Source organism: Pseudomonas sp. GW821-FHT07F05 (assembly GCF_059418765.1).
In genome coordinates, this window is sequence record NZ_JBWKQL010000017.1 from 57,672 (window position 1) to 101,159 (window position 43,488).

General features: G+C 62.5%; 32 protein-coding genes and 4 pseudogenes (1 of these 36 cut by a window edge). 20 read left to right on the plus strand and 16 right to left on the minus strand.

Annotation, left to right across the window (positions count from 1 at the left end; genetic code table 11):
- The 4 genes from AC07RO_RS24570 to AC07RO_RS24585 all read right to left on the minus strand — a co-directional run.
- Window positions 1-858, minus strand: the 5' portion of a protein-coding gene (locus tag AC07RO_RS24570) for an ABC transporter permease (RefSeq protein ID WP_172612910.1). Its footprint begins 99 nt before the window's first position; 858 of the gene's 957 nt are visible here — the first part of the coding sequence; it begins with the start codon at window positions 856-858; its stop codon lies off the left edge, out of view.
- A gap of 12 nt (window positions 859-870) precedes the next feature.
- Window positions 871-2,508, minus strand: a complete 1,638-nt coding sequence (locus AC07RO_RS24575; protein WP_346626620.1) for an ABC transporter substrate-binding protein — start codon at window positions 2,506-2,508, stop codon at window positions 871-873.
- Between the two features lie 108 nt (window positions 2,509-2,616).
- Entirely contained in the window at window positions 2,617-3,891 is a 1,275-nt protein-coding gene (locus AC07RO_RS24580) for an NAD(P)/FAD-dependent oxidoreductase (protein WP_495087289.1), read from the minus strand.
- Window positions 3,892-3,949: 58 nt separating this feature from the next.
- The gene (locus tag AC07RO_RS24585; RefSeq protein WP_074887989.1) at window positions 3,950-4,618 is read right to left on the minus strand and encodes a haloacid dehalogenase type II; all 669 of its coding nucleotides are present in this window, start codon (window positions 4,616-4,618) and stop codon (window positions 3,950-3,952) included.
- 536 nt (window positions 4,619-5,154) lie between these two features.
- On the opposite strand from AC07RO_RS24585, the gene AC07RO_RS24590 reads away from it, so the two are divergent.
- The 4 genes from AC07RO_RS24590 (at window position 5,155) to AC07RO_RS24605 (ending at window position 8,760) form a co-directional block, all read left to right on the plus strand.
- Complete coding sequence (locus tag AC07RO_RS24590) at window positions 5,155-5,883, plus strand: helix-turn-helix domain-containing protein (protein ID WP_495087290.1); 729 nt, start codon at window positions 5,155-5,157, stop codon at window positions 5,881-5,883.
- A 77-nt stretch (window positions 5,884-5,960) separates the two neighbouring features.
- Window positions 5,961-6,917: a DMT family transporter gene (locus AC07RO_RS24595; protein WP_495087291.1), complete on the plus strand. Its 957-nt coding sequence runs from the start codon at window positions 5,961-5,963 to the stop codon at window positions 6,915-6,917.
- Between the two features lie 255 nt (window positions 6,918-7,172).
- Window positions 7,173-8,024: a GNAT family N-acetyltransferase gene (locus tag AC07RO_RS24600; RefSeq protein ID WP_495087292.1), complete on the plus strand. Its 852-nt coding sequence runs from the start codon at window positions 7,173-7,175 to the stop codon at window positions 8,022-8,024.
- A 22-nt stretch (window positions 8,025-8,046) separates the two neighbouring features.
- Window positions 8,047-8,760, plus strand: coding sequence for a cupin domain-containing protein (locus tag AC07RO_RS24605; RefSeq protein ID WP_495087293.1), 714 nt, complete (start codon window positions 8,047-8,049; stop codon window positions 8,758-8,760).
- Window positions 8,761-9,583: 823 nt separating this feature from the next.
- Here AC07RO_RS24605 and AC07RO_RS24610 read toward each other — a convergent pair.
- The gene (locus AC07RO_RS24610; RefSeq protein WP_495010092.1) at window positions 9,584-10,468 is read right to left on the minus strand and encodes a LysR family transcriptional regulator; all 885 of its coding nucleotides are present in this window, start codon (window positions 10,466-10,468) and stop codon (window positions 9,584-9,586) included.
- Between the two features lie 95 nt (window positions 10,469-10,563).
- Here AC07RO_RS24610 and AC07RO_RS24615 point away from each other — a divergent pair, with 95 nt between their 5' ends.
- The 5 genes from AC07RO_RS24615 (at window position 10,564) to AC07RO_RS24635 (ending at window position 16,528) form a co-directional block, all read left to right on the plus strand.
- Window positions 10,564-11,700, plus strand: a complete 1,137-nt coding sequence (locus AC07RO_RS24615; RefSeq protein ID WP_495087294.1) for a DSD1 family PLP-dependent enzyme — start codon at window positions 10,564-10,566, stop codon at window positions 11,698-11,700.
- Window positions 11,690-12,124: a RidA family protein gene (locus AC07RO_RS24620; RefSeq protein ID WP_495087295.1), complete on the plus strand. Its 435-nt coding sequence runs from the start codon at window positions 11,690-11,692 to the stop codon at window positions 12,122-12,124. The genes AC07RO_RS24615 and AC07RO_RS24620 overlap by 11 nt, the downstream gene beginning before the upstream one ends.
- Window positions 12,121-13,302, plus strand: coding sequence for an NAD(P)/FAD-dependent oxidoreductase (locus AC07RO_RS24625; protein WP_495087296.1), 1,182 nt, complete (start codon window positions 12,121-12,123; stop codon window positions 13,300-13,302). Before AC07RO_RS24620 ends, AC07RO_RS24625 begins: the two co-directional genes overlap by 4 nt.
- The gene (locus AC07RO_RS24630) at window positions 13,299-14,144 is read left to right on the plus strand and encodes a GNAT family N-acetyltransferase (protein WP_495087297.1); all 846 of its coding nucleotides are present in this window, start codon (window positions 13,299-13,301) and stop codon (window positions 14,142-14,144) included. Before AC07RO_RS24625 ends, AC07RO_RS24630 begins: the two co-directional genes overlap by 4 nt.
- 920 nt (window positions 14,145-15,064) lie before the next feature.
- On the plus strand, window positions 15,065-16,528 hold the full coding sequence (locus tag AC07RO_RS24635; RefSeq protein WP_495087298.1) for an aldehyde dehydrogenase family protein: 1,464 nt from the start codon (window positions 15,065-15,067) through the stop codon (window positions 16,526-16,528).
- A gap of 237 nt (window positions 16,529-16,765) precedes the next feature.
- On the opposite strand, the gene pepN is transcribed toward AC07RO_RS24635, so the two are convergent.
- The 6 genes from pepN to AC07RO_RS24665 are packed head-to-tail and all read right to left on the minus strand — an operon-like array spanning window position 16,766 to window position 23,339.
- On the minus strand, window positions 16,766-19,462 hold the full coding sequence (pepN, locus tag AC07RO_RS24640) for an aminopeptidase N (RefSeq protein ID WP_495087299.1): 2,697 nt from the start codon (window positions 19,460-19,462) through the stop codon (window positions 16,766-16,768).
- A gap of 29 nt (window positions 19,463-19,491) precedes the next feature.
- A complete protein-coding gene (locus AC07RO_RS24645) occupies window positions 19,492-20,322 on the minus strand; it encodes a DUF2797 domain-containing protein (RefSeq protein WP_495087300.1) in 831 nt (276 codons plus the stop codon).
- Complete coding sequence (locus tag AC07RO_RS24650) at window positions 20,319-20,579, minus strand: YeaC family protein (protein WP_074888021.1); 261 nt, start codon at window positions 20,577-20,579, stop codon at window positions 20,319-20,321. Before AC07RO_RS24650 ends, AC07RO_RS24645 begins: the two co-directional genes overlap by 4 nt.
- Window positions 20,580-20,608: 29 nt before the next feature.
- Window positions 20,609-21,481, minus strand: coding sequence for a rhomboid family intramembrane serine protease (locus AC07RO_RS24655; protein WP_495087301.1), 873 nt, complete (start codon window positions 21,479-21,481; stop codon window positions 20,609-20,611).
- On the minus strand, window positions 21,478-22,449 hold the full coding sequence (locus AC07RO_RS24660) for a metallophosphoesterase (RefSeq protein ID WP_423574938.1): 972 nt from the start codon (window positions 22,447-22,449) through the stop codon (window positions 21,478-21,480). Before AC07RO_RS24660 ends, AC07RO_RS24655 begins: the two co-directional genes overlap by 4 nt.
- A complete protein-coding gene (locus AC07RO_RS24665; RefSeq protein ID WP_037011709.1) occupies window positions 22,449-23,339 on the minus strand; it encodes an NAD(+) kinase in 891 nt (296 codons plus the stop codon). The genes AC07RO_RS24660 and AC07RO_RS24665 overlap by 1 nt, the downstream gene beginning before the upstream one ends.
- A gap of 187 nt (window positions 23,340-23,526) precedes the next feature.
- Between AC07RO_RS24665 and AC07RO_RS24670 the strand changes: the two genes are divergently transcribed.
- Window positions 23,527-24,513, plus strand: coding sequence for a DUF1853 family protein (locus AC07RO_RS24670; protein ID WP_495087311.1), 987 nt, complete (start codon window positions 23,527-23,529; stop codon window positions 24,511-24,513).
- On the opposite strand, the gene AC07RO_RS24675 is transcribed toward AC07RO_RS24670, so the two are convergent.
- The 4 genes from AC07RO_RS24675 to AC07RO_RS24690 all read right to left on the minus strand — a co-directional run bounded on the left by AC07RO_RS24675 (window position 24,476) and on the right by AC07RO_RS24690 (window position 29,788).
- The gene (locus AC07RO_RS24675; protein WP_346630533.1) at window positions 24,476-25,759 is read right to left on the minus strand and encodes an arsenic transporter; all 1,284 of its coding nucleotides are present in this window, start codon (window positions 25,757-25,759) and stop codon (window positions 24,476-24,478) included. The genes AC07RO_RS24670 and AC07RO_RS24675 overlap by 38 nt on opposite strands.
- Complete coding sequence (locus AC07RO_RS24680) at window positions 25,753-26,991, minus strand: MFS transporter (protein WP_495087302.1); 1,239 nt, start codon at window positions 26,989-26,991, stop codon at window positions 25,753-25,755. Before AC07RO_RS24680 ends, AC07RO_RS24675 begins: the two co-directional genes overlap by 7 nt.
- Before the next feature lie 277 nt (window positions 26,992-27,268).
- Window positions 27,269-28,609, minus strand: a complete 1,341-nt coding sequence (locus AC07RO_RS24685) for an MFS transporter (RefSeq protein ID WP_495087303.1) — start codon at window positions 28,607-28,609, stop codon at window positions 27,269-27,271.
- A 150-nt stretch (window positions 28,610-28,759) separates the two neighbouring features.
- Window positions 28,760-29,788 (minus strand): 1-aminocyclopropane-1-carboxylate deaminase/D-cysteine desulfhydrase, encoded by a 1,029-nt coding sequence (locus tag AC07RO_RS24690; protein ID WP_495087304.1) that lies wholly within the window; start codon window positions 29,786-29,788, stop codon window positions 28,760-28,762.
- A gap of 242 nt (window positions 29,789-30,030) precedes the next feature.
- Here AC07RO_RS24690 and AC07RO_RS24695 point away from each other — a divergent pair.
- From AC07RO_RS24695 to AC07RO_RS24715, 5 genes and pseudogenes are all read left to right on the plus strand, one after another.
- A pseudogene (locus AC07RO_RS24695) lies at window positions 30,031-32,373 on the plus strand (type VI secretion system Vgr family protein); the annotation flags it as partial.
- Between the two features lie 774 nt (window positions 32,374-33,147).
- A pseudogene (locus tag AC07RO_RS24700) lies at window positions 33,148-33,960 on the plus strand (phospholipase effector Tle1 domain-containing protein); the annotation flags it as partial.
- Window positions 33,961-33,977: 17 nt separating this feature from the next.
- The gene (locus tag AC07RO_RS24705) at window positions 33,978-34,595 is read left to right on the plus strand and encodes a DUF2931 family protein (RefSeq protein ID WP_282371746.1); all 618 of its coding nucleotides are present in this window, start codon (window positions 33,978-33,980) and stop codon (window positions 34,593-34,595) included.
- Between the two features lie 97 nt (window positions 34,596-34,692).
- A complete protein-coding gene (locus AC07RO_RS24710) occupies window positions 34,693-35,331 on the plus strand; it encodes a DUF2931 family protein (RefSeq protein WP_495087305.1) in 639 nt (212 codons plus the stop codon).
- Window positions 35,332-35,428: 97 nt separating this feature from the next.
- Window positions 35,429-36,067: a DUF2931 family protein gene (locus AC07RO_RS24715; RefSeq protein WP_495087306.1), complete on the plus strand. Its 639-nt coding sequence runs from the start codon at window positions 35,429-35,431 to the stop codon at window positions 36,065-36,067.
- Window positions 36,068-36,162: 95 nt separating this feature from the next.
- On the opposite strand, the gene AC07RO_RS24720 is transcribed toward AC07RO_RS24715, so the two are convergent.
- Window positions 36,163-38,202: an oxidoreductase gene (locus tag AC07RO_RS24720; protein ID WP_495087307.1), complete on the minus strand. Its 2,040-nt coding sequence runs from the start codon at window positions 38,200-38,202 to the stop codon at window positions 36,163-36,165.
- A gap of 285 nt (window positions 38,203-38,487) precedes the next feature.
- On the opposite strand from AC07RO_RS24720, the pseudogene AC07RO_RS24725 reads away from it, so the two are divergent.
- From AC07RO_RS24725 to AC07RO_RS24745, 5 genes and pseudogenes are all read left to right on the plus strand, one after another.
- A pseudogene (locus tag AC07RO_RS24725) lies at window positions 38,488-38,961 on the plus strand (MCP four helix bundle domain-containing protein); the annotation flags it as partial.
- A gap of 12 nt (window positions 38,962-38,973) precedes the next feature.
- Window positions 38,974-40,128, plus strand: a pseudogene (locus AC07RO_RS24730) (methyl-accepting chemotaxis protein); the annotation flags it as partial.
- Window positions 40,129-40,337: 209 nt separating this feature from the next.
- Window positions 40,338-41,489 carry a carbon-nitrogen hydrolase family protein gene (locus AC07RO_RS24735; RefSeq protein WP_495087308.1) on the plus strand — a complete coding sequence of 384 codons (1,152 nt, stop codon included), beginning with the start codon at window positions 40,338-40,340 and terminating at the stop codon, window positions 41,487-41,489.
- Between the two features lie 3 nt (window positions 41,490-41,492).
- Window positions 41,493-42,533: an AraC family transcriptional regulator gene (locus AC07RO_RS24740; protein WP_495087309.1), complete on the plus strand. Its 1,041-nt coding sequence runs from the start codon at window positions 41,493-41,495 to the stop codon at window positions 42,531-42,533.
- A gap of 647 nt (window positions 42,534-43,180) precedes the next feature.
- The coding region (locus AC07RO_RS24745; RefSeq protein WP_495087312.1) for a pyridoxal-phosphate dependent enzyme at window positions 43,181-43,488 on the plus strand (308 nt) is incomplete at its 3' end.

Sequence of the window (43,488 nt, forward strand, 5' to 3'; positions counted from 1 at the left end):
CACCAGGGCCATGTCGCGGTTGGTCACGGCATCGACCATCAGGCTGGCGATGCCGGGGTAGTTGAAGATGGTCTCGACGATCACCACCCCGCCGAGCAGGTACGACAGGCTCAGGGCGATGGCGTTGGCTATCGGCCCGATGGCGTTGGGCAACGCGTGGCGCAGGACGATGCGGATCGGGCTGACGCCTTTGAGGCGGGCCATTTCCACGTACGGGCTGTCGAGCTGGTCGATGACGGCGGCGCGGGTCATCCGGGCCATCTGCGCCACGATCACGCAGCACAGGGTCATCACCGGCAGCGCGTAGGTGCGCAGAAACTGCAGCGGCGAGGTGATGTCGGTGGCGTACGACAGCGCCGACAGCCAACCGAGGTTGACCGCGAAAATCAGCACCGCCAGGGTCGCCACCAGAAACTCCGGCACTGCAACCATCGCCAGGGTGATGAAACTCAGGCAGCTGTCGATGCGCCCGCCCCGGCCCATGGCCGAACCGATGCCGAGGATCAGCGCCAGCGGCACCGACACCAGCGCCGTGGCGGCCGCCAGCATCAGCGTGTTGGGCACCCGGCCGGCCATCAATTCACCCACCGGCATGGCGTTGGACACCGACTGGCCCATGTCGCCGGTGAGCAGGCTCATCAACCAGTGCAGATAGCGCAACACGCCGGGTTGATCCAGCCCCAGTTTCAGGCGCAGTGCCGCCACCTGTTCAGGGGTGGCGAACTGGCCGAGGGATTGCTGCGCCGCATCGCCCGGCAGCACGGCCGTGATCGCGAACACGACCATGGACACGATCAACAGGGTCACGACCCCGGCACCTAAGCGCCGGCAGATCAACCACAGCGTATGGCTATTCATCGCACTGCCTCCTCAAGCGTCCAGCCACACCTGCTCGGCGAACATGTAGCCCATGAAGCCGCCCAACGGGTTCGAGTCGTAGCCCTTGATGCGCTGGTCGACGCCGTCGATGTTGCTGATGAACACCGGCACGCCGATGCCGCAGTGATCGTGGACCAGGGTCTGCATGTCGCCGTACATCCTGGCGCGCTTGGCGTCGTCGGTTTCGCCCCGGGCCAGCATCAGCAACTGGTCGAACTGATCGTTCTGCCAGCCGGACTCGTTCCACGGCGCCTTGGACTGGAAGAACTGCGAGAACATCACGTCGGCATTCGGTCGCGGGTTGATGTTGCCGAAGCTCAACGGGTGCTTCATCCAGTGATTGGACCAATAGCCGTCGCTCGGCAGGCGGTTCACGTCCAGCTTGAGGCCGGCCTGTTTTGCCGATTGCTGCAACAGCACGGCGATGTCCACGGAACCTGTCGCGGCAGGCGACGCCATGACCGGCATGGTGATGCTTTCCATGCCGGCTTTCTTCAGCAGGAACCTGGCTTTTTCCGGGTCGTAGACCGTCTGCGGCAAGTCGGTGTTGAAGTAGCGCGACCCCGGCGCAACCGGGTGATCGTTGCCGACCACGGCGAAGCCACGGAACACGGCGGATTTGACCTGTTCGCGGTCCAGCAGCAGTTTCATGGCCTGGGTGAATTCCGGGCTTTTGCCGGGGAGCTGGTCCTGGCGAATGATCAAGTCAGTGTAGTTGCCCGAGGGTGCATCGACGACGCGGTGTTTGGGGCTGGCGGCGATGCGCGTGGTGGAGCGCGGGTTGACCTCGTTGATCATGTGCACGTCGCCGGACAGCAGCGCGTTGACCCGCGACGGCTCGTCGGCAATGGCGATGAATTCGATCTCGTCGAGGTACGGCAGGCCCGGTTTCCAGTAGTTCTTGTTGCGCACGGCCACCGAACGCACACCCGGCTTGAACTCGCCGACGGTGAACGGCCCGGTGCCGATGCCTTTGTTGAAATCGGTGGTGCCCTCGGGAACGATCAGCAGGTGCGACACGGCGAGGATCGACGGCAGCTCTGCGTTCGGCGCGCTGAGGCGGATCTGCACTTCGTTGGGGCCGGTGGCCTTGATCTCGGCGAACTGCTCCATCAGCGGCATGACTTTGGAGCCGGTGATCGGGTCCTTGTGCCGGCTGAGGGAGAACACCACGTCGGCGGCACCGAGGCTCTTGCCGTTGTGGAAGGTCACGTCCTTGCGCAGGGTGATGGTCCACAGGGTGGCGTCGACGTTGTCGATGCGCTCGGCCAGTTCCAGCTGCGGCACCAGGTGCTTATCGAAACGGGTCAGGCCGTTGTAAAACATGTAGTGACGGGCATAGTCGGTGGACAGCGCGCCCTTGGCCGGGTCGAGGGTGTCGGCGGTGGAACTGGACATACCGGCGACGCGAATCTTGCCGCCCGGCTTGCCTTTGCCGCCGGCGGTGGCTTCTTCGGCGAACAGTTTGCCGGCGCTGCCGAACAGGCTGCCCGCCCCCGCTGCGGCGACGCCGGCAAGGCCGAGCATCTGCAAGGCGTTGCGCCGCGACATGCCGCGATTGAGGCCTTCGAATACCCGCAGGCTGTCTGGGCCGGAGATAAGCTCGGGGGTGTCTTTGTGGTCAGTCATATCAAGGCTACCTGTCGATGATCGGGATATTCGAGTGCTCACGGATGTCCGGAGCGTCCTGGAAACGCAGACGACGGTGACGCTACAGCGGGCGACTCAGTGCAGGCGTCAGTGCAGATAGTCCTGCAAGCGGTAATACGCGCCCACGAACGGCAGAAACCACGGCTTGCCAAAGTGCCCGGGGATTGCCGGCCATTCCAGTTCACGCCAGGGGTTGGCCGCCGCGTTGCCGGCCATGACCTCGGCCATGACCTGGCCCATGTGCACGGACATCTGCACGCCATGGCCGCTGTAGCCCATGGAATGGAACACGCCGCCGTGCTGGCCGGCGCGAGGCAGACGGTCGGACGTCATGTCCACCAGGCCGCCCCAGCAGTAGTCGATTTTCACGTTGGCCAATTGCGGGAACATGTTCAGCATCGCCGCCTGCAGCACCTTGCCGCTCTTGGCGTCGGACACACCGTCGGACATGGCAAACCGCGCACGGCCGCCAAACAGCAGGCGGTTGTCCGGGGTCAGGCGGAAGTAATTGCCGATCTGGCGGCTGGTCACGTACGCCCGGTGCTGCGGCAACAACTCGTCGATCAGCGCCTGGGGCAAGACTTCCGTGGCGATGACAAAACTGCCCACCGGCACGATCCGCCGGCGGTACCAGCCGAGGTCGCCGTGCTGGCACGCGCCGGTCGCCAGCAGCACTTGCCCGGCGTGCAGCGAACCCTTGGCGGTGTTGACCTGATAGCCGCCGGCCTGGGGCTTCCAGTCCTTGACCGGGGTGTGTTGGTAAATCATTGCGCCGCGCCGGGCAGCGGCTTCCGCCAGACCGACCCCAAAGCGGCCGACGTGCATCTGCACGCCATTGCGCTGCAACAAGCCACCGTGAAACTGCGACGAGTTGACTTCGGCACGGGTTTGCTCGGCATTCAGCAGCTCGACGTCGGCGTCCACCTCCTGGCGGATCAGCTCGCAGGTGCGGGCCAGGCCTTCGTAATGCAGGGGTTTGGCCGCCAGCTTCAGCTTGCCGTTGCGCAGCAGATCGCAGGCGATCCCTTCCTGCTCGACCAGCGACACCACCGTCTGCACCGCGCTTTCATAGGCCTGGTAATAGGCGCGCGCCCTGGCCGCACCGAGACTGGCGTGCAGACCGGCGTAATCCTGGGCCACGCCGGTGTTGCACTGCCCGCCGTTGCGCCCCGAGGCTTCGCCGATGACCCGACCGGCGTCCAGCACCACCACGCTGGCACCCTTGAGCGCCAGGGCCCGCGCCGCCGACAGGCCGGTGAATCCACCGCCGATCACGGCCACGTCGACCTGCCCGGGCAAGCCGCCGAGTTGGGCACCGGTGAAGGCCGGTGCGGTGTCGAGCCAATAGGATTCACTGCCCATCTTTAACCCCTTATTGCTAAAACGGCGGCGCTGAAACGGCGTGGAGACGGTGTTTGAGTTACAGACCCACGAGCGCCGGCAGTCCGCCGATGTCGGTGATCTGCTGGTACTCGAAGTACGCATTCGCCGGGACTTCATGACCACGGGCCACGAACGCCTTGTGCTTGATCTTCATGTCGTGGGCCGACATCAGGTCGTAACGGAAACTTGAAGACACATGCAAGATGTCTTCCGGGCCGCAGCCGAGGTTGTCGAGCATGAACTCGAACGCGGCCAGACGCGGCTTGTAGGCCTGGGCCTGTTCGGCGGTGAAGACCTTGTGGAACGGCGCGCCGAGCTTGTCGACGTTGGACATGATCTGGCTGTCGCTGGCGTTGGAGAAGATCACCAGGGGAATCTTGTCGGCGATCTTCGACAGACCCGCCGGCACGTCGGCGTGGGGGCCCCAGGTCGGCACGGCGTCGTAATACAGTTGACCTTCATCGCGGTACTCGACACCCCAGCGCTTGCAGGTCCGGGCCAGGGCGGTCTTGAGGATCACGTCGTACGGCTGCCAGTCGCCCATGACCTGATCGAGGCGATAGGCCGAAAAGTCTTTGACGAACTGGTCCATCTGTTCAGGCTTGACGCGGTCAGCAAACAGCTCGCGGGTCATGGTGCCCATGTGGAAGTTAGTGAGCGTGCCGTAGCAGTCGAACGTAATGAATTTGGGACGAAGAAAGCTCATTGAGTGCGGTCCTGAAGTCAGTTGAGTGTGGCAAGCGTTCGCTGCCCTGGCGGCGCGTCGGCCTCGTTGCAGCACAGCTTCATTACATCACTGTGAAATCAGCATATGCCGTCTAAAACGACCCGTGCTCAATACAAACCACCGTTTTGGTGGCTGGGCTCAGCAGAGTTTGCGGTGCGCGCCAGCCTTGGGCAGGGCCTGTGTTTGTGCGCTTTTAGGGGGCTTTTGAAGGCGTTCGGGCGGGCAAAGGCTTAAGAATGGGCGTCGGGGCGGCAGATAATGTGGCGTGGCACGCGCGGGGTTAACCGATTCTGCGGTGAGGGCAGATTCTGCTTTCGCCCCCCCTGGATCACGGCTGACTGACCCGGGCTCAGTCACTGCGGTGCAGCCATTCTGTGTCAGCGTGCAAGACATCGGGCGGGCGCAACGGCCTGTTTGCCAAGTGGTAGAATCCCGCGCCCCGCACCGCATCCGTAAGGTGCACGGGCACGGCGAATGCTCGCCCCTGAATGACCCGCCTGGCGGGATGGTGCGCTATGTTTGTAAACCTTAAAGTCCGCAGCTACGACAGGGAAAACCCCAATCACCAGCACGACCACACTCAGTTGGTGCTGCCGATCCGCGGGCGAATGGAAATCAACGTGGACGGCCGTGAAGGGGCTATCGATCAGTCATTGGCAGCCGTGGTGATGCCCGGCTCGGCGCACTCCCAGCTCACCCACGTTGACAGCCGGTTTCTAATCCTGGACTGCGCCGCGACTACGCTGGAGGCCTTGCACATCGCGCCGCTGGCCAAGCGTGTGTACGTGCCGGTTTCCCCCGCCACCCGGCGGCTGATCGAGTTCGCCGAGCTGATCGGCAATGAGCAACTGGCCTTGAGCGCTTCACAGCTCGGCCCGCTGCTGCTGTCCTCCCTGTTGTCGGACGCCGTCGGATCGCCGTCGCCCATGGCTCAACTGATGGGCCGTCTGCGAGCCACGCCCGGTGACCACTGGAGCAACGAGGTCATGGCGCACGCGGCAGGCATGAGCATCAGTCAACTGCACCAGCGATTCCGGCAAATGTTCGGACAAAGCCCGCAAACCTTCCTCACTGGCCTACGCATTCAGGAAGCTCAGCGATGGCTGCGTGGCACCTCGTTGTCGATCGCCGAGATTGCCTTGCGTGCAGGCTTCTCCGATCAGGCCTCCCTCACCCGGGCCATGCAGCGTGTCAGCGCCACGACACCTGCGGCGTACCGCAAGGCGCACAAACAGCCTGGGTAAAAAATTCGACCGGTTCGGACAATACGCCCCGATTCCATTGCCCCAGACTTGTGGCTTTAGGGTTTGGAGCGGATGAAATGTTGGCTGATCGAGCACTGCTAAAAGGCATCGGCTACGGGGTGTGTGCGGGGCTGTGCTGGGGGGTGATTTTTCTGGGCCCGCAGCTGACGCCGGGCTTGAGCGGCCTGCAGTTCGCCGTCATCCGATTCCTCTGCTACGGCGCCATCTCCGCAGCGCTGTTGATGCCCCGGTGGCGCCGGGTCTGTGCGCAACTCGGTATGGCTGACTGGAAATCACTGTTCTGGCTGAGCCTGATCGGCAACCTCCTCTACTACTCGCTGGTGGGCACCGGTGTGCAATGGGTCGGCATCGCCACGACATCCCTGATTGTCGGACTGATTCCGGTCATCGTGACGCTGGCAGGCCGTCATGACGCCAACGCCGTCCCCTTGCGCAAGCTGATTCCTTCGCTGTGTTGCGCGGTCGGGGGCGTCGTACTGATCAGCTGGCACGCCCTGTTCAAAGGCGACAGGCCGGATACATTGACCAACGTTGGCGGGATTTTGTGTGCGGTGGGCGCACTGGTGACCTGGAGTTGGTACGCCGTGAGCAACGCTCGGCGACTGGCTCAAGTCACCGAGGTGTCGTCCCATGACTGGGCGCTCCTGACCGGGGTGATGACCGGCGCGCAGTCCCTGCTGTTGGCAGTGCCTGTCCTGGGGTTTCAGGCCTGTACGTACAGCGCCGCGGACTGGCTGCATGTTTTGGGAGTGGCCGGGGGCGTCGCCTTGCTGTCCTCGGTGGTGGGTGGCGCGTGCTGGAATCAGGCAAGCAGGCTGCTGCCGCTGGCGCTCAGTGGACAAGTGCTGGTGATCGAGACATTGGCGGCGCTGGTGTTCGGCTTTATATGGGAGCACCGACTCCCTGACAACTTTGAGTGGGCGGCCATTGTGCTGCTGGTGACCGGCGTTGTCTGGTGCCTGAATTGTCACCGTGGCCCGCGCCGTGAGGCGAATGCGTCGGTGGGTGCATGAACGGTGCCCATCCGGCAAAAGTCTGTCTACCGCCCGCTGCAACTGCTTGAAAAAAGCGCTCGGTGCCGTGTTATTCAGCATCAATGTCCCGTGGCATTTGCTGCCGCCCTCGCCCCGGATTTAAGTACGAAGTTGGGTCTCGTCCCCCAGCGCGCAACGAATCTGCCGAATATCCCGCGTCCTCTTGTCAGCCCTCACATCAGGTGGGATACAGGCGTTCAGTGCCACTTGAATAACGCATAACGGAGCCTCGCCATGTCCGCCCTGCCGCACCCTTCTTATACCTATCGCCCCATGACCGTGGCCGACCTGACCGCCGCCCATGACTTGTCAGTGCAACTGAAATGGCCCCATCGCCTGGACGACTGGGCGATGCTGCACCGGGTCAGCGACGGCTTCGTGGTGATGGATGGCGGCCGCCTGATCGGCAGTGCCTTTGTCTGCCCTCAGGGTGATTTCGCGACCATCGGCCTGGTGATCGTCAGCAACGATTACCAGGGCCAGGGCATCGGCCGCCGCTTGATGGAGAGGGCCCTCGCCGCGTGCGAGCCGCGCACGCCGATTCTTAACGCCACCGTCGCCGGCAAGCCGTTGTATGCCAGCCAGGGTTTCGTCGAATTCGGCCGGGTGCAGCAGCATCAGGGGCAGGCCATTGTGCCGGCGCTGGTGGAGCTGGCTGACGGTGAAACCTGCCGCGCCCTCACTGCCGACGACCACGCCGCCCTCCTCGACCTCGCCAAAGCCGCCAGCGGCCTGGACCGTCGGGACGTGCTGCGAGACCTGCAGGTGGAGCACGCGGTGGGCATCGAGCGTGACGGTCAGCTGCGCGGTTTCGCCCTGCTGCGGCCGTTCGGGCGCGGGCGCTGCATCGGGCCGGTGGTGGCGGAAAACATCCATCAGGCCCAGCACCTGATCGGTGTGTTGCTTGCGCAGGTGCCGGACACTTTTGTGCGCATCGACATCCCCGTGGCCTGCGGCCTGAGCGACTGGCTGGAAACGGCGGGCCTGAAGAACATCGACACCGTGGTGCAGATGGCCCGAGGCACGCCGCCCGAGGCCAGCCAGGGCGTGCAACCTTTCGCGCTGATCACCCAAGCCATCGGCTGACTTTTTCAACGGAGCGCTAACCATGTCATCTCCCGGTATTTTGCTGTTGGCGCGCGCTGATGGCAGCGGCGTTGCGACGTCTTTCAACTCGGCGCCATTGGGCGCCCTTGACCCCTTTGCCGAAGCGCGACAGGTGGCGTGGCGCGGCGACGACGGGGTGTCGGCCGGGCTGGTGCGGTTCACCGGCGACGCGTTGATCGAGGACTTTCCCTACAGCGAGACGCTGGTGGTGCACGCCGGCCATGTGGTGTTGAGCAGCGCGGAGCAGACGCTGGAGTTGGGCGTCGGTGACAGTGCGGTGATTGGCCGTGGCAGTCGCGTGGCGTTGCATGCCAGCACTGGCAGCGAGTGGGCGTTTTGTGCGGTGGATGTGGAGGGTGCGCCGGCGCGTCCCGGTTTGACGCTGTTGCCGGCGCATACGTGGCTGGAGCCGTCTGCCACGCTGGAGCCGCCGATTTTGGTCGGGCCTGCGCCGCAGTGTCGGGCGTTGAGTCTGTTCGATGATGAGGTGACGGCGTTGAAGGTGGGGATCTGGGATTCGACGCCGTATCAGCGCCATGGTCGTGCGCATCGGTTGCATGAGTTGATGCATCTGTTGGAGGGGAGCGTGACGCTGGCCGATGATGAGGGCGGTGAGGTGACGGTTAATCCGGGGGATACGGTGTTTGTGGTGAAGGGGGCGTTTTGTGCGTGGACCAGTACGGTGTATGTGCGCAAGGTCTATGCGGTGAAGTGATTTTTTTAATCAAGATCAAGGGCGTCTGCCTGGGGGCAGACTGTTTCGCCTTCGGCGAGTTACTTGGAAAAGCACCCCAAGTAACCAAGGGTGCTTGCTCTCGGTTGGGCCCGACTTCGTCGGGTTCCTTCACTCCGGTCCCGCTCCGTGGACCCGCCGCCATCCGCCATCCATGGCGGGGGGCGGCTCTCGCGGCATCCATGCCGCTCGGCCCACTCCGCGAGACCTGCGTTCAGCCTGCACCAAAGTCGCGATTGGTGTCGTCTGGCCGTTATGTGCCTGAAGATCAAAAACGCGCTTACGCTTAGTAGGACCGGCTTTAGCCGGGAAGAGGCCAGTCTGGGCACTGATCGTTCCCACGCTCTGCGTGGGAATGCATTCCCTGACGCTCCGCGTCACCGGTATCACTGGCTCCACGCGGTGCTTTTTTGTGGGACCGGCTTTAGCCGGGAGGAGGCCAGTGTGGGCGCTGGTAGTTTTGCTGATCAGACACCCTACCTGTGGGAGCGAGCTTGCTCGCGAAGCTGTTGCTGTTTCTGTCCGATCGTTCCCCACGCTCCGCGTGGGAATGCATCCTGTGACGCTCCGCGTCACCGGTCTCACTGGCTCCACGCGGTGCTTTTAGTGGGACCGGCTTCAGCCGGGAAGAGGCCAGTCTGGACGACATCAATTTAGCAGTGTGACGCCTGACGCCTTCCCGGCTAAAGCCGGTCCTACAGGGCGCGCGGTGTTTTTTTGTGGGACCGGCTTTAGCCGGGAAGAGGCCAGTCGCAGCGCCGACGATGTTGCGGTGTACGCCTGTCTCGCTATCAAACGCCCCCACTCACACCTTCAACGCATCTTCCAGAAACGCCACCAACGCCTGCACCCTCGGGCTGCGCAGTTTGCGGGAGGGTACGAGGAGGTTGACGGGGGCGCTGTCGAAGTTCCAGTCGGCGAGGACGCGGATGAGGTTGCCGCTGGCGATGGCGTCGCTGACGTCCCATTGCGAGCGCAACACCAGGCCCAGGCCTTGTTCGGCCCAGCGGCGGGCGACGCTGCCGTCGTTGGTCAGCAGGGCCGGTTCGACGCGCAGGGTTTTGCGGGCGGGGCCTTTGCGCAGGTGCCAGAGGGTGACGTCTTCGTCGTTCTCGCGGATGCAGATACAGCGGTGGGCGCTGAGTTGGTCCGGGGACGTCGGCTCACCGTGTTCGTGCAGATAGGCCGGGCTTGCGCACAGCCAGCGTTCGTTGGGTGAAAGTTGCCGCGCGGTCCAGAGGCTGTCGTTGAGGTGGCCGATGTGGATCACGGCGTCGCTGTCGTGGCGATCCGGCCAAGGTGTTTCGCGCAGGTCCAGGTGCAGGCACAGCTGCGGATGCAGCCGGATGAAACGCGCCAGCAGCGGTGCCAGTCGCTGTCGTCCGAAACCGAACGGCGCCGCCAGTCGCAGGGTGCCGACCAGTCTTTCGTCCTTTTGCCGGAAGGATTCGGGCAGCGCTTCGAGCTGTTCGAGCAATAGCGCGCTTTCCCGGGAGAAGCGTTCGCCATCGGCCGTCAGGCTCAGGCGGCGGGCGTCGCGGTTGGCCAGGGTCAGGCCCAGCAGGGTCTCCAGTTTACGCAGGCGCATGGACAGCGCCGGCGGCGAAACATTGAGCGCTCTGGCCGCCGCACTCAGGGACTCGGCACAGCTCAGGGCGACCGCCAGGCGCAGGTCTTCGATGGAGATCATTCACTTTTACTTAATGATTGATGAGGCTGGATTGAACCACACCTTAACGACAGCTGAGTAGAGTGCAGCCTGTCCCTCGCCACCCGAGTTCCGTCATGTCTACGCCGATCGCTTCTCTCGACACGCCCGCCGCGCTGGTGGACGTCCCGCGCATGCAGCGCAACATCCAGCGCATGCAGCAGCGCATGAACAGCCTCGGCGTGCGGTTGCGTCCCCACGTCAAGACCAGCAAATGCCTGCCGGTGATTCAGGCGCAGATCGCGGCCGGCGCCAGCGGTGTGACGGTCTCGACGCTGAAAGAAGCCGAGCACTGTTTCAACCAGGGCATCAGCGACGTGTTGTATGCGGTCGCCATCGCGCCCGGCAAATTGGCCCAGGCACTGGCGCTGCGGCGGGCCGGCTGCCACCTGAGCGTGCTCACCGACAGCGTTCAGGGCGCTCATGCCATCGTCGCCTTCGCGAAGGAGCACGACGAACGCTTCCGCATCTGGATTGAGGTCGACTGCGACGGTCATCGGTCCGGCCTCGCCGCTGAAGACCCGGCACTCATCGACGTGGCACGCATCCTCATCGACGGCGGCGTGCAGCTGCGCGGTGTGATGACCCACGCCGGTTCCAGCTACGAACTCGACAACCCCGAAGCCCTGCAAGCCCTCGCCGAACAGGAGCGCGCACTCTGCGTTCGCGCCGCTCAACGCATCCGTGACGCCGGGATGGCCTGCCCGGACGTCAGCATCGGCTCCACGCCCACTGCCCTCTCGGCCCTGAACCTGGATGGCGTGACGGAAGTGCGTGCTGGCGTTTATGTGTTCTTCGATCTGGTCATGCACAACATCGGCGTCTGCCAGGCCGACGAGTTGGCCCTGAGCGTGCTGACCACGGTGATCGGCCATCAGCAGGAAAAGGGCTGGATCATCACCGACGCCGGCTGGATGGCCATGAGTCGTGACCGCGGCACCCAGCGTCAGCGCCACGACTTCGGGTACGGCCAGGTGTGCACCGAAACGGGCGAGTGGATCGAAGGGGCGTTGGTCACAGGCGCCAATCAGGAACACGGGATCGTTACCTTGGGCGGCGCCGACAGTGCCGACCTCGCCACACGTTTCCCCATCGGCAGCCGCCTGCGCATCCTGCCCAACCACGCCTGCGCCACCGGCGCGCAGTTCCCGGATTATCACGCCCTCGACGCCGACGGCGCGGTGCACACCTGGAGTCGTCTGCATGGCTGGTGATCTCGAAATCATTCACACGGCCGACGCAGCGGCGCCGGGCGGACACTATTCCCAAGCAGTGGCTTACGGCGGCTTGCTGTACGTGTCCGGGCAATTGCCGGTACGCGCCAATGGCGAGCACAGCGCCGACCAACCCTTCGAGGTGCAGGCCTCGATTGCCCTCGACAACCTCATGGCGATCCTTGCACAAGCGGGTTTGAGCCCCAGCGATCTGCTGAAAGTCACGGTCTACGTCGTGGGCATTGAACACTGGCCGGCCTTTGACCAACTCTATGGGCGATACCTGGGTGAGCATCGACCCGCCCGCGCCGTGGTGCCGGTCCCGGTCTTGCATCACGGTTACCTGATCGAAATCGAAGCCGTGGCGCGTGACCTGCAACCCCGCGGCCTGTCAGCCCATAACCTGCAAGAGGAGCCTTCATGAACCCGCAAAAAAGCGATGTGCTGGTGATCGGCGGGGGCGTCATGGGCGCCTCGTCGACGTTTTTCCTGCAGCGGCGCGGTTGCTCGGTGACCCTGCTGGAACGCGACCAGATCGGTCAGTACGCCAGCGGCGTGAACTTCGGCAACGTCCGCCGCCAAGGGCGCTATCTGGGCCAGCTCGAACTGGCGAACCGTTCATGGGGCTTGTGGAAACGTCTGCCGGAGCTGATCGATGACGACCTGGAATTCATCCCCAGCGGGCATATGCGCGTGTGCTATCGCGAGGACGAAATCGCCGAACTGGAGGCCTACGCCGCTGCGCCGGAAGCCGAACAGCTGGACCTGAAAATCTATCGCGGCGCCGAGCTGCACAAGCGGTTCCCCTTTCTTGGCGCAGAGGTGAAGGGCGGCTCCTACGCGCCCCACGACGGTCACGCCAACCCGCGTCTGGCGGCACCCGCCTTTGCCCGCGCGGCTCGTCGGCTTGGCGCACGGATCGAAGAACGCACCGAGGTTGCCGATGTGCAAAAGGTCGGCGGCGTGTTCCATGTCACCACCGCCGACGGGCAATTGTTTGTCGCCGAGCAGCTGTTGATCACCGCCGGCGCATGGGCGACCAGGCTGTCTCAACAGTTCGATGAACCCGTGCCCCTGGAACCCAACGGTCCGCAGATGTCGGTGACCGAGCCGGTGCCCTACGCATTGCCGACGGTAATCGGCGTATTCACCAAGATTAAGGAAGAGGTGATCTACTTTCGGCAGATCCCGCGCGGGAACATCATCATCGGCGGCGGCGCCCGTTGCGCGCCGGACATGGTCAACCGTCGGGCGTTTTTCAAGCCTGAAAGCCTGCTCAATCAGATGCGTCAGATGAAGCGGCTGGTTCCCGGCGCCGAGAAACTCAACATCATCCGCACCTGGAGCGGCATCGAAAGCTACACCCCGGACTCCCTGCCGGTGATGGGCCGCAGCGGCATGGTCGACGGGCTGTTTTACGCCTTCGGTTTCTGCGGCCATGGCTTTCAGCTCGGCCCTGGGGTCGGCGATGTGATGGCCGAACTGATCAGCACCGGCAGCACCACCACGTCCATCAGCCCCTTCGACATCCGCCGGTTTACTCAGCCATCACTCGTACCGCAATTGGCGACCAGCCTTTTCAGCACAGGAAAACTCATATGAGCGACGCCTACGTTTATCGCATGGCGACGGCCGCCGACATGCCCGCCGCCCACGCGCTGTCCGTGCAGTTGAAGTGGCCCCATCGCGAGGCAGACTGGGCGATGGTGCAGCGCACGTCCGAGGGCTTTGTTGCCGAGCATGAGGGGCAATTGGTGGGCGTGGCGTTTGCTTGTCATCAGGGGGCTTATTCTTCCATCGGGCTGGTGATCGTCAGTGATCAGCACCGGAGCAAAGGCATTGGGCGCCGGTTGATGAACCTGTGCCTGGACGCCGCCGCGCCGCGCACGCCGATCCTCAATGCCACTGAATCAGGGGCGCCGCTCTATGTAAGCATGGGTTTCGTCGAATACGCGCGGATTCAGCAGCATCAGGGCGTGCCTCAGACGCCGCCTGTTCCGGCTGCGATGGGGGCTGGGCTTTGTCGCGAAGTGACCGAGGCCGAATACCCGCAGGTGATCGAACTGGCCAACGCCGGCAGCGGGCTGGATCGCACGGCGGTCCTCAATGATCTGCTGCCGATGGCGGAGTGTGTGGTGGGCGTCAAGGTGCACGGGCAACTGAAAGGTTGCGCCCTGCTCCGCCGTTTTGGCCGCGGGCATCTTATCGGGCCGGTGGTTGCGCAGAATCTGGAGCAGGCGCAGCAGATGATCACGCACTTGCTGGACCTGATCCCCGGCGCGTTTGTGCGTTTCGATATTCTGGCTGATTGCGGGCTGGTGGAGTGGCTGGAAGGTCTGGGGCTGCCATGCGTTGATCGCGCGCCCCGCATGGTGCTGGGCGAACCGCCGCAGTCACGGGATGGGATTGCCCAGTTTGCGATGGTGACCCAGGCGATTGGGTGAACGTTGCCAGGCGCGGCGCCATTTGTAGGACCGGCTTCAGCCGGGAAAGCGTCAGGCGCCACACCGCAAAATCGATGGCGCTCACTCTGGCCTCTTCCCGGCTGAAGCCGGTCCCACTGAAATCAAAAGCGCGTGCACACCCCAATGATGCAACGCGCTGCCTTTAGTGGGACCGGCTTTAGCCGGGAAGGCGTCGGATGCCACACCGCAAAATTGATGGCGCTCACACGGGCCTCTTCCCGGCTGAAGCCGGTCCTACAAAAACAGACCGCGTGCATTCAGGATATCCGGCATGACCCCGACTGTAGGACTGGCTTTAGCCGGGAAGACGTCAGGCGACACACCGCAAAACTGATGTCGCTTACACGGGCCTCTTCCCGGCTGAAGCCGGTGCTACAAAAACAGACCGCGTGCATTCAGGATATCCGGCATGACCTCGACTGTAGGACTGGCTTTAGCCGGGAAGACGTCGGGCGTCACTCCGCAAAATTGTGGGTGCTCATGCGGGCCTCTTCCCGGCTGAAGCCGGTCCTACAAAAACAGACCGCGTGCATTCAAGATATCCGGCATGACCTCGATTGTAGGACTGGCTTTAGCCGGGAAGACGTCGGGCGTCACTCCGCAAAATTGTGGGTGCTCATGCGGGCCTCTTCCCGGGGCTGAAGCCGGTCCTACAAAAAACAAACCGCGTGTATCCCGCCAATGATGCAGCGCACGCCATCACCTGTAGGACTGGCTTTAGCCGGGAAAGCGTCAGGCGCTACACCGCAAAATTGATGGCGTACACATCGCCGGATTCAGCAGATTCTCCCTTGCAGACCGCAACAACGGCATCTTTTGCCTGGGCCGGTTTGTTAGCGTATCGAGACGTCAGGACTCGCTGTTCGCAGCACTTATCACCGCTCCAGGGAGCTAGCTGGATGACCTCACACTCTTCACACCCCCACGGCCTTGAGCTGCACAACGCCGGGCAGTTTTACATCAATGGCGAGTGGACTTCCCCCGCGGTTCCGGCTCTTCTGCCGGTGATCAATCCCGCCACTGAAGAGGTGGTCGCCGAGGTCGCGCGGGGTTCGGCCGAGGACGTTGATCGGGCCGTCGCAGCAGCGCGCGCGGCCTTCCCCGGCTGGTCGGCGACGCCGGTCGTAGAACGCGCATCGATCCTGAGCAACATCCACGCGCTGATCCTTGAGCGTAAAGAGCCGCTGGCCCAGGCTCTGTCGCTGGAAATGGGCGCGGCCATCAGTTTCTCCCGCGCCATGCAGGTACCGCTGGCCGCCGAACACGTGCGGGTCGCCCGGGATCTGCTGTCCACCTACCGTTTCCAGACCGTCGAAGGCACCACCGCCATCGAACGCGAAGCCATCGGCGTCTGCGGTCTGATCACGCCGTGGAACTGGCCGCTGTATCAGATCACCGCCAAAGTCGCGCCGGCCCTCGCCGCCGGTTGCACCGTGGTGTTGAAACCCAGCGAGCTGTCGCCGTTGAGCGCCCTGCTGTTCGCCCAACTGGTCCACGACGCCGGCCTGCCACCCGGGGTGTTCAATCTGGTCAACGGCAGTGGTCCTGACGTCGGCGCCGCCATCGCCGCCCACCCTGACATCGACATGATTTCCATCACCGGCTCAAATCGGGCCGGTGCCCTCGTCGCGCAAGCGGCGGCGGTGACGGTGAAACGCGTAACCCAGGAACTGGGCGGCAAGTCGCCGAACGTGATGCTGCCCGACGCCGACTTCGCCAAAGCCGTGCCGCTGGGGGTGCTGTCGGCCTTCCGCAACGTCGGCCAATCGTGCAGCGCGCCGACCCGGATGATCGTGCCCCGCGCCCGCCTCGCCGAAGTCGAAGCACTGGCGGCCGACACCGCCAACGCGTTGATCGTCGGTGACCCGCAATCCCCCGACACCCAACTCGGCCCGATTGCCAACGAAGCCCAGTTCAGCCGCGTCCAGGCGATGATCCAGGCCGGCATCAGCGAAGGCGCAAAATTGCTGTGCGGCGGGCCGGACCGCGTGAAAGGGTTTGAAAAAGGTTATTACACCAAGCCAACGGTGTTCTCCGAAGTGGGTTCGGCGATGCGCATCGCTCAGGAGGAAATCTTCGGCCCGGTGCTGTGCATCATCGCCTACGACACCATCGACGAAGCCGTGGCCATCGCCAACGACACCGTCTACGGTCTGGGCGCCCACGTGCAGGCGCAGGACCTCGAGCTGGGCCGCGCCGTCGCCTCGCGCATCCGCGCCGGACAAGTCCACCTGAACCACCCGGCGTGGAACCCCATGGCGCCCTTCGGCGGCTACAAGCGCTCGGGCAACGGCCGGGAGTATGGGGTGATGGGGTTTGAGGAGTATCTCGAGACCAAGGCAATTATCGGTTTCAACGCCTGATCGCCAGCTGGCCGGGATCCTTGGACGTCGCAAATTGTGGGACCGGCTTCAGCCGGGAAGGCGTCATTCGTCACACCGCAAAATGGGTGGCGCACAAACCGGCCTCTTCCCGGCTAAAGCCAGTCCTACGAAGGCGTAGCGTGCAAGACTGCATCCGAAGCGCTGAAACCAGGAATCAGCGCCCACAAAAAAGGGCTGTCCGCGCAAACGGACAGCCCTTTTCAACATCCGCCCGATTTACGCCAGGCTTTTGCTGACCACTTCATACACGTCCGGCGACAGCGGGCCGGAGGCGAGGATGCGCTCCAGTTCCGCTTTCATCAGCGCTTGCCGCGCGCTGTCGTACTTGCGCCAGCGGGTCAGCGGCGCCAGTTGGCGGGAGGCGATCTGCGGGTTGAAGCCGTTCAGCTCGATGACCAGATCGGCCAGGAAGCGATAGCCCGAACCGTCCGCCGCGTGGAAGTTGATCAGGTTCTGCCCGGCAAAGGCACCGATCAGGGCACGCACCTTGTTCGGGTTCTTCATCGTGAACGCCGGATGCTGCATCAGCGCTTTCACCCGCTCCAGCCCGCCCGGCAAGGTGCTGCCGGCCTGTACGCTGAACCACTGATCCATGACCAGTGCGTTGTCCTTGAAGTTTTCCGCGAACACTTCCAGCGCCTTGGCCTTCTCGGCCTCGAACGGCGAGTTCACCAGCACGGCCAGCGCAGTCAGGCGCTCGGTCATGTTGTCGGCCGTGTCGAACTGATCGATGGCGGCGGCCAGCACGTCCGGCTTGCCGGTCTGCATCAGGTACGACAGCGCGATGTTCTGCAACGCACGGCGAGCGAAGTGCTCGGACGCGGCCACATACGGCGTCTGCTTGGACAGCTCGCGGTTGGCCTGATAACGCGTCCACAGCGCGTCGCTCAGGTTGTCGGCCAATTGCTGACGGGCAAACTCCCGCGCGGCGTGGATCGCATCGACGTCCGCCACTTCGCTGATCTCAATGAGGTACGCCTCGCCCGGCAGCGAGAGCATTTCCGCGACCATGGCCTGATCCAGACTGTCATCCGTCAGCACCGTGTGCAGCGCGGTGATCAGACGCTGATCCATGACCAGCGGCTCGCCCTTCTGGTGCTGGGCAATCAAGTCCTGCAGCACTTGAACCGACAGTTGCTGACCGGCGTCCCAGCGGTTGAAACCGTCGCTGTCGTGCTGCATGAGGAACATCAGTTGATCGCGGTTGTACGGGAAGCTCAATTTGACCGGCGCCGAGAACCCGCGCAGCAGCGAAGGCAGCGGCTGCTCGGCGATGTCGATGAAGGTGAAGGTCTGCTCGGCTTCGGTCACCGAGAGCACGCGGGAGGTGTTCACCGCCGGTGCCTCGCCCTGCAGGCGCAGCGGAAGCTCCTGACCCTGGGCGTCCAACAGACCCATGGCGACCGGAATCACGAACGGCAGCTTCTGATCGCCCGGCTGGCCCGGCGTGGTCGGCGTGCTCTGACGGAAGGTCAGGCTGTAGGTCTTCGCGTCAGCGTCATAGGACTCGCTGACCGCCAGACGCGGCGTGCCGGCCTGGGAGTACCAGCGCTTGAACTGGGAGAAGTCGACACCGTTGGCGTCTTCCATGGCCTTGACGAAGTCGTCGCAGGTCACGGCCTGGCCGTCGTGGCGCTCGAAGAACAAGTCGCTGCCCTTGCGGAATCCCTCCACGCCCAACAGCGTGTGGATCATGCCGACCACTTCCGCGCCCTTTTCGTACACGGTCAGGGTGTAGAAGTTGGAAATCTCGATGAAGCTGTCCGGGCGCACGGCGTGGGCCATGGGGCCGGCGTCTTCGGCAAACTGGTGGGTGCGCAGATAGGCCACATCCTGGATGCGCTTGACCGTGGCCGAGTTCATGTCGGCAGAGAAGCCGGAGTCACGGAATACGGTGAAGCCTTCCTTCAGCGACAGCTGGAACCAGTCGCGGCAGGTGACGCGGTTGCCGGTCCAGTTGTGGAAGTATTCGTGGGCAACGATCGCTTCCACGCGCTGGTGGGCGGCATCGGTGGCGGTTTCGGCGCGGGCCAGCACGGCGCTGGAGTTGAAGATGTTGAGGCCCTTGTTCTCCATGGCGCCCATGTTGAAGTCGTTGACCGCAACGATCATGAAGATGTCCAGATCGTATTCGCGGCCGTAGACCTCTTCGTCCCAGCGCATGGACTTCTTCAGGCTGTCCATGGCGTGCTGGCATTTGTCGACGTTTTCCGGCTCAACGAAGATGCGCAGCGTGACCTTGCGCTGGCTCATGGTGGTGAAAGTGTCTTCGATGCACCACAAGTCACCGGCCACCAGCGCGAACAGGTAGGCCGGCTTCTTGAACGGGTCCTCCCAGGTTGCCCAGTGACGCTGGGTGTCATCGGAGGGGCCGGCGGCGATCAGGTTGCCGTTGGACAGCAGGATCGGGAAGGCCTGCTTGTTGGCGCTGACCGTCGTGGTGAACTTGCTCATCACGTCCGGGCGGTCGAGGTAATAGGTGATCTTGCGGAAGCCCTCGGCCTCGCACTGGGTGCAGAACATGCCACTGGATTTGTACAGGCCTTCCAGGGCGGTGTTGGTTTCCGGGTGGATCTTCACGGTGGTGTCGAGGGTGAAGGTCTCGGAGGTGGGCTGGACGGTCAGGCTGTCAGGGGTCAGCCGGTAGCCGTTCTGTGCAAGGTCGCCCTCGGACAGGTCGACATCCGCCAGCTTCACCGACAGCAGTTCAAGCTGCTGGCCGTCGAGTTCCAGCGGTGGCAAGGCCGCGCCCTGGGCAAGCGCGGCGCGCTCCGGGTTGCGGCGCATCACCAACTGCGCGTGGACCAGGGAATGGTCGTCGAACAATTCGAATGTCAGGTGGGTCTCTTCAATGAGGTACTCAGGCGCCTGATAATCCTTCAGGTAAATCATTTTCGGCTGGTCGGTGCGCATGCGGTTGTCCCTTCTTCTGCTAATACGGGCTACTGATGCACGGCGAGTTGATACGCCGTGTATTTGCGAATATTGATCACGCCGGTGTCGAAGATCAGGTACTGCCCTTTGACGCCCAGCAGGGTGCCTTCGGCGATCGGATCCTTGTCCAGATTGAAGCTGACGATCTTGGTCGGATAGGCCTCTACCGGGTATCGGATCTCGATGGGCTCGACATCGTTCATCACCTGAATGGCCTGCAGGCCAAAGCGCATCTGCAGCGCGACCAGGCCTTCGGCGCAGGACTCGAACAGTTGCTGACGAATCGCGGCCAGGTCAACCGCCGGTGGGTCGCCCTTGAGCAGCGCGCGCCAGTTGGTGCGGTCGGCCACCTGGCTGCGGAACAGGTCTTCCACAAAGCCGGACTGCTGGCGCGTGGCGCAACGCACAATCGGCAACGCCTGACTGGCGCCCTGATCCAGCCAGCGCGTCGGCAGCTGGGTTGCGCGGGTGATGCCGACTTTGACGCCCGACGAGTTGGCCAGATAGACCACGTGATCGGTCATGCAGAACTGCTCGCCCCACGCCGGATCGCGGCAGGTGCCATGCTCGTGATGGCAGCGTTCGGGGCTCATGATGCACAGGTCGCACTGCGCCAGCTTGAGCATGCACGGGTAGCAATAGCCCTGGCTGTAGCTGGTTTTGGTGCGCTTGCCGCAATGGCTGCAATGAATCGCACCCAGAAACTCAAGGCGCACGGTCTTGCCGATCAGCGGATTGACCGGGATCTGTGAATCACCCAGCCGGAACGCGTATTCCACCCGCGAGGCCTCAAGCCGCGCGGACATTTTGTTGACGGAGCCTCTGCCGATTTCAATCAATGAATGGAGTCCGATTTGAACAGGATATTGGGCACTGGCGCCGACTTCGAGGCGCACTCTTGCGGGCCCATGTAGCCGATGCGCTGGTCCTCGGGCACGTTGCGCACTTCCCAGGCAATCAACGCCTGCAGCGACAGCTCACGTTGCTCCTGGGTCAGCTTGCGGCCGTCGGACCATTTGCCGATTTCCACCGCCAGCTTCAGGCTTTCGTAGACGTCCGGGGTGATGTTTTCGATCATTTCGACAAAAGAGGACATTGGGTTCTCCCAGAATTAAGCGGGCAATTTTAGTGCTTGCGGCGGGCCAGTGCACCGCCCACAAGACCTGTAGCACAACCGATGATCAGTCCGCCGACATGGGCGCCGTTGGCGATTTCGCCAAACCCGAGCGCACCGACGACACCGGACAGGCAGACCACCAGCCAGATCAGCATCATCCCCAGAACACCCCGTGGTAAACGATACATGGGGTTGGGGGCGAGCAATTGAAAGATCCAGCAATGGCCGAGCAAGCCATAAAGTACCCCGGACAGGCCGCCGAACAGGCTCGGGCCGCTCCAGAAATACTGGACGTAATTTGAAAACGCACTGAACGCCAGGGTCAGCCCGAGCAATTGCCAACCGCCCTGGCGCATTTCGATGCGCCGACCCAGTTCCCAGAACCACAGCGCGTTCATCACCAGGTGCAGCAGGCCGAAGTGAATCAGCATCGGCGTGACGACCCGCCACCACTGCCCTGCCCCCAGGGACGTTTCCACCGGCAGGAAGCGGATGTACTCGCCGTTGACGCGGAAGTCGTTGAAGGTCAGCCAGCTCAAGGCCTCGAAGTTGTCGCCGAGCAAGGTGACGCCGGCGACGATCAGGCACAGCAGCAAGACCACGCTGGTCACCGGGCTGCTGCGCACTTGCACCAGCGGGCTCGGCCTGCTCACGGCCACGACTTCGCGGCCCGGCGGCAACTGCGCGGTCGGGTCGCCTTCGGGGTATTGCTGATACAGCTGGCGGATGTCATCGGCCAGTTGCGGCGCATCGGGCACCCACAGCACTTGCTCGCCGGCCTCTTCGCTGACCCGATGGGGCACGTTGAGGCGCCGCAGCAATTCGACAAAACCGCTCAGGTCGGTGTGAAGCGGCAGGCGTAAGACAGCAACCGGACTCATTGACCTATCTCCGGTCGGGTAACGTCCACCCAGACGAACTTGTCCGGGTCGATCTGTATTTCCTGATCCAGCCGGTAGGCGACCAGCTTGCCGTAGAGCACGGCACTGTAGTCGAGGCAGGCCAGGTTGGGGCGGATCGGCGCGGGTATGCCGCTGCGCCAGTAGTGACCGACGAACAACAGCGGCTCATCGGCGCCGTACCGCAGCAGCGCGTTTTTCTCGCTGGGGGACAGCGGCCGACGGGCCACCGGCTCCGGCAGCGCGTCAGGCTGGAACACCACGTCGCCGTAGGTCTGCGGGTCGTCTTCCCAGAATTTGGTGCGGAACGAGGCGCGGGTCAGGCCGTCGCCACCGGTCAGGGTCATGCCGTGGGGCAGGCGCATGTCGGTGCCGCGCAGCAGGCGATCAAACACCGCGCTGGCAAAACTGCCCGGCTCCGCCGAGGCCTGCACGAAGGCCTGATCGATGCGGCCGTCGCCGTAAACGCTGCGCAAAGGCGCGATCAGGCTGGCATCCCAACAGGCGTGGACGACACGAAAGCGCTCGGCGTCGATGAACAGCGGCAACTGATAAAACCATTTGAGAAAGTCATTCCAGTCACCGGGGTGCTGCTCGAACTGCGCCAGGGTTTCGCCCAGCAGGCGGGCATGGCGCGGCGTGTGTTCGCGCACCCACTCATGGCCGCTGTCGGGCGGCGCCGGCGTGCTCCAGCCCAAAGCGTTGAATTCATGGTTGCCCATGATGCAGAACGCCTGGCCGGCCTCGACCATGTCACGGACGATGTGCAGCGCTTCGCGAATGCGCGGGCCGCGGTCGATGATGTCGCCGAGGAACACGGCGATGCGCTCAGGGTGGCGCCAGACGCCGGCCTGAAAGCGGTAACCAAGGGTGTCGAGCAAGTGCTCAAGGGTCTGGGCACAACCATGCACGTCACCGATCAGATCGTAGCCACGCGCGGGATCGAGCATCAGTCGCTCCCGCCGCCAAGCCGACTGCCCCAACCGAGTTTGGTCCGGCAGACTTCGTAGTAGTTGTGGTCGAGGGGGTGAATGAGGCGCAGCTTCTGCGGCTTCTTTTTCACGGTCACGGTGTCACCCGGCGCGCAGGTGAAGTGGTTCTGGCCATCGCAGGAAACCTGTGGGTAGATCGTCATGTCCTTTGAGACAACGATTTTCAGCTCACTGTTTCCATCGACGACAATCGGCCTGCCGGACAGCGTGTGCGGGTACATCGGCACGATGACGATAGCGTCGAGCTTGGGGTGCATGATCGGGCCGCCCGCCGACAGCGCGTAGGCCGTGGAGCCGGTCGGGGTGGCGACGATCAGGCCGTCGGCCTTCTGGCTGCAGACGAACTGGCCGTCGATATAGATTTCGAATTCGATCATCCGCGTGGATTTGCCGGGGTGCAGCACCACGTCGTTGAGGGCGTCGCCCTGGCCGATCGCTTCGCCATGGCGGCGCACTTCGGCCTGCAGCAGGAAACGGTTTTCCACCAGATAGTGGCCGTCGAGCACTTCGGCGACTTTGACTTCCAGCTCATCGGGGCGAATGTCGGTCAGGAAGCCCAGGCTGCCACGGTTGATGCCCAGCACCGGCACGTTGTGCTTGGCCAGCGCACGGGCGGCGCCGAGCAGACTGCCATCGCCGCCGACGACGATGACCATGTCGCAGACTTCGCCGAGCATCTTGCGCGAAGAGGTCTGCAAACCATGCCCCGGCAGGACCTCGGCAATGGCGTCTTCGAGGATCACATGCAGGTGCCGGGATATCAGGAATTTCTTGAGTCGGCGAACGGTCTCCACCACCTGGGTACTGCCCAGGCGACCAATGATGCCGATATTTCGAAATTGCTCCATGGGGCTCCCGCAGGCTTGATGCGTGTAAAGAACGCGATTATGGGCGAAGGGGTCGGGGGCGGCAAATGGGCTCTCTGCGCGCAACCTTCGAGCAGCGCCGTTCCAAGGGTGCGAAATGTACGGGCTGCATCCGAAGGCGACGGTGGAGCGGTGGCCCCAAGCGCCCATCACCCGCTATTCTGCCTGGATGAATAACCCTTTCCCGTCCCTGAGCGCCCTGCCCCGTCAGCTGCGTACGCCCACCGTGCGTGACCTGGCGTGGGTGATTCTGTCGCCGCCCCTGCTGGCGGAAACCCGGTGGCCCCAGCGTCACCCGCTCAGCGGCAGTGACTGGGTGCAGCAGCCCGAAGCGCTTGAAGCGTTTTTAACGCAGCTGGACCAAGACGACAGCGCACTCAGCGACTGGCTGGCGAGAAGCTCGACGCGCCGGCTCGGGCTGTATTACGAGCGGCTGTGGCAATTCGCGATCCAGCACGCGCCAGGCGTCGAGCTGCTCGCGGCGAATCTGCCGATCCAGGGCGAAGGGCGCACGCTGGGCGAGCTGGACCTGCTGCTGCGGGATAAAGACGGCGTTCACCACGTCGAGCTGGCGATCAAGCTCTACCTTGGTCGGGAAGACCAGGACGGCGAAGATACGGCGCACTGGCTGGGTCCCGGCTCCGTCGACCGGCTGGATCTGAAGCTCGCCCACCTGAATCAGCATCAACTGCCCATGTCGGCGCGCCCGGAAAGCACCGCGATACTCGCCGCGCGAGGTGTGGAAACCCTCAGCGCTTCGCTTTGGTTGGGCGGTTATCTGTTCTATCCGAGTCCAAACACCGCCGCCTCCCCTCAAGGGGTACACCCTGAGCATTTGCGCGGGAGGTGGCTGCATCAAAAGGACTGGCCGGGTTACGCAGAAAACACCCTGGAGGGCCGCTGGCAATTGCTTCCGCGTCCGGCCTGGCTGGCGCCGGCGCGCTGCGACGAGGCATGGACACCCCGTGAGTTTCAGGACTGGCTGGAAGCCCTGAACCCGCAGGCGCCGGCGCAACTGCTGGTGCGCCTGACCCGCCATGCCGACGGCCACTGGGAAGAGGCCGAGCGGCTGTTTCTGGTTTCGGACCTGTGGCCGGACCTGCCGGCCCCGCGCCGCGTTACAGACTCAGTCGCAGCACCAGCGCCGCCAGAGTGATCAACAGCACCGGTACGGTCAGCACGATGCCGACGCGGAAGTAATAGCCCCAGCCGATGGTCACGCCCTTCTTTGCCAGCACATGCAGCCACAACAGCGTCGCCAGACTGCCGATCGGGGTGATTTTCGGGCCCAGGTCGCTGCCAATGACGTTGGCGTAAATCATCGCTTCCTGCAGCACGCCGTGGGCGTGGCTTGCATCAATGGACAACAGGCCGATCAGCACCGTCGGCAGGTTGTTCATCACCGACGACAGCAGGGCCGTCAGCACGCCCGTGCCCATCGCCGCGCCCCACAAACCGTGTTCGGCGAAACGATCGAGCCAGGTCGCGAGGTAATCGGTCAGGCCCTGATTGCGCAGGCCGTACACCACCAGGTACATGCCCAGGGAGAAAATCACGATCTGCCACGGCGCGTCTTTCAATACCTTGCGCGTCGAGATGCGGTGGCCCTTGGCAGCGATGCCCAGCAGGATCGCGGCGCACACGGCGGAGATCGCACTGATCGGAATCCCCAGCGGTTCCAGGGCAAAACAGCCCACCAGCAAAATCCCCAGCACCCACCAGCCGGTCTTGAAGGTCGCGCGGTCCTTGATGGCCGAAGACGGTTCGGCCAGTTGCGAGGCGTCGAAGGTTTTCGGGATGTCGCGGCGAAAGAACAGCATCAGCACTGCCAGCGTGGCGGCGACGCTGACCAGATTCACCGGCACCATCACCGAGGCGTAGCGGTTGAAACCGATGCCGAAATAGTCGGCGGACACGATATTGACCAGGTTGGAGACCACCAGCGGCAGGCTCGCGGTGTCGGCAATGAACCCCGCCGCCATGACGAAGGCCAGGGTGGTCGCCGGCGAAAAGCGTAGCGCCAGCAGCATCGACATGACGATGGGCGTAAGGATCAACGCCGCGCCGTCGTTGGCGAACAACGCCGACACCAGCGCGCCGAGCAGCACGATAAACGCGAACAGCCGCCGGCCCTTGCCGTTGCCCCAGCGCGCCACGTGCAGCGCGGCCCAGTTGAAAAACCCGGCCTCGTCGAGCAGCAGGCTGATAATGATCAGCGCAATGAACGTCCCGGTGGCGTTCCAGATGATGTGCCAGACCTGAGGGATGTCACTCAGGTGCACCACCCCGAAAATCAGGGCGAGCACTGCGCCAAAGGTTGCACTCCAGCCGACACCAAGGCCCTTGGGTTGCCAGATCACCAGGGTGATGGTGACCAGAAAAATCGCGACGGCTATCAACATCTTTTTGAAGTTCTCGGAAGCAGGATGGCGAGGATGCCCAACAGCGGCAGGTAGGAGCACAGCGTGTAGACATAAACGATGCCGTGAAGATCCGCGAGGTGACCCAATAATGCAGCGCCGATGCCGCCGAAGCCGAACATCAGACCAAAGAAGATGCCGGCGATCATGCCGACGTTGCCCGGCACCAGCTCCTGGGCGTAGACCACGATGGCCGAAAACGCCGAGGCCAGGATGAAACCGATGATCACGCTGAGCACGCTGGTCCAGAACAGGTCGGCGTAGGGCAACGCGATGGTAAACGGCGCCACGCCCAGAATCGAGAACCAGATCACCGCCTTGCGGCCGATGCGATCACCGATCGGCCCGCCGAAGAACGTGCCCGCCGCCACCGCCGCCAGGAACATGAACAAGTGCAACTGGGAACTGGCCACAGACAGATGGAATTTGTCGATCAGGAAGAAGGTGAAGTAGCTGGTGAAGCTGGCCATGTAGAAATATTTGGAGAACACCAGCATTGCCAGCACCACCAGCGCGCTGGTGACCCGCCGTTTCGACAGCCCGTGGGTCGCCGCCTGGCCGGCCTTGATCTTGAACAGCGCCAGGTGCGCCTTGTACCAGCGGCTGATCGCGTACAGCAGGCCTACGGAAAACAGCGCCACCAGCCCGAACCAGGCGATGTGGCCCTGGCCGAACGGGATGATGATCGCCGCCGCCAGCAGCGGCCCGATAGCCGATCCACTGTTGCCGCCCACCTGAAAGGTCGATTGAGCCAGGCCAAAGCGCCCACCTGAGGCCAGCCGGGCGATGCGCGAGGCTTCGGGGTGGAAGGTCGACGAGCCGATGCCAATCAACCCTGCGGCGAGCAGGATCAGCGGGAAGCTGCCCACGGTCGCGAGCAGCATCACGCCGCCCAGAATGCACAACGAGCCGACCGGCAGCACCAAGGGGTTGGGATGGCGATCGGTGTAGTAACCGACCCAGGGCTGCAGCAACGACGCCGTGACCTGAAACGTCAGGGTGATCAGCCCGACCTGGGTAAAACTCAGGCCGTACGAGGCCTTCAGCATCGGGTAGATCGAAGGCAGGATCGACTGGATCAGGTCATTGAGCAGGTGCGCCAGTGCCACCGCACCGATGATGCGCATGACCAAGGGGCTTGATTGCGTTGATTGCGAGGCGGGAGCGGGTTGGGTATCGGTCGCGGGCACGGTTGCAGGGCGGGTAACGGCCATCGGGTCCATCCATCGAACGTTGACGCGCCGTCGGACTCGTTACAGAACATGTCAGCGGCACAAGGGGTCGCCAATGTGCCATTTTTTGGGGCGCCGCTGCCATGTTTTGTTGCTGATTTGTGAGTGGGATAGCGTGTTGCAGTTGTTCTGGCACCCCGTTATCGTCTGGCAGGCGCAACCCTTGTGGGAGTGAGCTTGCTCACGAAGACGGCCTGCAATCCGCCGAAACTCCAGCAGATATTCCGACATCTACGCGAGCATAGAGCACCGCCCCCAGTCAAACCACCGTCTGCAATCTCCCCCGCGCCGTCAACGAACCTTCCACCTCATGCAGCGACACTTTAGACGTCTCCGGCAGCGCCAGTCCGCCCGCCAGCGCCAGCAGCGCGATCACGATCAGGTAAAACGCCGGCGCCAGGTTGCTGCCCGTCGCGCCGATCAACCAGGTCGCCATCAACGGGGCCGTTCCGCCGAAGATTGTGTACGCCATGTTGTAGGTGATCGCCGAAGCGGTGTAACGGGTGCGTGTCGGAAAGGTCTCCGACAACAGCGCGGCCGTGACCACTCCGCACAGGACCGCGCCAATCGCCAGCAACATCACGCCGACGATCGACGCCACAAACGAACCGGAACTGGCCATCAAAAACGACGGATACACCACCACGATCAGCAGGACACAGGTGCTGAGCACGGTCTTGCGGCGCCCGACCTTGTCGGAAAATGCCCCGGCCACCGGACAGATGGCGGCGGCGAACAGCAAAGCGATCAACGACACCAGCAGCGCGGTGGCACGACTCAGCCCGCCCGCCACCTGCAAGTAGGTCGCAAAATAGGTGGTGAACATGTAGAACGACAGCGCCGTCAGCGACACGAACGCGCCAAGGCAGCAAATCGCCGCGCCGTGGTTGCGCAGGGTTTCCTTGAGCGGCGAATGAGCGACAGCATGCTCCTGCTTGACCGCCTGAAACGCCGGGGTTTCGTCCAGTTTCCAGCGCAGGTACAGCCCGACCAGCCCCAACGGCGCTGCGATCAGAAACGGCAGCCGCCAGCCCCAACTGCCCATGGCTTCGGTGCTCAGCGAGGCTTCCAGCGCGTAGGCAATGATCGCCGCCGCCGCGAACGCCGAAAAAGTCGATACCGGCACGAAGCTGCCGTACCACGCCCGCTGCGTGCGTGGCGCGTGCTCCATCAAGTAAGCGCACGCCCCCGCGTACTCGCCGCCGGCAGAAAAACCCTGGGCGCAGCGAATGAGGGTGAGCAAGACGGGCGCCATCACGCCGATTGCCGCGTAGGTCGGCAACAGACCGATGATGGTCGTCGCCCCGGCCATCAGCAGAATGGTGAACGCCAGCGTGCGTTTGCGGCCGATACGGTCGCCCAGCATGCCGAAGAACACCCCGCCCAGCGGCCGAAACGCGAAGGCCACGGCGAACACTGCGAAGGTTTTCAATAACGCCGCGCTGGCATCGCCGCTGGGGAAGAACTGCTGGGCGATGGTCGTGGCCAGAAAGCCGTACACCGCGAAGTCGAACCATTCGACGAAATTGCCGATGGCGGCGGCAACGATGACTTTTCTCAGAGTGGCAGGGTCAACCTGCTCAAGGACGGGAGTGGTCATGCATACCTCGGCGCACGTGGGAAAGATCCGATTATCGACACAGCGCCCTGCCCGCCCGACTCCAGAAATGCCGCCGACGTACTCAGGACCGACCTGTCGGGAGGTGTGGGCCGCAGGATTCGTGCCAGTACGCGAATGCGTGCCTGGGCGTCAGCGATGTGCTAGTTCAGGATCGAAAGTTCGTTTGCCCTGTAATCCCCCCGTGTGCAGGAAAATCAGCCGCGTGCCCTTGGCGACTCGGCCCGAGATCACTTCGTCGTGCAGCGCCAGCAAAGCCTTGCCGGTGTACAGCGGCTCGAGGGGTATTCCGGATTCGGCTTCGTGGCGCGCGATGAAATCGAGCAACGCGGGGTCGGTCTTGGCGAAGCCGCCACGGCTGGCGTCGAGCAACCGGTAACCCTGGGGTTTACAGCTCGCAGCCAACGTGGCGTTAAGCGCCTTCTGATCACGTTCTGGCAAGGTCGCCGGTTTCGACAACGACACCGCCCCTTTAGGAATGAGTTTGCTCACGAAGGCTGAAAGAATGTCCTCCACATTGCCCTCAACCCCATGACCATCGGGCACCGCCATCGCGCCGATCACCTCATGCTGCCCCGCCTCCGCCAGCACCAGGCCAGCCAATGTGGTGCCAGTCCCGCACGCCAGCCACCAGCAGTCGTAATCTTCCCATCCCAAAAGGCCGAGCTGGCGGCGCGCCTGTTCGACGATTTCAACGCAGCCCACTGCCCCGCCGAGCCCGCCGCCGCCTTCAGGCACCGGATAAAGATGCGGATAACGCTCGCGCCACGGCACCCAGAAATCCCTGTCATGCCGCGCGCGATAACCGGCGTAACCCAGCCAGTTCAGCTCCATGCCGAACCCCAGCAGATCCAGCACCGTTGGCGTTTCGACCGCATGCCCCCGCACCAGCCCGACCGTGGCAAAACCAAAGCGCTTGCCCGCCGCCGCCAGCGCATGCAGGTGATTGGAATGCGCGCCGCCCAGGCTGATAACGCCCCGCGCGCCGGCCTGCTCGGCGGCCGCCAGATGGTGCTTGAGCTTGAACCATTTATTGCCGCTGATCAGCGGATCGACGAGGTCCAGCCGCAGGATCGCCGCCTCCACACCGGCTGTCTGGAGCCAGTCGAAACGGAGGGGTTGCAGCGGTGCACAAGGGAGTGGTGATGAAGGAGCAAACATGAAATCGGTCGGGCAATGGACGGAGCGCGAGTCTAGCACTCGTTGCGCTGGCGTCTCGATTTGGGGGGCTGTGTAGGGGAATTCTTGATCTTCATTAGGAAGCGTCCGGTTCGTGTTTTGCCTATGGAATGACGCTTTGAAAACCCTCATCTTCGCCCGCCTCAGCCCTCTCTCATGGACGAGTTGACCCCGTTTTCTGCCGACCGGTCAGGGGCGCTTATTCCTGCCAAGGACGCTCACTCATGCTCACCGTATTGCCACCTTTTTTCGATCACAGTCGCCATAAACTTGTTGTTCATCGCTTTCCTGTAGCGCTCGATGTACTTGCGTTCGAGGGGGAGGAGCGGCTGAGTCAGCCGTTTCATTACCGCGTTGAATTTACTTCGGTTGAGCAGGACATAGGGGCTGAACGTGTGTTGGGGCGGGATGCGCAGTTCAGCCTGCATGCGGCGGCGCATACGTTGCCTGTTCCGATTCGTGGGTTGCCGGTGCCTTCGGTTAAACCGCTGCGAACGCTGCATGGTGTGGTTACAGGTTTTAAACGTCTTTCTGGTTCGGCTGACGAGGCCAGATACGAGATTACTTTGCAGCCGCGCCTTGCCTTGCTGGGCCGAGGGCGGCAGTTTCGGATCTATCAGCATCAGTCGGTGCCGCAAATTGTCGAGAGCATCTTGCGCACGCGGCATGACTTTGAGGGACAGGATTTTCTGTTCTCGCTGGTGCGGGAGTATCCGACGCGTGAGCAGGTGATGCAGTACGGCGAGAGTGATCTCGCTTTCATTTCCAGGCTGTTGGCGGAGGTGGGGATCTGGTATCGCCTCACCAACGATGAGCGATTGGGCATTGCGGTCGTTGAGTTTCATGATGATCAGCGGCATTACGTTCGGCCTCGGGTGAGCTTGCCGTTTCGGCCGCAGTCGGGGTTGGGCAGCAGTGGTGCGGATGGGGTTTGGGGATTACAGGTCAGTCATGAGGTGGTGGAGCAGAGCGTTCATTTTCGGGCTTATCACTATCGGGATGCCAGTGCGGGGCTGGATGGGGATGTGGACCAGACGAGGGGTGATACCACGACTTACGGCGAGGCCTACCACTATGCCGAGCCGTACAAGGTGCTTGGCGACAAGCTGGATCAGGATGAGGATCTGCTGGGGGAAAGCGGGTTTTTTTATGCCCGGTTGCGGCATGAGCGGTATCTGAATGATCAGACGCGCCTGAGCGGTATAAGCAGCAGTGCTTCGTTGGGATTGGCGCAGGTGCTGGCGATTTCCGGTGGAGCGCCCCAGGCGTTTGAGCCGGGAGCAGTCGTTACAGGATTGAAGCTGAGTGCGGCGCGGGATCGCAGTTTCGAGCTGAGTTTTGAGGCTATTCCGTATTCCGAGAGTGTGTGTTTTCGGCCGCCGTTGCTGGCCAAGCCTGAGATAGCGGGCACTGTTCCGGCGCGGGTCACCAGTTCGCTGGCCAACGATCCGTATAGCCACATTGATAGTGAAGGTCGTTACAAGGTCAGCTTTCTGTTCGACCGAGACAGCTGGGAAATCGGTCAGGAAAGTCTGTGGCTCAGGTTGGCTCGGCCTTACGCCGGCGATACACACGGCCTGCACCTGCCGCTGATCTGCGGGACCGAGGTGGCGATCGCGTTTGAGCAAGGCGATCCGGACCGGCCGTATATCGCCCATGCGCTTCATGACAGTCGCCATCCCGATCATGTGACGTTGCTGCGCAGCGATTACAAACGCAACGTGCTGCGCACTCCGGCCAATAACAAGCTGCGCATGGAAGATGATCGCGGCAAGGAGCACATCAAACTCAGCACCGAACACAGTGGCAAGAGCCAGCTGAACCTTGGGCATTTGGTCGACAGCGTGAAGGATAAGCGCGGCGAAGGCTTTGAATTGCGCACCGATGGCTGGGGCGCGATTCGGGCGGGGCGTGGGGTGTTTATCAGTGCGGATGGGCAGACCAAAGCGCAGGGCAAGCAGCTCGACATGAGTGCCGCAATCGGTCGCTTGCAGAGTGCCGGCGAGCAGCTGAAAACAATCTCCGCAGATGCTGACATTAGTCACGCCGATGCCGCTGGCGTCCAGGCGCAACTCGATCTGCTCAAACAGGATCTGGACGCGCGCAAATCCTCGGTGTTGCTGCTCAGCGCTCCGGACGGCATTGCCCTGACCAGCGCCAAACATCTGCAACTGGCCGCGCAAGACAACCTGATGCTCAACGCGGGCGGCCACGCCGACATCAGCGTGGTCAAGAAACTGTTCATGGGTATCGGCCAGGGCCTGAGCCTGTTCGTGCGCAAGGTCGGACTCAAGCTGATCTCCAACGAGGGCCCGGTGAGCATCCAGGCACAGAACGATACGCTTGAACTGCTCGCTCGCCAGGGAATAAACATCACCAGCACCGAAGATGAAATCCACATCACCGCCAAGAAGCGAATCGTCCTCAATGCTGGCGGCAGCTACCTCGCCATTGAGCGGTGCAGCATCGAATCCGGCACCGCCGGCGACTATCTCATCAAAGCCGCGCACTTCGATTTCAGACCGAAAGCCGCGCAGGAGGTTGAACTTCCGGCCTTGCCACCACTGTTGGATATCCCGCCTGAACTGCACGAGTTCTGGCCCAGCTTCAGTGGCGGCAACATTCACTACGAACGGAGCATGATCAAAAATGCTTCGCCGGTTAAAGAGCCTGAGCTAGTTGAGGAGGAAGAAGAGGAAGAGGAAATCGCCGATGGCATCACCCTGCGCATCGGGCTGTTCTTTGACGGGACCGGGAATAATCAGAGCAATGCGGCGGCGACCGCACAGTGCCGACAATCGGATTTGGACAGCTTCAGCCGTGAAGAGCTGGAGAGCATTGCGGCGACGTGCAAGCAGTACGGGTTTGGGGAGTTTGACGGCAGTGCGTTTAACAGCGCGCCGAATAACAGTTACGGGAATGCGCCGAGTAATGTGGCGCATTTGTATGATTTGTATCCGGATAACAGCACTACTCCGCTTAAAGCAGACCAAACAATCGCCTATATCTCCACTTACATAGAAGGGATCGGCACTCGTAGTGGCGGCGAGGATGCCACTCTTTATGGGCAGGGATTGGGCCAGGGTGAAACGGGCGTTGTGGCGCGGGTGCAGCAAGCACCTAACTCAGTAAGGGGGCGTCTGCGGGAATTCATTACAAAAAACCCCAGTGTGACGATAAGCAAAATCGAGTTTGACGTGTTTGGTTTCAGCCGTGGCGCTGCTGCTGCACGACATTGCGCCAACGAAGTATTGAAGCCCGGACGCGGAATATTCAGCGAGATGCTCACAAGCGGCAGGGGCGGTCTCCCAGGAAGCTTCGATCCCGCCGCTGATGTGTGCATCAATCTGATTGGCCTGTTTGATACCGTTGCCGCGATCTCGACACCCTTGCGTGGCGATTTCAGCCCCGGCGATGACATTAATCGAGGCGTAAATCTCTACCTGCCACCCGACTGCGCGCGGCAGGTTATCCAGCTTCAAGCGCTCGACGAGTACCGCGCCGACTTTTCTCTCAACAACGTGCACCACACGCACCTCCAGATAGGCCTGCCGGGCGCCCACTCCGATGTTGGTGGGGGATATCTACCGCGCGCGCGGGAAAAACTGTGGATGACACGACCCCGCAAGGCCAGCGCTCCGACCGGTCAAAGGGTTGAATCCCATGCCGCGTGGGCCCTTGCAGAGGCGGACGCCAAGGCATTGCGCGAATCAGGCGTGGCCCGCGATGGCTACGTTGCGGTGAAAGCCTGGCCTGCAGCAACTAACCCTCGCGGCAGAGCTGCGTCGGTCACCGAGGACTACTGGGTAACCGTGCTGCTCGAACGCCCGGTGCATGGCGAACTGAGCCTAATTGCATTGCGTGTCATGCGTGAGCTGGGGATGCGTCACGGCGTCCCGTTTAAGAGCCTGGACGGGCGGCCTGAGCTCGCAATGCCCGACGAGCTCAGGCCTATCGCCAAGCGAATCTTGCAGCGGGTGATGACGGACCGGCTCGTAAGACTCGAACCTGCGCAAGAGGCGTTGCTACGAGCGAGGTACATCCACCTGTCCGCACACTGGACCCCTGAAGGTCCCTTCTTACTCAGCAAACCGGCACCGCTGAATCGTAGGAAGGTGCATCTCAATCGTCCGCAAGAAGGTTATCCCGAATGAGGCACTTGGCGTATGCAGTGGTATTGCTGATCAGCCTGAGTGCCTGTGCAGCTAACTCTTCATTTCCAGCGAGGCCCAAGCTGCCGTATCCGGCGTGGTATGTAGGGTTGGCGGCGCCCCAAAATATGGAGGTGTGGGTGGAGACGGTTGATGTGCTGGATCAGCGCGGCCTTGCATTTTTTCGCGTGCACGGTGGCGTCGCAAGCTACACGGGTCAGCCGGATGGCTGGCACAAAGGAGGAGGCAAGTCCAAACCCATCAATAACGTCGACTTGCCAGATCAAATTTTTCTGCGCTGGCAATCCTTAGTTGAACCACAAGCCTACAAAGTTTTGATCAAAATACCCCAGTGGGTACGCTATGAAATGATCAAGCCACAGCGGGAGTTTTGTAGCTGGGATCAGGAAGTCGTCACTCTATATCGGAACACCATAAGCCTGGGCATGGCGCCCGGAGGCATCGTGAAGGTCTGGGTCGGAGCAGGGTGTTTAGAGCATAAGGAGGTCGGCCGCTTTCAGGCTGAAGTCGAGCCGCTCGGTCCCTACCGTGGCGCAAGCAAAGGCAAGTACATCCCGCTCGAACCGGAGAACAAAGCTTACGTAGAACAGCACGGCATTCCCTATGGGAGTTGGTAACTCGGCGATGAGCGCTAACAATGAGCATCACGGCACGCGACGGCTAGCGCATTTGCGGCGTTGTTCAAGGCTCTCATTTGCAGACTGGGTTTCCTGAATGAGGCATCTGGTCTTTGCGTTCGGATTGCTGATCAGCCTGAGTGCCTGCGCAACGGGAGGCTCAGTACCCCCACCTGTCAAGCTGCCTTATCCGGCGTGGTACATAGGTTTCGCCGCGCCCAGACACATGGAAGTATGGGTGGAAAGCGTCGATGTGCTCGATCAGCGGGGATACGTTTTCTTCAACGTGCATGCGGGAGTCGCCGGTTACACGCGTAAGCCCGAGGGCTGGCATAAGGGCACATCTGGAGGGAAACCTATCAACAACGTCGACTTACCAGAACAACTCCTTCTGCGCTGGCAGTCACTTGCGGAACCTCAAGCCTACAAAATCAGCATACGGATTCCGCAGTGGGTCCGTGATGATATGACCAGGCCCGAGCGTGTTCTGTGCCAGTGGAATCAGCAATGGAAAACAGACTACCGAGAGACGATCACGCTGGGCATGGCACCCGGCGGAATCGTAAAAGTGTGGCTAGGCGGATCGTGTTTGGATTTCAAGGAAGTCGGTCGTTACCAAGCCAAAGTCGAGCCGCTCGGCACCTACCGAGGCGCAAGAAAAGGCAAGTACATCCCGCTCGAACCTGAGAACAAAGCTTATGTAGAACAACACGGCATTCCCTATGGCAGTTGGTAACTCGGCCATGAGTGGTAACAAGGGGCATCACGGCACGCGACGGCTAGCGCATCTGCGGCTTTGTTCAAGGCTTCCATTTGCAGACTGGGTTTTCCGAATGAGGCATCTGGTCATTGCGCTCGGATTGCTGATCAGCCTGAGTGCCTGTGCCACGGGTGGCTCAGTACCCCCACCTGTCAAGCTGCCATATCCGGCGTGGTATATCGGCTTCGCCGCGCCCAAACACATGGAAGTGTGGGTGGAAAGCGTCGATGTGCTTGATCAGCGGGGATATGTTTTCTTCAATGTGCATGCTGGAGTCGCCGGTTACACACGTAAGCCCGAGGGCTGGCACAAGGGCACATCTGGTGGCAAACCCATCAACAACGTCGACTTACCAGACCAACTCCTTCTGCGCTGGCAGTCACTAGTGGAGCCTCAGGCTTACAAAATAAGCATCCGGATACCGAAGTGGGTACGCGATGAGATGGTGACGCCACAGCGCGTGTATTGCCGCAGTTCAAAAGAATGGATGGACGACTTCCGTTTCGCGATTACGCTGGGAATGGCTCCGGGAGGTATCGTGAAAGTTTGGGCCGGTGGGCCATGTCTGGGTTTCAAGGAGGTCGGCCGCTACCAAGCTAAAGTCGAACCGCTCGGACCCTACCGTGGCGCAAGCAAGGGCAAGTACACCCCACTCGAACCGGAGAACAAAGCCTACGTCGACCAGCACGGAATCCCCTACGGCAGCTGGTAACCGCCCCCAACCGCCAGAGTCCCCACAGCCCCTGGCGGCACGCGACCCAACCCGCCAAATCCGCCAGCAACATCACCCGAGAGAACCCAACCCCCTTACAACCCCGCCGCCAACCGCGACCCCTGATCAATCGCCCGTTTGGCATCCAGTTCAGTCGCCACATCCGCCCCTCCAATCAGATGCACGCTCTGCCCCGCCGCCTGCAACCCGTCATACAGTTCACGCAGCGGATCCTGCCCGGCGCAGATCACCACGTTGTCCACCGGCAGCAGTTTCTCCTCGCCCTCTGCCCCAATCCGAATGTGCAGACCCGCATCGTCAATCTTCAAATATTCCACGCTGTTGAGCATCTGCACCTGTTTGTTCTTAAGCCCCGTGCGATGAATCCAGCCGGTGGTTTTGCCCAGGCCATCGCCGACTTTCGTGGCCTTGCGCTGCAGCAGGAACACCTGACGGGCCGGTGCATGGGGATGGGGCTTGATCCCGGCCACGCCACCCCGCGCTTGCAGTTGGGTATCGATGCCCCACTCGTCCCAGAACGCATCGCGATCCAGGCTGGTGTAGACGCCCTGGTGCACAAGGTATTCCGACACGTCGAAGCCGATGCCGCCCGCGCCAATCACGGCGACGGACTTGCCCACCGGCTTGCGGCCGAGGATCACGTCGAGGTAGCTCAGCACCTTGGGGTTGTCGACGCCGGGGATGGCGGGCGTTCGTGGCGCGATGCCGGTGGCCAGAATCACTTCGTCATAGCCCTTGCCGAGCAGGTCATTGGCCGTGACGCGGGTGTTCAGGCGCAGGTCGACGCCGGTGGTCTGCAGCTTGCGGCCGAAGTAGCGCAGGGTCTCGAAGAACTCTTCCTTGCCCGGAATGCGCTTGGCGATGTTGAACTGCCCGCCGATTTCGCTCGCCGAGTCGAACAACGTCACGTCATGCCCGCGCTGGGCCGCGACGGTTGCGGCAGCGAGGCCCGCAGGACCGGCGCCGATCACGGCGATTTTGCGGACCTGAGTGACCGGCAGGTAATTGAGCTCGGTTTCATGGCAAGCGCGTGGGTTGACCAGGCAGCTGGTGAGTTTGCCGCCGAAGGTGTGGTCGAGACACGCCTGGTTGCAGCCGATACAGGTATTGATCTCGTCGCTGCGACCCGCCGCGGCCTTGTTGACGAATTCGGGGTCGGCGAGAAACGGGCGCGCCATGGAGACCATGTCGGCGTCACCTTCGGCGAGTATCTGCTCGGCAACCTCGGGGGTGTTGATGCGGTTGGTGGTGATCAGCGGGATCGACACCGAGCCGCGCATTTTCGCCGTCACTTTGGCGAAGGCAGCGCGCGGGACTTTGGTGGCGATGGTCGGAATCCGCGCTTCGTGCCAGCCAATGCCGGTGTTGATCAGCGTGGCCCCCGAACGCTCGATGGCCTGGGCCAGTTGCACCACTTCTTCCCAGGTACTGCCGCCCTCGATGAGGTCGAGCATGGACAGGCGATAAATGATGATGAAATTCGGGCCGACGGCTTCACGCACGCGGCGCACGATCTCTACCGGCAGGCGCATGCGGTTTTCATAGCTCCCGCCCCAACGGTCGCTGCGATGGTTGGTGTGGGCGACGAGAAACTGGTTAATGAAATAACCTTCGGAGCCCATGATCTCGACGCCGTCGTACTCGGCGGTCTGCGCCAGGGTCGCGCAGGTGACGAAATCCTGAATCTGCTTCTCGATGCCCTCTTCGTCGAGCTCTTTGGGTGTGAAGGGGTTGATCGGCGCCTGGATCGCGCTCGGTGCGACTTGCTTGGGGCTGTAGGCGTAGCGGCCGGCGTGAAGGATCTGCATGCAAATTTTGCCGCCAGCCTCATGCACGGCTTTAGTGACGACACGATGGTTGGCCGCCTCTTCCGGCGTCGACAGCTTGGCCGCCCCCGAATACACCCCGCCTTCAGCGTTCGGTGCGATGCCGCCGGTGACCATCAGGCCGACCCCGCCCCGTGCGCGCTCGGCGAAGTACACCGCCATGCGCTCGAACCCGCCCGGCTTCTCTTCAAGCCCGGTGTGCATCGAGCCCATCAGGGTACGGTTGCGCAGCGTGGTGAAACCCAGGTCCAGGGGAGCGAGCAAATGCGGGTAGTGGGGGGCGGCCATAAAAACTCCATCGAGCATCATCACGGGGCGCGAGCGCTCTGTGGCGCTCGTCGAATCAGTCAGGGCCTTGGACCAGCGCCTTGTACATGGCGCAAACAGTAAACAGCCGCTCGGTCATGCTCAATGACTGGAAGTGACAAATCCATGATCAAGCGGTGCACCTCATCGTTCATCGGGCCAGCCTCCAGATTCGGCCTTCGGCGCCGATAGCCCCACAACGACCTTGCCGCACCGCCTCGATGTCTGAGCAATGTCCTTTTTCTCAATACCTCGGCAGGACGACCAATGAGCTGGATCAATGATGCAAAAATTTCGACCAAGTTGGTCGCAGCCTTTGTGCTGTGCGCCTTCATCACCTTGGGTGTGGGTGTGCTCGGAAGCCGTGGCGTGTCGGACCTGTCGGACAGCCTGAAGCTGGTGTTCAGCAACAACCTGGTGTCCGTCGCAAAAACCGGCCAGGCCAAAACCAACGCCGTAGGGCAAAGCCGCGATCTGTATCGGTTATATACGGCGACGGCCGCCGGCATGCCCCAGGGCGTGAAGGACGAAGTGATTGCATCGATGAACGCCAACCAGCAGCAAAGCGAGAAAGCGTTCGCCGAATACCGCAAGACCCCGCTGGCCGACGATGAGCGCGCGGCGGGCGACCAGATGGAAAAAGACTGGCCGGCCTACCAGGCACTGGTCCAGAAATACGTCGGCCTCATGAAAGCCGGCGACCTTGATAACGGCCGTGCCTTGTTGTTTGGCGATCTGCAGGCGGCGTTCCGCGTGGTGCTCGATGAATTGACCGTTATGGTTGAGTCCAATAACCGGCAGATCGGCGAAGGCGCCGAGGATGCCGCCCGCATGGAGTCCTCCGCCAAGACCTCGCTGTACATCGGCATCGCTATTGCCTTTCTGGCGGCGATCTTGCTGGGTATGTTCATCAGTCGCCTGATCAGCCGTCCTCTCGCCTATGCGGTCACGAGCGCGCGGAGCATTGCTGGCGGTGATCTGACTCAACAGATTGTCAGCACCGGCCGTGATGAGGCCGGGCAATTGTTGACGGCGCTGGGCGAGATGCAGGGCAGCCTGAAAAGCACCATTCAGCAGATTGCCGATGCGTCCAGTCAACTGGCCTCTGCCGCAGAAGAGCTGACCGCCGTCAGCGATAACGGCAGCCGAGGGTTGGTCCGCCAGAACGACGAGATCCAGCAGGCCGCGACCGCCGTCACGGAAATGACTTCCGCTGTGGAAGAAGTGGCGCGTAACGCCGTGTCCACTTCCGACGCGTCTAGGACCACCAGCAAACAGGCCAGCGAGGGCCGCGACCAGGCCCGTGGCGCGGTCGAAGCCATCAACAGCGCGACCACCGAAATCGCCACCTCGACCAACATGGTCCGCGACCTCGCCGTGCAGGTCCGGGACATCGGCAAGGTGCTGGACGTGATTCGCGGCATCGCCGAACAGACCAACCTGCTGGCCTTGAACGCCGCCATTGAAGCCGCCCGTGCCGGTGAGCAGGGCCGGGGCTTTGCCGTGGTCGCCGACGAAGTCCGGGCCTTGGCCGCGCGCACCCAGGCCTCGACCGGTGAAATCGAAGGCATGATCAACAGCGTCCAGGCCAGCGCCGACCAGGCGGTCGGGGCGATGGGCAAAAGCCAGTCGCTGGTGACCGACACCCAGGCCCTGGCCCAGGCAACGGGCCGCGCCCTGGAGCAGATCGCCGACGGCATCGCCCAGATCAACGAACGCAACATGGTCATCGCCACCGCATCCGAGGAGCAGGCGAATGTCGCGCGCGAGGTGGACCGCAATCTGGTGAACATCCAGGATCTGTCTACCCAGACGGCGGCCGGTGCGCACCAGACCAACGCGTCGACTCAGGACCTTTCCCGCCTGGCGGTTTCGTTCAACACGCTGGTCAGCCGCTTCCGCCTGTAAAACGCGCTGCCCGTGATGCCTGCAAATCGCCGGCATCACGGTTGATTCATACAGCGCAGGCGGCCGCCGATGCCGCCTCGCTTCAACGCATTCGCCGAATGGCCGCCCTGGTCGTTGGCAAACCTTCTCCAAATCGCCGTTTTGCCGTAGCCTTCCGGCAACGTCATGGCGCCCCGCGCGCCTTCTTCAGAGGCAGCTCTCCTTTCTTCATGCGCAAAGTTCTCGGCTCACTTACCGCAGCAGTGCTGGTGATGCTTCTCGTCAGCTACGGGCTGTGGACGGGCAAGCGTCATGTCGGGCACTACCTGACGGACCTGCGCATCCAGTTGGTGATCAACGACGGGCAACCCGGGGAACGCGGCAACCTGCTGGGCATTCAGCCCGAGCTGTTCCCTTCCGATTATTCGAGCGTCAAGCGCCTGCACCGCAAGCTGGCGTCCTATCTGGTGCAGGCTCGCGACCATGGGCTGCTCAACGATAAAACCATCGTGGTGCTGCCCGAGCACATCGGCACCTGGTTGTTGGCGGTGGACGAAAAAACCCAGTTCTATCAGGCCACCACTCTCGAAGAAGCCATGAACTGGCTGGCGTTCAGCAACCCGCTGCTGTTCATCGACGCGGTGATTCACGCGCGGGGCAGCAGCCGCTTCGAGGATGCGCGTTTGCGCATGAAGGCGCACAGCATGGCGCAGGATTATCAAACCGTGTTCGGCGGGCTGGCGAAGGAATTCGGGGTAACGCTGGTGGCCGGCTCCATCGTGCTGCCCAGCCCGCAGGTGGAAAACGGTGAACTGCGCATCGGCCATGGCGCGCTCTACAACAGCAGCCTGGTGTTCGGCCCTGACGGCCTGCCCTTGGGGCAACCCCAGCGTCAGTTGTTTCCGGGCTGGAATCAGCGGGGTTACATCCGCCCCGGCAAGGACGCGCCGCTCAACGTAGTCGACACCCCCGCCGGGCGACTGGCAACGCTGATCGGCAGTGACAGCTGGTACCCCGACAACTACGCGCGCCTCAATGCCAGCGGCGTCGAGCTGATTGCGGTCCCGGCCTACGTTGCAGGCACGGACGGCTGGTCGCAACCCTGGCGCAGCGACAAGCACGACGCGCTGGCGGCCCATCTGAACCTGGGCGCCAAGCCGATCACCCAGGGCGAAGCATGGCGTCGACTGGCCCTGACACCGGCCAGCACGGCCAAGGCCGGCGTCAGCGTGTTCATGCGCGGCCAGTTCTGGGACCAGGGCAGCGCCGGGCACAGTTTCGCCAGCCGCGACGGACAGAGCATCGCCGAGCAATCCATCAGCGCCGCCCCGAAAGGCGTCCGCCCCGGTCATGGCGCGCGCCTGATCAATCTGTGGTTGTGACCGATGAGCTCCCCTCGCGTGCGTCTGGGCGATCTGTCCGTGGGTTTCGTTCACAGCCTCGCTGATGCTGTTCGCGGCGAGGGCAAAGACCCGCACCCCTTGCTGGCGCAATATGGCCTGGACGCTGCGCGACTGGGTGAGGCCGGCGCCCGGCTGTCGATCCCGCGCTACATGCGCCTGGGCCATGGGGCCATCGAACTCACCGGCATGCCTGCCCTGGGCCTGAGGATGGGCCAATCCAGTCGCTTGAGTCACGCCGGGCTGGCCGGCATCACCGCTGCCCAAGCGCCAACGGTGCGGGAAGCGGCGCGGACGCTGATTCGCTTTGAAGCGCTGTACGGCTCGAATTATCGCGGCCAGTCGAGCCTGCACGAAGACAGCGCCGGTGCCTGGCTGCGTTTTTACTCGATCAGTCCGTACAACGACTACAACCGCTTCGTGGTGGATTCGATTCTCAGCGGCTGGCTGCATCAGCTGTCGACCCTGAGCGGGACGAAGCTTGTCGCCGAACGTCTGGAGATCGAATTCGACGCCCCCGCCTACGCCGCGGAATACGCCACGCTCTGCGAGCAGCCCGTGAGTTTCGCGGCGGGAGTCAATCAGCTGCGCCTCAACCAGAATCAGCTTGGCCTGCGCAACCCCGACCACGTGCCGAGTACCTGGCGGCATCTGCTGCAGGTGTGTGAACGGGAACTGGAACAGCTCACCCGCACTCGCAGCCTGCGCGAGCGCATCACCCAATTGCTGGGGCCGTTGTTGAATGGGGGGCGGGAGCCGGATCTGGAAGAAGTGGCCGCGCGACTGAAGCTGCCGACCTGGACCCTGCGCCGCAAGCTGGCGGACGAAGGCACACAGTTTCGCGCGATCCTCAATGACACCCGGCGCGACCTCGCCATGACCTACATTCGGGACACCGAACTGGCCTTTGGCGAAATCGCTTACTTGTTGGGATTTGCGTCGGCCGAAGCCTTTCAGCGGGCCTTCAAACGCTGGACCGAACAGACGCCCGGTGCGTTTCGTCGTAGCCAGCGCCAGTCGCTCTGACTGGCAGGCGTGGGCTTTCTTACAACTCGGTGGCGTCTTCGGCAGGTTCCAGCGGGTCCATCTCGTACGCCTGGTATTCCAGCAGTTCTTCCTGGTACTCGTCCATTTTTGCGCCCTCGTGGCGGGTTCTTGTGATCGATGGTGTTTTTGTGTCGCTGAGTCATTCAGCAGCAGATTCACTGACTACGCGCCCAACCCTAAAGTGCCCTCATGAACAAAAAATGAAGGCCCGTTGAACACTAGACGCGCCCGGATAAACGGCAAGTGCCAAGTGATCTCCAAGCCTTCTTTGGGCTCGCCCTCCGTTTTTTCGGCCTGCCAGTTTTTTAGCGATGATGGGGTTAGCCCCCTTGACGACCGCGCCGTGTTCGCAATAGTCTCGACGCCATGAACGCACCCCAGCATTGCTTCGGCCAGATAATTATTACCGCCATTCCAGTCATGGCGGGTTAGCCGACGTTTGCACCCAACCCGCCCTAGAGGCGGGTTTTTTCTCTCTGTCTCCCGGGCCAAAAAGCACATCAGGAGCCAGACATGATGATTCGCCCTTCCCTCGCTTTCTTCGCTGCCAACCTGATCATCGCAAGCCTTTCCACGAGGCCCACACGATGAATCAGATGCCAGCCCAGCCGCTCGCTCAGGGCGACTTGCTCAATCACTACGTCAAGAAGATCCTGACCTCCCGCGTGTATGACGTCGCCGTGGAAACCCCGCTGCACGCCGCCCGCCAGCTGTCTGCGCGCCTGGGCAATAACGTGCTGCTCAAGCGCGAAGACTTGCAGCCGGTGTACTCCTTCAAGATTCGCGGCGCGTACAACAAGCTGGCGCAGTTGAGTCCGGAAGAACTGGCGCGGGGCGTGGTGACGGCGTCGGCGGGTAATCACGCCCAAGGCCTGGCGCTGGCGGCGAAGACGCTGAACGTGTCGGCGACCATCGTGATGCCGAAGACCACCCC

Coding starts and splice junctions, on each gene's coding strand:
- AC07RO_RS24575 (WP_346626620.1), bottom strand. CDS start 2,508: ATGACTGACCACAAAGACACCCCCGAGCTTATCTCCGGCCCAGACAGC.
- AC07RO_RS24580 (WP_495087289.1), bottom strand. CDS start 3,891: ATGGGCAGTGAATCCTATTGGCTCGACACCGCACCGGCCTTCACCGGT.
- AC07RO_RS24585 (WP_074887989.1), bottom strand. CDS start 4,618: ATGAGCTTTCTTCGTCCCAAATTCATTACGTTCGACTGCTACGGCACG.
- AC07RO_RS24590 (WP_495087290.1), top strand. CDS start 5,155: ATGTTTGTAAACCTTAAAGTCCGCAGCTACGACAGGGAAAACCCCAAT.
- AC07RO_RS24595 (WP_495087291.1), top strand. CDS start 5,961: ATGTTGGCTGATCGAGCACTGCTAAAAGGCATCGGCTACGGGGTGTGT.
- AC07RO_RS24600 (WP_495087292.1), top strand. CDS start 7,173: ATGTCCGCCCTGCCGCACCCTTCTTATACCTATCGCCCCATGACCGTG.
- AC07RO_RS24605 (WP_495087293.1), top strand. CDS start 8,047: ATGTCATCTCCCGGTATTTTGCTGTTGGCGCGCGCTGATGGCAGCGGC.
- AC07RO_RS24610 (WP_495010092.1), bottom strand. CDS start 10,468: ATGATCTCCATCGAAGACCTGCGCCTGGCGGTCGCCCTGAGCTGTGCC.
- AC07RO_RS24615 (WP_495087294.1), top strand. CDS start 10,564: ATGTCTACGCCGATCGCTTCTCTCGACACGCCCGCCGCGCTGGTGGAC.
- AC07RO_RS24620 (WP_495087295.1), top strand. CDS start 11,690: ATGGCTGGTGATCTCGAAATCATTCACACGGCCGACGCAGCGGCGCCG.
- AC07RO_RS24625 (WP_495087296.1), top strand. CDS start 12,121: ATGAACCCGCAAAAAAGCGATGTGCTGGTGATCGGCGGGGGCGTCATG.
- AC07RO_RS24630 (WP_495087297.1), top strand. CDS start 13,299: ATGAGCGACGCCTACGTTTATCGCATGGCGACGGCCGCCGACATGCCC.
- AC07RO_RS24635 (WP_495087298.1), top strand. CDS start 15,065: ATGACCTCACACTCTTCACACCCCCACGGCCTTGAGCTGCACAACGCC.
- pepN (WP_495087299.1), bottom strand. CDS start 19,462: ATGCGCACCGACCAGCCGAAAATGATTTACCTGAAGGATTATCAGGCG.
- AC07RO_RS24650 (WP_074888021.1), bottom strand. CDS start 20,579: ATGTCCTCTTTTGTCGAAATGATCGAAAACATCACCCCGGACGTCTAC.
- AC07RO_RS24655 (WP_495087301.1), bottom strand. CDS start 21,481: ATGAGTCCGGTTGCTGTCTTACGCCTGCCGCTTCACACCGACCTGAGC.
- AC07RO_RS24660 (WP_423574938.1), bottom strand. CDS start 22,449: ATGCTCGATCCCGCGCGTGGCTACGATCTGATCGGTGACGTGCATGGT.
- AC07RO_RS24665 (WP_037011709.1), bottom strand. CDS start 23,339: ATGGAGCAATTTCGAAATATCGGCATCATTGGTCGCCTGGGCAGTACC.
- AC07RO_RS24670 (WP_495087311.1), top strand. CDS start 23,527: ATGAATAACCCTTTCCCGTCCCTGAGCGCCCTGCCCCGTCAGCTGCGT.
- AC07RO_RS24675 (WP_346630533.1), bottom strand. CDS start 25,759: ATGTTGATAGCCGTCGCGATTTTTCTGGTCACCATCACCCTGGTGATC.
- AC07RO_RS24680 (WP_495087302.1), bottom strand. CDS start 26,991: ATGGCCGTTACCCGCCCTGCAACCGTGCCCGCGACCGATACCCAACCC.
- AC07RO_RS24685 (WP_495087303.1), bottom strand. CDS start 28,609: ATGACCACTCCCGTCCTTGAGCAGGTTGACCCTGCCACTCTGAGAAAA.
- AC07RO_RS24690 (WP_495087304.1), bottom strand. CDS start 29,788: ATGTTTGCTCCTTCATCACCACTCCCTTGTGCACCGCTGCAACCCCTC.
- AC07RO_RS24710 (WP_495087305.1), top strand. CDS start 34,693: ATGAGGCATCTGGTCTTTGCGTTCGGATTGCTGATCAGCCTGAGTGCC.
- AC07RO_RS24715 (WP_495087306.1), top strand. CDS start 35,429: ATGAGGCATCTGGTCATTGCGCTCGGATTGCTGATCAGCCTGAGTGCC.
- AC07RO_RS24720 (WP_495087307.1), bottom strand. CDS start 38,202: ATGGCCGCCCCCCACTACCCGCATTTGCTCGCTCCCCTGGACCTGGGT.
- AC07RO_RS24735 (WP_495087308.1), top strand. CDS start 40,338: ATGCGCAAAGTTCTCGGCTCACTTACCGCAGCAGTGCTGGTGATGCTT.
- AC07RO_RS24740 (WP_495087309.1), top strand. CDS start 41,493: ATGAGCTCCCCTCGCGTGCGTCTGGGCGATCTGTCCGTGGGTTTCGTT.